Origin of the sequence: Ottowia beijingensis (genome assembly GCF_013423955.1) — a bacterium.
GTDB lineage: Bacteria > Pseudomonadota > Gammaproteobacteria > Burkholderiales > Burkholderiaceae_C > Ottowia > Ottowia beijingensis.
The window spans coordinates 3526383-3581213 of sequence record NZ_JACCKX010000001.1; the positions used below are offsets into that span (position 1 = coordinate 3526383).

Annotated in this window: 50 protein-coding genes and 14 pseudogenes (2 of these 64 running past the window's edge); 42 read left to right on the forward strand and 22 right to left on the reverse strand. The window is 68.3% G+C overall.

The features are described from left to right. The 4 genes and pseudogenes from ligA to def form a co-directional block, all read left to right on the forward strand. Nucleotides 1-1398, forward strand: partial view of an NAD-dependent DNA ligase LigA gene (gene ligA / locus H0I39_RS17435; RefSeq protein ID WP_373368314.1) — the 3' portion only. 150 nt of this gene lie to the left of the window's left edge; only the last 1398 of its 1548 coding nucleotides appear in the window; the start codon falls outside the window, past its left edge; its stop codon occupies nucleotides 1396-1398. Beyond that, nucleotides 1395-2329, forward strand: a pseudogene (locus H0I39_RS17440) (ROK family protein). The gene ligA and the pseudogene H0I39_RS17440 overlap by 4 nt, the downstream one beginning before the upstream one ends. A gap of 181 nt (nucleotides 2330-2510) precedes the next feature. After that, nucleotides 2511-2978 (forward strand): hypothetical protein, encoded by a 468-nt coding sequence (locus tag H0I39_RS17445; RefSeq protein WP_180551317.1) that lies wholly within the window; start codon nucleotides 2511-2513, stop codon nucleotides 2976-2978. Between the two features lie 7 nt (nucleotides 2979-2985). Further along, nucleotides 2986-3522, forward strand: a complete 537-nt coding sequence (gene def, locus H0I39_RS17450; protein WP_180551318.1) for a peptide deformylase — start codon at nucleotides 2986-2988, stop codon at nucleotides 3520-3522. A gap of 212 nt (nucleotides 3523-3734) precedes the next feature. Here def and H0I39_RS17455 read toward each other — a convergent pair. Continuing rightward, nucleotides 3735-4291: pseudogene (locus H0I39_RS17455) on the reverse strand (C40 family peptidase); the annotation flags it as partial. Nucleotides 4292-4750: 459 nt separating this feature from the next. On the opposite strand from H0I39_RS17455, the pseudogene H0I39_RS17460 reads away from it, so the two are divergent. After that, nucleotides 4751-5814, forward strand: a pseudogene (locus H0I39_RS17460) (PQQ-dependent sugar dehydrogenase). A 469-nt stretch (nucleotides 5815-6283) separates the two neighbouring features. On the opposite strand, the gene H0I39_RS17465 reads toward H0I39_RS17460, so the two are convergent. After that, nucleotides 6284-7327, reverse strand: coding sequence for an extracellular solute-binding protein (locus tag H0I39_RS17465; RefSeq protein WP_257645867.1), 1044 nt, complete (start codon nucleotides 7325-7327; stop codon nucleotides 6284-6286). 554 nt (nucleotides 7328-7881) lie between these two features. Next, nucleotides 7882-8433 (reverse strand): phasin family protein, encoded by a 552-nt coding sequence (locus tag H0I39_RS17470; RefSeq protein WP_180551320.1) that lies wholly within the window; start codon nucleotides 8431-8433, stop codon nucleotides 7882-7884. A 200-nt stretch (nucleotides 8434-8633) separates the two neighbouring features. Here H0I39_RS17470 and H0I39_RS17475 point away from each other — a divergent pair. From H0I39_RS17475 to H0I39_RS17485, 3 genes and pseudogenes are all read left to right on the forward strand, one after another. Then, nucleotides 8634-9568, forward strand: a pseudogene (locus H0I39_RS17475) (histone deacetylase family protein). Continuing rightward, a complete protein-coding gene (locus H0I39_RS17480) occupies nucleotides 9565-10014 on the forward strand; it encodes an acyl-CoA thioesterase (RefSeq protein WP_180551321.1) in 450 nt (149 codons plus the stop codon). Before H0I39_RS17475 ends, H0I39_RS17480 begins: the two are co-directional and overlap by 4 nt. Then, nucleotides 10002-10720: pseudogene (locus H0I39_RS17485) on the forward strand (nitroreductase). The gene H0I39_RS17480 and the pseudogene H0I39_RS17485 overlap by 13 nt, the downstream one beginning before the upstream one ends. 226 nt (nucleotides 10721-10946) lie before the next feature. Here H0I39_RS17485 and H0I39_RS17490 read toward each other — a convergent pair. Beyond that, nucleotides 10947-11816 carry a Rossmann-like domain-containing protein gene (locus tag H0I39_RS17490; RefSeq protein WP_180551322.1) on the reverse strand — a complete coding sequence of 290 codons (870 nt, stop codon included), beginning with the start codon at nucleotides 11814-11816 and terminating at the stop codon, nucleotides 10947-10949. Nucleotides 11817-11904: 88 nt separating this feature from the next. Here H0I39_RS17490 and pncB point away from each other — a divergent pair, with 88 nt between their 5' ends. The 4 genes and pseudogenes from pncB (at nucleotide 11905) to H0I39_RS23760 (ending at nucleotide 17002) form a co-directional block, all read left to right on the forward strand. Further along, the gene (gene pncB / locus H0I39_RS17495; RefSeq protein WP_180551323.1) at nucleotides 11905-13128 is read left to right on the forward strand and encodes a nicotinate phosphoribosyltransferase; all 1224 of its coding nucleotides are present in this window, start codon (nucleotides 11905-11907) and stop codon (nucleotides 13126-13128) included. A gap of 160 nt (nucleotides 13129-13288) precedes the next feature. Further along, a pseudogene (locus H0I39_RS17500) lies at nucleotides 13289-14664 on the forward strand (sodium:proton antiporter). Between the two features lie 188 nt (nucleotides 14665-14852). After that, entirely contained in the window at nucleotides 14853-15434 is a 582-nt protein-coding gene (locus tag H0I39_RS17505) for a hypothetical protein (protein WP_180551324.1), read from the forward strand. Beyond that, nucleotides 15431-17002: an SH3 domain-containing protein gene (locus H0I39_RS23760; protein ID WP_180551325.1), complete on the forward strand. Its 1572-nt coding sequence runs from the start codon at nucleotides 15431-15433 to the stop codon at nucleotides 17000-17002. Before H0I39_RS17505 ends, H0I39_RS23760 begins: the two co-directional genes overlap by 4 nt. A 64-nt stretch (nucleotides 17003-17066) precedes the next feature. On the opposite strand, the gene kynA is transcribed toward H0I39_RS23760, so the two are convergent. From kynA to kynB, 3 genes are all read right to left on the reverse strand, one after another. Then, nucleotides 17067-17906: a tryptophan 2,3-dioxygenase gene (gene kynA / locus H0I39_RS17515; RefSeq protein ID WP_180551326.1), complete on the reverse strand. Its 840-nt coding sequence runs from the start codon at nucleotides 17904-17906 to the stop codon at nucleotides 17067-17069. Between the two features lie 137 nt (nucleotides 17907-18043). Continuing rightward, nucleotides 18044-19327 (reverse strand): kynureninase, encoded by a 1284-nt coding sequence (gene kynU / locus H0I39_RS17520; RefSeq protein ID WP_180551327.1) that lies wholly within the window; start codon nucleotides 19325-19327, stop codon nucleotides 18044-18046. A gap of 66 nt (nucleotides 19328-19393) precedes the next feature. Further along, on the reverse strand, nucleotides 19394-20026 hold the full coding sequence (gene kynB / locus H0I39_RS17525; protein ID WP_180551328.1) for an arylformamidase: 633 nt from the start codon (nucleotides 20024-20026) through the stop codon (nucleotides 19394-19396). 152 nt (nucleotides 20027-20178) lie between these two features. Between kynB and H0I39_RS17530 the strand changes: the two genes are divergently transcribed. From H0I39_RS17530 to H0I39_RS17540, 3 genes are all read left to right on the forward strand, one after another. After that, complete coding sequence (locus H0I39_RS17530) at nucleotides 20179-20490, forward strand: FeoA family protein (protein ID WP_180551329.1); 312 nt, start codon at nucleotides 20179-20181, stop codon at nucleotides 20488-20490. Between the two features lie 98 nt (nucleotides 20491-20588). Beyond that, nucleotides 20589-22445 carry a ferrous iron transporter B gene (gene feoB, locus H0I39_RS17535; protein ID WP_373368352.1) on the forward strand — a complete coding sequence of 619 codons (1857 nt, stop codon included), beginning with the start codon at nucleotides 20589-20591 and terminating at the stop codon, nucleotides 22443-22445. Next, nucleotides 22445-22639 carry a hypothetical protein gene (locus H0I39_RS17540; protein WP_180551331.1) on the forward strand — a complete coding sequence of 65 codons (195 nt, stop codon included), beginning with the start codon at nucleotides 22445-22447 and terminating at the stop codon, nucleotides 22637-22639. Before feoB ends, H0I39_RS17540 begins: the two co-directional genes overlap by 1 nt. Nucleotides 22640-22702: 63 nt before the next feature. On the opposite strand, the gene H0I39_RS17545 is transcribed toward H0I39_RS17540, so the two are convergent. Continuing rightward, entirely contained in the window at nucleotides 22703-23023 is a 321-nt protein-coding gene (locus H0I39_RS17545; protein WP_180551332.1) for a YkgJ family cysteine cluster protein, read from the reverse strand. Nucleotides 23024-23231: 208 nt separating this feature from the next. Here H0I39_RS17545 and H0I39_RS17550 point away from each other — a divergent pair, with 208 nt between their 5' ends. Genes H0I39_RS17550 through H0I39_RS17585 form a run of 8 tightly spaced genes read left to right on the forward strand, consistent with a single transcriptional unit; the run spans nucleotide 23232 to nucleotide 28187 of the window. Continuing rightward, nucleotides 23232-23594, forward strand: coding sequence for a roadblock/LC7 domain-containing protein (locus H0I39_RS17550; protein ID WP_111868878.1), 363 nt, complete (start codon nucleotides 23232-23234; stop codon nucleotides 23592-23594). A gap of 27 nt (nucleotides 23595-23621) precedes the next feature. Further along, nucleotides 23622-24098, forward strand: a complete 477-nt coding sequence (locus H0I39_RS17555) for a PAS domain-containing protein (RefSeq protein WP_180551333.1) — start codon at nucleotides 23622-23624, stop codon at nucleotides 24096-24098. Continuing rightward, on the forward strand, nucleotides 24098-24847 hold the full coding sequence (locus H0I39_RS17560; RefSeq protein ID WP_180551334.1) for a phosphate/phosphite/phosphonate ABC transporter substrate-binding protein: 750 nt from the start codon (nucleotides 24098-24100) through the stop codon (nucleotides 24845-24847). The genes H0I39_RS17555 and H0I39_RS17560 overlap by 1 nt, the downstream gene beginning before the upstream one ends. Then, nucleotides 24847-25434 (forward strand): hypothetical protein, encoded by a 588-nt coding sequence (locus H0I39_RS17565; RefSeq protein WP_180551335.1) that lies wholly within the window; start codon nucleotides 24847-24849, stop codon nucleotides 25432-25434. Before H0I39_RS17560 ends, H0I39_RS17565 begins: the two co-directional genes overlap by 1 nt. Beyond that, nucleotides 25431-26303, forward strand: a complete 873-nt coding sequence (locus tag H0I39_RS17570) for a hypothetical protein (RefSeq protein WP_180551336.1) — start codon at nucleotides 25431-25433, stop codon at nucleotides 26301-26303. The genes H0I39_RS17565 and H0I39_RS17570 overlap by 4 nt, the downstream gene beginning before the upstream one ends. A 37-nt stretch (nucleotides 26304-26340) precedes the next feature. After that, entirely contained in the window at nucleotides 26341-26955 is a 615-nt protein-coding gene (locus tag H0I39_RS17575) for a hypothetical protein (RefSeq protein WP_180551337.1), read from the forward strand. 12 nt (nucleotides 26956-26967) lie between these two features. Further along, nucleotides 26968-27513 carry a GTP-binding protein gene (locus tag H0I39_RS17580; protein ID WP_180551338.1) on the forward strand — a complete coding sequence of 182 codons (546 nt, stop codon included), beginning with the start codon at nucleotides 26968-26970 and terminating at the stop codon, nucleotides 27511-27513. After that, nucleotides 27513-28187: a hypothetical protein gene (locus tag H0I39_RS17585; RefSeq protein WP_180551339.1), complete on the forward strand. Its 675-nt coding sequence runs from the start codon at nucleotides 27513-27515 to the stop codon at nucleotides 28185-28187. Before H0I39_RS17580 ends, H0I39_RS17585 begins: the two co-directional genes overlap by 1 nt. Before the next feature lie 180 nt (nucleotides 28188-28367). Here the strand turns inward: H0I39_RS17585 and argF are convergent, their stop codons facing one another. Further along, nucleotides 28368-29300 (reverse strand): ornithine carbamoyltransferase, encoded by a 933-nt coding sequence (argF, locus tag H0I39_RS17590; RefSeq protein WP_180551340.1) that lies wholly within the window; start codon nucleotides 29298-29300, stop codon nucleotides 28368-28370. A gap of 7 nt (nucleotides 29301-29307) precedes the next feature. Further along, nucleotides 29308-30503, reverse strand: a pseudogene (locus H0I39_RS17595) (aspartate aminotransferase family protein). A 209-nt stretch (nucleotides 30504-30712) separates the two neighbouring features. Between H0I39_RS17595 and H0I39_RS17600 the strand changes: the two are divergent. Beyond that, entirely contained in the window at nucleotides 30713-31069 is a 357-nt protein-coding gene (locus H0I39_RS17600; protein WP_180551341.1) for a DUF3579 domain-containing protein, read from the forward strand. Nucleotides 31070-31244: 175 nt separating this feature from the next. Here H0I39_RS17600 and rpsT read toward each other — a convergent pair whose 3' ends face one another. Next, nucleotides 31245-31550 (reverse strand): 30S ribosomal protein S20, encoded by a 306-nt coding sequence (gene rpsT, locus H0I39_RS17605; protein WP_180551342.1) that lies wholly within the window; start codon nucleotides 31548-31550, stop codon nucleotides 31245-31247. 133 nt (nucleotides 31551-31683) lie between these two features. Here rpsT and murJ point away from each other — a divergent pair. After that, nucleotides 31684-33235: pseudogene (murJ, locus tag H0I39_RS17610) on the forward strand (murein biosynthesis integral membrane protein MurJ). 67 nt (nucleotides 33236-33302) lie between these two features. Next, nucleotides 33303-34154, forward strand: coding sequence for a SirB1 family protein (locus H0I39_RS17615; RefSeq protein WP_180551343.1), 852 nt, complete (start codon nucleotides 33303-33305; stop codon nucleotides 34152-34154). 174 nt (nucleotides 34155-34328) lie between these two features. Here H0I39_RS17615 and H0I39_RS17620 read toward each other — a convergent pair whose 3' ends face one another. The 3 genes and pseudogenes from H0I39_RS17620 to H0I39_RS24290 form a co-directional block, all read right to left on the reverse strand. Next, on the reverse strand, nucleotides 34329-35351 hold the full coding sequence (locus H0I39_RS17620) for an AI-2E family transporter (protein WP_257645868.1): 1023 nt from the start codon (nucleotides 35349-35351) through the stop codon (nucleotides 34329-34331). A 34-nt stretch (nucleotides 35352-35385) separates the two neighbouring features. Beyond that, nucleotides 35386-35885, reverse strand: a pseudogene (locus H0I39_RS24285) (AIR synthase-related protein). Further along, a complete protein-coding gene (locus H0I39_RS24290) occupies nucleotides 35786-36502 on the reverse strand; it encodes a phosphoribosylformylglycinamidine cyclo-ligase (protein ID WP_373368315.1) in 717 nt (238 codons plus the stop codon). Before H0I39_RS24290 ends, H0I39_RS24285 begins: the two are co-directional and overlap by 100 nt. Before the next feature lie 132 nt (nucleotides 36503-36634). On the opposite strand from H0I39_RS24290, the gene hda reads away from it, so the two are divergent. From hda to H0I39_RS17660, 7 genes and pseudogenes are all read left to right on the forward strand, one after another. After that, nucleotides 36635-37321, forward strand: a complete 687-nt coding sequence (hda, locus tag H0I39_RS17630; RefSeq protein WP_180551344.1) for a DnaA regulatory inactivator Hda — start codon at nucleotides 36635-36637, stop codon at nucleotides 37319-37321. A 42-nt stretch (nucleotides 37322-37363) separates the two neighbouring features. After that, complete coding sequence (locus H0I39_RS17635) at nucleotides 37364-38038, forward strand: histidinol-phosphatase (protein ID WP_180551345.1); 675 nt, start codon at nucleotides 37364-37366, stop codon at nucleotides 38036-38038. Further along, nucleotides 38035-39618: a polynucleotide adenylyltransferase PcnB gene (gene pcnB / locus H0I39_RS17640; protein WP_180551346.1), complete on the forward strand. Its 1584-nt coding sequence runs from the start codon at nucleotides 38035-38037 to the stop codon at nucleotides 39616-39618. Before H0I39_RS17635 ends, pcnB begins: the two co-directional genes overlap by 4 nt. A 15-nt stretch (nucleotides 39619-39633) precedes the next feature. After that, nucleotides 39634-40125 (forward strand): 2-amino-4-hydroxy-6-hydroxymethyldihydropteridine diphosphokinase, encoded by a 492-nt coding sequence (folK, locus tag H0I39_RS17645; protein WP_180551347.1) that lies wholly within the window; start codon nucleotides 39634-39636, stop codon nucleotides 40123-40125. A gap of 67 nt (nucleotides 40126-40192) precedes the next feature. Then, entirely contained in the window at nucleotides 40193-40555 is a 363-nt protein-coding gene (locus H0I39_RS17650) for a DMT family protein (RefSeq protein ID WP_180551348.1), read from the forward strand. A gap of 319 nt (nucleotides 40556-40874) precedes the next feature. After that, a pseudogene (locus H0I39_RS17655) lies at nucleotides 40875-41521 on the forward strand (DUF47 domain-containing protein). A 13-nt stretch (nucleotides 41522-41534) separates the two neighbouring features. Further along, on the forward strand, nucleotides 41535-42545 hold the full coding sequence (locus H0I39_RS17660; RefSeq protein ID WP_180551349.1) for an inorganic phosphate transporter: 1011 nt from the start codon (nucleotides 41535-41537) through the stop codon (nucleotides 42543-42545). A 191-nt stretch (nucleotides 42546-42736) separates the two neighbouring features. Here H0I39_RS17660 and H0I39_RS17665 read toward each other — a convergent pair whose 3' ends face one another. Both H0I39_RS17665 and H0I39_RS17670 read right to left on the reverse strand, forming a co-directional pair. Beyond that, complete coding sequence (locus tag H0I39_RS17665) at nucleotides 42737-43192, reverse strand: TM2 domain-containing protein (protein ID WP_180551350.1); 456 nt, start codon at nucleotides 43190-43192, stop codon at nucleotides 42737-42739. Continuing rightward, nucleotides 43189-43722, reverse strand: coding sequence for a GNAT family N-acetyltransferase (locus H0I39_RS17670; protein WP_180551351.1), 534 nt, complete (start codon nucleotides 43720-43722; stop codon nucleotides 43189-43191). Before H0I39_RS17670 ends, H0I39_RS17665 begins: the two co-directional genes overlap by 4 nt. A gap of 245 nt (nucleotides 43723-43967) precedes the next feature. On the opposite strand from H0I39_RS17670, the gene rpsP reads away from it, so the two are divergent. Further along, the gene (gene rpsP, locus H0I39_RS17675; protein ID WP_180551352.1) at nucleotides 43968-44228 is read left to right on the forward strand and encodes a 30S ribosomal protein S16; all 261 of its coding nucleotides are present in this window, start codon (nucleotides 43968-43970) and stop codon (nucleotides 44226-44228) included. A 145-nt stretch (nucleotides 44229-44373) separates the two neighbouring features. Further along, a pseudogene (gene rimM, locus H0I39_RS17680) lies at nucleotides 44374-44927 on the forward strand (ribosome maturation factor RimM). Nucleotides 44928-44951: 24 nt separating this feature from the next. On the opposite strand, the gene H0I39_RS17685 reads toward rimM, so the two are convergent. The 5 genes and pseudogenes from H0I39_RS17685 to pyrG all read right to left on the reverse strand — a co-directional run bounded on the left by H0I39_RS17685 (nucleotide 44952) and on the right by pyrG (nucleotide 49579). Further along, nucleotides 44952-45230, reverse strand: coding sequence for a septum formation initiator family protein (locus H0I39_RS17685; RefSeq protein WP_180551353.1), 279 nt, complete (start codon nucleotides 45228-45230; stop codon nucleotides 44952-44954). Between the two features lie 136 nt (nucleotides 45231-45366). Continuing rightward, nucleotides 45367-46652, reverse strand: a pseudogene (gene eno, locus H0I39_RS17690) (phosphopyruvate hydratase). A gap of 89 nt (nucleotides 46653-46741) precedes the next feature. After that, nucleotides 46742-47029: a DUF1330 domain-containing protein gene (locus H0I39_RS17695; RefSeq protein WP_180551354.1), complete on the reverse strand. Its 288-nt coding sequence runs from the start codon at nucleotides 47027-47029 to the stop codon at nucleotides 46742-46744. 17 nt (nucleotides 47030-47046) lie between these two features. Next, nucleotides 47047-47903 (reverse strand): annotated as a pseudogene (gene kdsA / locus H0I39_RS17700) (3-deoxy-8-phosphooctulonate synthase). Then, nucleotides 47900-49579 (reverse strand): annotated as a pseudogene (gene pyrG / locus H0I39_RS17705) (CTP synthase). Before pyrG ends, kdsA begins: the two co-directional pseudogenes overlap by 4 nt. A 90-nt stretch (nucleotides 49580-49669) precedes the next feature. Between pyrG and coaBC the strand changes: the two are divergent. The 3 genes from coaBC to H0I39_RS17720 all read left to right on the forward strand — a co-directional run bounded on the left by coaBC (nucleotide 49670) and on the right by H0I39_RS17720 (nucleotide 52104). Further along, nucleotides 49670-50923, forward strand: coding sequence for a bifunctional phosphopantothenoylcysteine decarboxylase/phosphopantothenate--cysteine ligase CoaBC (gene coaBC, locus H0I39_RS17710; RefSeq protein ID WP_180551355.1), 1254 nt, complete (start codon nucleotides 49670-49672; stop codon nucleotides 50921-50923). 104 nt (nucleotides 50924-51027) lie between these two features. Then, the gene (dut, locus tag H0I39_RS17715; protein WP_180551356.1) at nucleotides 51028-51474 is read left to right on the forward strand and encodes a dUTP diphosphatase; all 447 of its coding nucleotides are present in this window, start codon (nucleotides 51028-51030) and stop codon (nucleotides 51472-51474) included. Nucleotides 51475-51624: 150 nt separating this feature from the next. Next, complete coding sequence (locus H0I39_RS17720) at nucleotides 51625-52104, forward strand: outer membrane lipoprotein (protein ID WP_180551357.1); 480 nt, start codon at nucleotides 51625-51627, stop codon at nucleotides 52102-52104. Between the two features lie 65 nt (nucleotides 52105-52169). Here the strand turns inward: H0I39_RS17720 and H0I39_RS17725 are convergent, their stop codons facing one another. Further along, the gene (locus H0I39_RS17725) at nucleotides 52170-52694 is read right to left on the reverse strand and encodes an FKBP-type peptidyl-prolyl cis-trans isomerase (RefSeq protein ID WP_180551358.1); all 525 of its coding nucleotides are present in this window, start codon (nucleotides 52692-52694) and stop codon (nucleotides 52170-52172) included. Nucleotides 52695-52749: 55 nt separating this feature from the next. Here H0I39_RS17725 and H0I39_RS17730 point away from each other — a divergent pair, with 55 nt between their 5' ends. The 4 genes from H0I39_RS17730 to H0I39_RS17745 all read left to right on the forward strand — a co-directional run. Further along, a complete protein-coding gene (locus H0I39_RS17730) occupies nucleotides 52750-53877 on the forward strand; it encodes a JmjC domain-containing protein (protein ID WP_180551359.1) in 1128 nt (375 codons plus the stop codon). A 16-nt stretch (nucleotides 53878-53893) separates the two neighbouring features. Next, a complete protein-coding gene (locus tag H0I39_RS17735; RefSeq protein ID WP_307776836.1) occupies nucleotides 53894-54370 on the forward strand; it encodes a hypothetical protein in 477 nt (158 codons plus the stop codon). Nucleotides 54371-54554: 184 nt separating this feature from the next. After that, complete coding sequence (locus H0I39_RS17740; protein ID WP_180551361.1) at nucleotides 54555-54749, forward strand: hypothetical protein; 195 nt, start codon at nucleotides 54555-54557, stop codon at nucleotides 54747-54749. Further along, nucleotides 54746-54831, forward strand: the start of a protein-coding gene (locus tag H0I39_RS17745) for a hypothetical protein (RefSeq protein WP_180551362.1). It continues 142 nt past the right edge of the window; 86 of the gene's 228 nt are visible here — the first part of the coding sequence; the start codon lies at nucleotides 54746-54748; the stop codon falls past the right edge of the window. Before H0I39_RS17740 ends, H0I39_RS17745 begins: the two co-directional genes overlap by 4 nt.

A 54831-nucleotide genomic window follows, 5' to 3' on the forward strand; every position in this document is an offset into this window, starting at 1 on the left:
GATTCGGGCATCGCGCGCCAGCGCCCGCTGAGCTTCTATGCCTATGGTCTGGGCGAGGTCACGTCGCCCGACGCGGGTGGCCCGGATTTCGCGGCGCACTGGCAGGTGCTGCAAGCGCTCAAGGCCTGGGGTTTTCCCGTTTCCGACCTTGTGCAGCCAGCGCAGGGCGCTTCTGAGTTGATAGCATTCCACGCCGCCGTGGCCGCCCAGCGCGACAGCCTGCCGTTCGACATCGACGGCGTGGTGTACAAGGTGGACAGCCTGGAACTGCAGCGCGAGCTGGGCTTCGTCACGCGCGAGCCGCGCTGGGCCGTGGCGCACAAGTACCCAGCGCAGGAGCAGCTGACCACGGTGCAGGCCATCGACGTGCAGGTGGGCCGCACCGGCAAATTGACGCCCGTCGCCAAGCTGGCCCCCGTGTTCGTCGGCGGCGTGACGGTGACCAACGCCACGCTGCACAACGAACTGGAGGCGCGCCGCAAGGACGTGCGCGTGGGCGACACCGTGGTGGTGCGCCGCGCGGGCGACGTGATCCCGGAAGTCGTCTCGGTGCTGGCCGACAAGCGCGTGGACGGCGCGCCCGAGTTCAGCATGCCCACGCATTGCCCCGTGTGCGACAGCGCCGTGGTTCGCGAAGAAGGCGAGGCCGACCACCGCTGCACCGGCGGCCTGTTCTGCGCCGCGCAGCGCAAGCAGGCGCTGCTGCATTTCGCCAGCCGCCGCGCCATGGACATCGAGGGCCTGGGCGAGAAGCTGGTCGAGCAACTGGTCGACGGCAATGTCGTCAAGGCGCTGCCCGACCTGTACCGCATGGGCTTCGTCGCCCTGACCGCGCTGGAGCGCATGGCCGCCAAGTCGGCGCAGAACCTGCTGGATGCGCTGGAAAAATCGAAGCAGACCACGCTGGCGCGCTTTTTGTTCGCGCTCGGCATCCGCCACGTCGGCGAGACCACGGCCAAGGACTTGGCGCGCCACTTCGGCACGCTCGACGCCATCATGGCCGCCAGCACGGACCAGTTGCTGCAGACGCCCGACGTCGGCCCCGTGGTGGCCGAGAGCATCCACACCTTCTTCCAGCAGCCGCACAACCGCGAGGTGGTCGAACAGCTGCGCGCGGTCGGCATCACCTGGCCCGAAGGCGAACCGGCGCCCGCCGCGCTGCTGCCGCTGGCCGGCAAGACCTTCGTGCTGACCGGCACCCTGCCCACGCTGAGCCGCGATGAGGCGAAGGAAATGCTGGAGGCTGCCGGCGCCAAGGTGTCGGGCAGCGTCAGCAAGAAGACGCACTACGTCGTCGCGGGCGAGGAGGCCGGCAGCAAGCTGGACAAGGCGCGCGAACTGGGCGTGGCGGTGATCGACGAGATCGAGATGCGTGCGCTGCTGGGCGACGCTGCATGAGTGGCGCGCCGGGCATCCGCCTGGGCATCGACCTCGGCGGCACCAAAATCGAGATCGCCGCGCTGGACGGGCACGGCGCCTTTCTGCTGCGCGAACGGGTGGCCACGCCGCAGGGCGATTACGCAGGCACGCTGCGCGCCATCGCGGGGCTGGTGGCGCAGGCCGAGCAGCGCCTGGGCGCGACGGGGCTGCCGCTGGGCATCGGCATTCCGGGCAGCCTGTCGCCGCTGACGGGCCGGGTGCGCAACGCCAATTCCACGGCGCTCAACGGCCAGCCGCTGCGCGAAGACCTGCAGGCGCTGCTGCAGCGCCCGCTGGGGCTGGAAAACGATGCCAACTGCCTGGCGCTGAGCGAGGCCACCGACGGCGCTGGCGCGGGCGCCGAAGTGGTGTTTGCCGCCATCCTGGGCACCGGCGTGGGCGCGGGCATCGCCGTGCGGGGGCAGGTGCTGCACGGGCGCAACGGCATCGCGGGCGAGTGGGGCACAACCCGCTGCCGCCCGAGCCGGGCGAGCAGCGCGCACCGCGCGTCTGCTGGTGCGGGCGGGCGGATTGCGTGGAGACCTGGCTGTCCGGCCCCGCGCTGGCGGCCGACCATGCGGCGATGACGGGGCAGCGCCTGGACGCGGCGCAGGTGGTGGCCGCCATGCGCGCGGGCGATGCGGCGGCGCAGGCCAGCGTCGAGCGTTACGCGGCCCGCCTGGCGCGCGCGTTGGCGCAGGTGATCAACCTGCTCGACCCCGACGTGATCGTGCTGGGCGGCGGCATGAGCAACGTGGCGGCGCTGTACGACGCGGTGCCGCGCCTGTGGGCGCCGCAGGTGTTCAGCGACAGCGTGCGCACGGTGCTGGCGCCGGCGCGGCACGGTGATTCGTCGGGCGTGCGCGGTGCGGCGTGGCTGGCTGCTCGACCGGAAGTATCAAATGGATAGCTGCTTGCGCTTGTTGGGCAATGGCTTGAAGCCGTTTGTACCTTGAAGTTGGGGCCGCTTGCGATGTCGCGCAGCCCGGCGTGCTTTACATGACCGGACTACCATGCGGTGGTACGGGCAGCTTCCAGGAAGCGGCTGCCCGGTGTTGAAGCCTTACAGGAGCAGCGGACATGGCGGTTGAGTGTTCATCTTCCTGACACGGCGCGTGGCGCTGGGTGCGGCCGGTGCCGCACTGGCATTGCTGGGCGGCTGCGTGGTGGTGTCGGCCGAGCCGTACGAGATCGGCGCGCCGGTGGTCTATTCGGGCGCCGCCTATGCGCCGTACTACGGCAGCGCGTATTACGGGGCGCCGGCGTATTACTACGGCGCGCCGGGCTACTACCCCTACTGGCGCCCCAGCGTGTCGCTGGGCATCTGGGGCGGCTGGGGTGGCGGGAGCCACTGGCACGGCCGGGGTGACCGCCACTGGCGCGGCAACCCCGGGCGCGGCGGCAGCCATTGGCAGGGCAACCCGGGCCGCGGTGGCAACCACTGGCAGGGCAACCCCGGTCGCGGGGGCGGCAACTGGGGCGCGGCGGCGGCTTCCGGGGCGGGCGCGAGGGCGGTGTCCGCCGGCCCTGAGTGCGCGACGGCCGCGCATGCCCGATGATCGCGGCATGGCCATTCACGACATCCTGAAAATGGGCGACGCGCGCCTGCTGCGCGTGGCGCAGCCGGTGCGCGCTTTCGACACCGACAAACTGCACCTGCTGGTGCGCGACATGTTCGAGACCATGCACGCCGCCAATGGCGCCGGTCTCGCGGCGCCGCAGATCGGCGTCGACCTGCAGCTGGTGATCTTCGGCACGGGCGCCATGAACCCGCGCTACCCCGACGCGCCGCCCGTGCCGCGCACGGTGCTGTGCAACCCCGTCATCACGCCATTGTCGGACGAGGAAGAGGAGGACTGGGAAGGCTGCCTGTCGGTGCCCGGCCTGCGCGGCGTGGTGCCGCGCTGGCGGCGCATCCGCTACAGCGGCTTCGACCCCTACGGCGACCCCATCGAGCGCGATGCAGAAGGCTTTCATGCCCGCGTGGTGCAGCACGAGTGCGACCACCTGATCGGCACGCTGTACCCGATGCGGGTGCGCGACTTCACGCGCTTCGGCTTCACCGAGGTGCTGTTTCCCGGCCTGAACGCCAGCGACGACTGACCGCCGCCGCGCGTGCTATCGGCGCGCCCAAAAAGGGCCCTTGCGGGCCCTGTACCTTTGGAGGAGGTAAAACCTGTCGAGGCGTCGACGCCTCAGATGCTTTCGCCGCCCTGCGGCAGGTCGGCCAGTGTGCTGGCGGCTTTCGGTTTGCCGAAGCTGCCGCCCAGGCGCACCGTGGTGGGTGCGGGCGAGTCGCGGTCGATCACGCGCGATGCGCTGGAGGGCGCCTGGGCCATCTGGTCGTTGGTCAGCACGCGGCGTGCGCCGTTGAAGCGGGTCTGCCAGTAGCTGATGTTCATGTTCTCGACGCGCACCTGCGAGCCGGTGCGGGGCGAATGGATGAACTTGCCGTCGCCCATGTAGATGCCCACGTGGCTGTAGGCGCGGCGCATGGTGTTGAAGAACACCAGGTCGCCCGGCTTCAGCTCGGCCTTTCGATCTTGGCGGTGGCCGCGGCCTGGTCGGCGGCGGTGCGCGGCAGCACCAGGCCCATGGTCTGCTGGAACATGGCGACCACGAAGCCGCTGCAATCGAAACCCGTCTCGGCCGAGGTGCCGCCCAGGCGGTAGGGCACGCCCAGCGCGCCCATGGCGTTCTTCATCAGATCGGCGGCGCGGTCGGTGGCCTGGTGGATGGTGTCGCCCAGCCGGGCAACCAGGCCTTTCTGCACCAGCAGTTTCTCGATTTCATCCTGGCCGGGGGCGGCGTGCGCGGCGGGCAGGGCGGTGGCGGCAAGCAGAGTCAGCGCGGCAAGTTTCTTCTTGGACATGAACCTGATGTGTGTCGAAGGCTTCGTCAGCAAAAAATTGGCCTGAAAGCCTGGGAGCACCCGCCGCAGTGAGCCTGTTGCGAACGCTTTCTTATTAATGGCTACCCTGTTCAGGGGAGCTGGCGTAGTGTAGGACAAGGCGCCGTTCACCTGTCCTTGCAAAACCCGCCGATTATCAAGGGTTTACCTGGAAGATGCCGTTAAAAACACACGCTGATACGTGTTTATCACCGATCGCTGATATGGCGCAAAGCCGGTGCGCTGGCAGATGGCACGCGCCGCGGCGGCGCTGCCGGCGTGCGCGGGCCGGTCGCAGTCAGCACAATGGGCCTGTGGCGGCTGGTGGGCCGCGCAGCATGAAAAGGAGAAAAATTGCCTTCAAGCCATAACAGACATGCGCAAACAGCTATTAAATTGGTAGTAACCGGGCTGGCCTTGGGCGGCGTGGGGTGGTCTGCCATGGCGCAGACACCCAAGGCGCAGACCGTGGCCAGCGGCCTGCAGCACCCGTGGGCGGTGGCCTTTCTGCCCGAGGGGCGCTTTCTGGTGACCGAGCGCCCCGGCCGCATGCGCGTGGTGGAGCCGACGGCAAGCTGCAGCCGCCGCTGCAGGGCCTGCCCGAGGTGATGGCCGGCGGGCAGGGCGGCCTGCTGGACGTGATCACCGATGCGGACTTCGCCCGCAACCGCACCGTCTACTTCTGCTTCAGCGAGCCGGGCAAGGGCACCAGCAACAGCACGGCGCTGGCGCGGGCGCGCCTGTCGGACGACAGCAAGCGGCTGACCGACGTCAAGGTGATCTTCAGCCAGCAGCCCAAGTACAGCAGCAGCCTGCACTTCGGCTGCCGCATCGTCGAGCGGCGGGTGGATGGCCAGCCGGATGGCACGCTGTTCATGACGCTGGGCGACCGCTTCTCGCGCCGCGACGACGCGCAGACGCTGAACAACCACCACGGCAAGGTGATCCGCGTGGGCAAGGACGGCAGCGTGCCCAAGGACAACCCCTTCGTCGGCCAGGCCGGCGCGCTGCCCGAGATCTGGAGCTACGGCCACCGCAACGGCCAGGGCGCCACCTGGGGCCCCGATGGGCAACTGTGGATGCACGAGCACGGCGCGCAGGGCGGCGACGAGATCAACCTGCCGCAGCCCGGCAGGAACTACGGCTGGCCGCAGATCAGCCACGGCGTGAACTACGGCGGCAGTCCGGTGGGCACGGGCAAGAGCGCCGCGCCCGGCATGGAGCAGCCGCTGCACCACTGGACGCTCTCCATCGCGCCCTCGGGCATGGCCTTTCTGACCAGCGACCGCTACGGCCCGGCGTGGCAGGGCAACCTGTTCGTCGGCTCGCTGAAGTTCCAGTACCTGAACCGCATCGAGCTGAAGGACGGCAAGGTGGTGGCCGAGCACAAACTGCTGGAGGACGTGGGTCAGCGCATGCGCGACGTGCGCCAGGGGCCGGACGGGCTGCTGTACGTGGTGACGGACAGCCCGAACGGGCGGCTGATTCGCGTGCTGCCGCTGTGAGGGTGGCGAGGGGGTGAGCGGTGGGGAGCAGGCAGATACTCCCCTTGTAGGTAGTCGACAGCGCCCGTGTGATGGGTGCTGGAGATACATACTCCCTTATATGGTTCGTACCGTTTGGCGTTCAAGTCAATGACAAATGACCGCGGCTGGCGCCGCATGACAAATGACGAATGCGCCATTTGTCATTGAACCTAGAAACGGCAGTTGACCGCTTGTCATCCTTGGCTACCCCGCATGAGCACTGACTTTCACGGCTTCGATCACGTTCACCTGTTGGGTGAGCGCGCTATGCGCCCGATCGCGCCGCGCTGGCCGCGCCATGCGGCGTTGCTCGTCGTTGCAGGCAGTAGCCTGCGGCCTCCTCGCGCCTTGCCTGGCACGCCCAGCACGGCACGCTCGGGCGCATCCAACTGCCGTTTCTAGGTTGAAGCGCAGCGAAGTCATTCGTCATTTCGTCATTTCGTCAGGCTTACTTGAAGCCCACGCGGTCCAGCATCTGCTGCACCTTCACCTGGTTGGCGCCGACGGCGCTGATGGGGATGGTCTCGGCCTTGAACTGGCCGCCGCCCGTCATCGACTTGAGGGCCGGGTTCTCGGTGACCACGCCCTTGGCCACGGGCCACTCGTTGTTGCCGTTGGCAAAGTAGTTCTGCGCCGACGGGCTGGCCAGGTATTCGAGGAACTTGATCGCATTCGCCTGGTTCTTGCTGTGCCGTGCCACCGCCGCGCCGGCGATGTTGACGTGCGTGCCCCAGGTGCTCTGGTTGGGGAACACCACGCCCACCTTCTCGACCACGGCGCGGTCCTCGGGCTTGTCGGAGCGCATCATGCGCGCCAGGTAGTAGCTGTTGGTCACGCCGATCTGGCATTCGCCGCTGGCCACGGCCTTGATCTGGTCGGTGTCGCCACCCTTGGGCGAGCGCGCCATGTTGGCCACCAGGCCCTTGAGCCAGGCCTCGGCCTTCTGCGCGCCCAGGTGCTCGGTCACGGCGCCGAACAGACTCAGGTTGTAGGGGTGCGCGCCGCTGCGGATGCACAGCTTGCCCTTGTGCTTGGGGTCGGCCAGTTCTTCGTAGGTGTCGACGTCTTCGGGCTTGATCTTGACCTTGTCGTACACCACCACGCGCGCGCGGGTGGAGAAGCCGAACCACGGAATGCCGCCATCGGCCGCCGGCGTGGCCCGCAGGCTGGCGGGGATGGCGTCTTCGAGCAGCTTGGACTTCACGGGCAGGAACAGCCCGTCCTGCTCGCCGCGCCACAGGCGGGCCGCGTCCACCAGCAGGATCACGTCGGCCGGCGAGGCGCTGCCCTCGGCCTTCAGGCGCGCGATGATGCCGGCGTCGTCGGCATCGACGCGGTTGATCTTGATGCCGGTGGCGTTGGTGAAGTCGGCGTACAGCGCCTCGTCGGTGGAGTAATGGCGGGCCGAGTAGAGGTTCAGCTCCTGCGCCTGCGCGGCGGCGCCCCACACCAGCGACGCCAGCGCGGCGACCGCGACCACTTGCTTTTTCATGCTGTGCATTCCTTGATTGGATGAATTGTGAACGGGTGGATGATAACGTGAACAAGAATGGTTCTCAATCGTCATGCTTGATGCAACGCAACAAAAAGTGGCGCGGTTGACACCGCGGGGGCCGTTCGGTGGGGCGGGCGCCGCGGCCGCACCGGCGCCGATGACGAATTCAATTCCAGATCAAAGCTGCCATATCTCGTCATTCCGGCGCAAGCCGGAATCCAGACGGCGTGTGCGGAGAAACATGGATCCCGGCCTTCGCCGGGATGACGGTGATTGACGCATTGAATTGGAAATGGAAGAAGGCGGTGCCAGCAGCGGTCATAAAAAAGGGCTGATCTTGCGATCAGCCCTTGAAGGGATCCCTGAACCTTGCGGTATCGAAAGGACCCGAGGAGACAAGCGTATGGTGTCTTCTTGCACCAGAGCAAAACCGACGGGTGGTGTGGGCTTTGCTCTGGCCACTTTGCCGGCTCGGTGAACCGGCAAAGTGCCTGGGTCAGTTCTGAAGGCCGTGCGGTCTGCAGCTTGTGCGCAGACCGTGGCTTACAGAATCAGCGCTTCTTGGCAGCGGCCGAGGCGCTCTTGGCAGCGTTGGTGGCGCTGGTCGTCACGGCGGCGAAGTTGGCTTCGGCCACGTCGGAAGCCTGCTTGACAGCCTTCTGCACCGACTCGAACGCGTTGTTGGCGGCGGCCACGGCGCTCTTCATCATGGCGACGGCGGTCTCGGAGCCAGCGGGGGCGTTCTTGGCGGCGTTGTCCACCAGGGCGGCGAACTGGGCCTGGCTCTCGGCAACCTTGCCTTCGAAAGCCTTGGTGAACTCGGTGCTGGTGCCCGAAGCGATGTCGTACAGATGACGGCTGTAGGCAGCGGCCTTCTCGGCCAGCGGCTGGAACAGGCTGGCTTGCAGCGCCAGCAGCTCTTGCGCGTCCTTCACGGACAGCATGGCTTGCGTGTGCTGGGCAGACTCGTTCAGGGCGGCCTTGGTGGCTTGCAGGTTCAGCTCAACCAGCTTTTCCATGCCTTCGAAGGCCTTGGAAGTCAGGCCATACAGGGTTTCCATGTTGGCTTTCTGGGAAGCGACGAGTTGTTCGGGGGTCAGCATAAATATCTCCTGGACAATGGTGGATAGGAACTCGCTTGGATTGCCGCTCCTGAACCACTTCTTATGTTGCAGTGCAGCATGGGATGGATTTTAGGGCCTGGGGCGGTGATTGCAAGCCGTTTTGGTGCGGCGCAGCATTTTTAGATGCGGTGTTCTAAATCCGGACAACGCCGTGCAGGCGCGGCCCGCGCCCGGTTGTCATGAAAGCGTTCTATTCCATCCAGTTCGTGCTGCCGCTGCCGCCGGGGCACCGCTTTCCAATGGGCAAGTACGCGCGCCTGCGCGACCGGCTGGCCGCCGAGCGCCCCGAGGTGACACTGGCGCAGGCCGAGCCCGCCAGCGACGCCGATCTGGCGCTCGCGCACACGCCGGCCTACATCGCCGCCGTGGCGCAGGGCACGCTGGAGGCGCGGGCGCAGCGCGAGATCGGCTTTCCGTGGAGCGAGGCGATGGTGGAGCGCTCGCGCCGCTCGGTGGGTGCCAGCGTGCAGGCGGCGCGCGTGGCGCAGCACGAGGGCGTGGCGGCCAACATCGCCGGCGGCACGCACCACGCCAGCGCGGCCGCCGGCAGCGGCTACTGCGTGTTCAACGACGTTGCCGTGGCCGCGCGCCGGCTGCAGCACGATCTGATGGCGGCACAAGGCCTGGCACGCCCGCCGCGCGTGGCGGTGATCGACCTCGACGTGCACCAGGGCAACGGCACGGCCAGCATCTTTGGTGGCGACGCCAGCGTGTTCACGTTGTCGCTGCACGGCGAGAAGAACTTCCCTTCCGCAAGGTGGCGGGCGACCTGGACGTGGGCCTGCCCGACGGCACCGGCGACGCGGCGTATCTGGACGCGCTGGATCTGGCGCTGGTCGAGCTGGACAGCCGCTTTCGCCCCGATGCCGTGTTCTACCTGGCCGGCGCCGACCCGCACGAGGGCGACCGCCTGGGCCGCCTGAAGCTGACTTACGACGGCCTGCTGGCGCGCGACCGCCGCGTGTTCGAGTGGGCCTGGGCGCGCCGCCTGCCGCTGGCGCTGAGCATGGGCGGCGGCTACGGCCACGACATCGCCACCACCGTGCAGGTGCAGATGAACACCTTCGACATCGCCGCCGAATACTGGCGCCGCTGGCAGAATGCAGCGCGATGAACAAGCCCGCCCGCCCCCAGCCCGAGCCGCGCGACGCCTACCGCGCCTTCCGCACCATCACCACCCGCTGGATGGACAACGACCAGTACGGCCACGTCAACAACGTCGTCTACTACTCGTGGTTCGACACCGCCGTGAACGCGCACCTGATCGAGCAGGGCGTGCTGGATACGGCGAAAAGCGAGGTCATCGGCCTGGTGGTGGAAACGCAGTGCCAGTACTTCGAATCGCTGGCCTTCCCGCAGGCCATCGAGGCCGGCATCCGCGTGGCGCACATGGGCAGCAGCAGCGTGCGTTACGAGGTCGGCCTGTTCGCCGAAGGCGCGCCGATGACGGCGGCCAAGGGCCATTTCGTGCATGTGTATGTCGATCGCGCCACGCAGCGGCCGGTGCCGCTGCCGGCCAACCTGAAGCAAGTTCTGGAGCAACTGCAATGTCCCAAGTAAGCGCCAAGATCAATGACCCGGCCAGCGTCGACGCGGCCATCGAGAACCGCTTCTCGGCCCGCGCCTTCCTGCCCACGCCGGTGCCGCGCCAGGTGCTCGAAAGCATCCTGCACGTGGCCAGCCGCGCGCCCAGCGGCACCAACGCCCAGCCATGGAAGGTGTACGTGCTGCAGGGTGCGAAGAAGGATGAACTGGTGCAGAAGGTGTGCGCCGCGCACGACGAGCTGCGCCAGCACCCCGAGCTGGAAACCAAGTTCCGCGAGGACTACGACTACTACCCGCGCCACTGGGTCGAGCCCTACCTGGGCCGCCGCCGCCAGAACGGCTGGAGCCTGTACGGCCTGCTGGGCATCGGCAAGGGCGACAAGGACGCCATGCACGCGCAACACCAGCGCAACTTCCGCTTCTTCGACGCGCCGGTGGGCCTGATGTTCACGCTCGACCGCGTGATGGGGCAGGGCAGCCTGGTGGACTACGGCATGTTCCTGCAGAACATCATGCTGGCGGCGCGCGCGCGCGCCTGCACACCTGCCCGCAGGCGGCGTGGAACAACTTCGGCTCCATCATCCTGCCGCTCATCGGCGCCTCGGCCGAGGAGATGCTGGTGTGCGGCATGTCGCTGGGCTATGCCGACGAAAGCGCGCCGGTCAACAGCTTTTTCACGCCGCGCGAGCCGGTGCAGACGTTCACGCACTGGGTCGAATGAACGGCCTGGCGCAGGGCCAGGGCTTGTGTTTGAGTTTGTGTTTGTGGGAGCGGGCTTGCCCGCGATCAGGCGTTGGTTGCGACGAGGCGCCTCATCGCGGGCAAGCCCGCTCCCACATGAATGCAAATTTCATAGTGGGTAGCGCTTGCTGCACACTGGTTTCAAGCCAAAATGACCTGAAACCATTGTCTTATGGGCGCGAGCAGCTATCAAAACAGGATTGGCTTCACCCCGCCAGGAGCGCCTGCCAGCCCGGCCATGCCGCACGGTCGATGGCGAACTTGCGCGCAGCGCCGCCCCAGCGCTCGCCGCGTTGCATGGCCTCGGCAAAGGCCGCGCCATCGACTACTTGCGTGCCGCACAGCCGCGTCACGCCGCGCTCGAACAGCGCATCGGGCCACAGCCCGGCCGATGGGCCGATGAGGGCGAACTCGGTGGCGGCGGGGCAGGCGGCCAACATGGCGTCCAGTGTGCCGTTCAGCAGCATGGTGGAGGTGGCGACGATCTTGTTGCACGGCGCCAGCGCGGCGCGGTCCAGCGTTGCCAGGATCTGCGGGAATTCGGCCTGCAGCCGTTGCACCTTCTGCGCATCCAGCTCCACGATCGATAGCGCAGCGCCCACGTTCAGCACCTGCCGCACCAGCGGCGTGAAGCCGCCGATCATGCCCAGGTGGTCGCCCGGCGCCAGCGCCACGTCGCCCACCGAGTTGTCCGCGGCCGGCGGCGCGTAGCCCAGCCGCCGCCAAGCCGATTGGGTGAGGGCGTTGATGGCGGCCAGCGCCAGCGCGTTGGCGGCGCCGTCGCTGCCGCCGAACGCGGCCGCCAGCGCCAGCGCATCGGCGCCGACCAGCGGCGGCGCATCGCCCGCGCCGGCGGGCCGGTGGCGCGCGATCAGCTGCGCCAGCGACTGGTCGAGCAGCACATAGGACAGCCCGAAGGCGCCGTCGGCCAGCTCGATGGCGCAGAACTCGGCTTCGCGCGGGCGTTCGGGCAGCACCGGCGGCAGGTGCAGGCGGCGCACGCGCGGGGCGGGCAGGTGCCGGTCGATGGCGCGCAGCTGGCGCAGCAGGGCGGGGGCGAGGGGTTCGCGGGGCATGCCGCATTGTGCGGGCGCGCGGTGCAATGTCGTTACACTGCCATGCACCGCCCCCGACGAATGGGGCGCCGCGACGAGAGACACCCCCATGCCCGGCATCATCCAAAGCCTGCTCGACACCGACCTGTACAAGTTCACCATGATGCAGGCGGTGCTGCACCAGTTTCCGGGCGCCGAGGTCGAATACAAGTTCAAGTGCCGCTCGCCCGACGTACAGCTGGCGCCGTATGTCGACGAGATCCGCGACGAGATCCGCCAGCTGTGCGAGTTGCGCTTCACCGGGGACGAGCTGGCCTACTTCCGCTCGATGCGCTTCATCAAGAGCGATTTCGTCGACTTTCTCGGCCTGTTCAAGCTGAACGAGAAGTACATCACCCTCACGCCGCAGCCCAACGGCGAGATCGACATCCGCGTGCGCGGCCCCTGGCTGCACACCATCATGTTCGAGATTCCGGTGCTGGCCATCGTGAGCGAGGTGTACTACCGCAACACCGCGCCCGGCCTGGACCTGGCCGAGGGCCGCCGCCGACTGGATGAGAAGCTCCGGCTGGTCGAAACACCCGCGCTGCACGGCATCCGCATCGCCGACTACGGCACGCGCCGGCGCTTCTCGCGCGAATGGCAGCGCGAGGTGCTGCAGACCATGCAGCAGCGCCTGGGCGCCACCGGGCAGCTCACCGGCACCAGCAATGTGCTGTTCGCCAAGGAACTGAGCATGCGCCCCATGGGCACCATGGCGCACGAATACCTGCAGGCCTGCCAGGCGCTGGGCCCGCGCCTGCGCGATACGCAGGTGTTCGCGTTCGAGAAGTGGGCGCAGGAATACCGCGGCGACCTCGGCATCGCGCTGTCGGACGTGTACGGCATGAACGCCTTTCTGCGCGACTTCGACATGTACTTCTGCAAGCTGTTCGACGGCGCGCGGCACGACTCGGGCGACCCCTTCAAGTGGGGCGAGCGCATGATCGAGCACTACGCCGCCAACCGCTGCGACCCGCGCACCAAGACCATCATCTTCAGCGACGGCCTCACCATCCCGCGCTGCATCGAGCTGTTCGAGCGCTTCGACGGCCGCATCCAGGTGGCCTTCGGCGTCGGCACCAACCTGACCAACGACGTCGGCCCCGAGCCGCTGCAGATCGTGCTGAAGATGATCGAATGCAACGGCCAGCCGGTGGCCAAGATTTCCGACACGCCGGGCAAGACCATGGTGGAGGACGAGGGCTACCTGACCTACCTGCGCCAGGTGTTCGACCTGCCCGCGCCGCCACCGGCGGTGCCCATCAACCGGCCGGCGCCGCTGTTGCGCTGATCGGTTTGCTATGTTAAAAGTAGCTGCCCGCGCTTGACTGGCGGGCGCTGAGTCCCGATTTCATTCACAACCAACCTGCGACTTCAAAGGCATGAATCCAGCAACCACCACCATCACCCGCCGCCCATCCCTGTGGTTCAGTCGCCTGGGCGCGCTGCTGATGCTGCTGGCGCAGGCGGCACCGGCGCAGGCTGCATCGCTGGACGGCAGCCAGCTGTCGGTGCTGTGGGCCGTGCCCTTCGTAGGCATCCTGCTGTCGATCGCCATCTGGCCGCTGGTGGCGCCGCAGTTCTGGCACCACCACTTCGGCAAGATCGCGGCCGCCTGGGCGCTGGCGTTTCTGGTGCCGTTCGCGCTGACCTTCGGCCCCGCCGTGGCGGCCGAGGGCTTCGTGCACGCGCTGCTGGCCGAATACATCCCCTTCATCCTGCTGCTGACGGCGCTGTTCACCGTCTCGGGCGGCATCTACATCCGCGGCAACCTGCACGGCACGCCGGTGCTCAACACCGGCATCCTGCTGGTGGGCGGCATCCTGGCCAGCATCATGGGCACCACCGGCGCGTCGATGCTGCTGATCCGCCCGCTGATCCGCGCCAACGACAACCGCAAGAGCAGCGCGCACGTCGTCATCTTCTTCATCTTCATCGTCAGCAACATCGGCGGATCGCTCACGCCGCTGGGCGATCCGCCGCTGTTCCTGGGCTTCCTGAAGGGCATCACCTTCTTCTGGACCGCGGCCCACATCTGGCCCGACACGCTGTTCCTGATGGTGGTGTTGCTCATCATGTTCTTCCTGCTCGACAGCTGGATGTACAAGAACGAGGGCGTGCGGCGCGAAGACCCGACGCCCGACGACGCCCGCTTCGGCTTCGACGGCGCCATCAACTTCGTGCTGCTGGGCTGCGTGGTGGCGCTGGTGCTGATGAGCGGCGTGTGGAAGCCCGGCGTGGTGTTCAACATCTACGGCACCGACGTGGCCCTGCCCGGCGTGGTGCGCGACATCGGCATGGTGGTGGTCACCTTCATCTCGCTGGCCATCACGCCGCGGGGGTACACGCCAGCAACCAGTTCAACTGGGAGCCGATGAAGGAGGTGGCCAAGCTGTTCGCCGGCATCTTCCTGACCATCATCCCGGTCATCGCCATGCTGCAGGCGGGCGTCAACGGCCCGTTCGGCGCCGTGGTGCGCGCCGTCACCAACGCCGACGGCTCGCCCAACCCGGCCATGTACTTCTGGGCCACCGGCATCCTCAGCGGCTTCCTCGACAACGCGCCCACCTACCTGGTGTTCTTCAACACCGCCGGGGGCGACCCGGTGCAGCTGATGGGCCCGCTGGCCACCACGCTGGCGGCGATCTCGGCCGGCGCCGTGTTCATGGGCGCGCTCACCTACATCGGCAACGCGCCCAACCTGATGGTCAAGGCCATCGCCGAGGACCGCGGCGTGAAGATGCCCAGCTTCTTCGGCTACATGGCCTGGAGCTTCGGCATCCTGGTGCCGCTGTTCGTGATCCTGACCTTCCTGTTCTTCCGCTGACGCGGCGCGCCCGCCACCGCAAGAGAACCCGAGCCGATGCGCTCGGGTTTTTCTTGCCACGGCTTCGTGACAGGCGTGTGTCCGCGGCACTGGGGTCGTTCCGTACGGAACCGTGTCAGCTTGTCCGGGCCGCGCGCCTGGGTTGCAATCGCCCGCATCGTCATACCGCGCATGCAGGAGAGCAGTCAATGGCCGGGCCCATCGGACCTCGCGTCATTCCCCACTACCAACCCGCGCCGCCGCGCCAGGAGAACTGGCTCCAGACCAGGCTGCGCCAGGCCGACCAGACGCGCAAGAACTTCGTCAGCGACCAGCTGGCACGGCTGAAGCCGGTCACGGACGGCATCGGGCAGCTCACCAGGGAGAAAAGCTGGGGCGACAAGATCGCCCGGCTCGACAGCAAGGGCGACACGGCGGTGTCCAGCACCGCCGCCGACGCCAAGGCCGAACTGTCGGGGGCCCTGCGGCTCACGCGCGGCCGCTCGGCGGTCAAGGGCGGTGCGTCGGCGGCACCGGCCGCGGGCGGCAAGAGCAAGGTGGACGCCGACGTGCTGATCACCGCCAAGGGCCAGGTCAAGCACAGCATCAGCGTCCAGCGCGACGCCGACACTGCCAACAGCACCTACACCGTCAGCTACGCCAAGTCCAGCGCCGCGGGCATGGGGCTGGAGGGCGTGCTCAAGGTCGGCAAGGGCGCCGGCCCCACGCTGCCGGGCGGCCTGCCGATGGGGTTCGAGGGCAAGCTGAAGGGCGAAGGCGCCCCAAAGTGACCAACACCGTGGAGATGAGGTTCGCCAACGCCCAGGATGCGGCGCGCGGTGCCGAAATCAACGAGCGCGTGCAGGCGGCCGACATGACCGACGACGCCGTGCGCGCCGGGGCAGTGGCCCCGGGCATGGGTTCGGTCGCGGCGCTGCCGCTGGCGGCCCACAATGCCCAGCTCATCGACAGCAGCCCCAACAACCTGGTGAACGGCCTGAGCGAGCATGGCCGCGTCAACCCCGGCCTGCTGCGCGCCGCCGGGGTGAGCGATGCCGACATGAAGTTCCTGCAGGACCACATGACGGCACAGGAGTTCTCGGTCGCGCAGACGCAGCGCATGGCGCTGGAGGGCAAGGCGGACGCCGAGCTGTCGAAGCTGACGCAGAAAATCCCGCTGGCGTCCAAGCTGCAGACCAAGGGCGCCGAAGGCGCTGAATTGCGCGGTGACCGCGAATCGACGTTCACCCGTCGGGTCGACTACCCGAGCACCACCGCGCCGGGTTCGATCACCGACCGCATCGACGTCACCGACCGCGCCACGCTGAAGGTGCGCGATGGTGGCGAGAAGGCGCAGGCCGACAAGGGCAAGTGGGGCGGCCTGCCCATCAAGCCCTACGGCCAGTCGGTGTCGGACGGCATCTACGACCTCGGCAGCATCACCACGTCGATGTCGCGCAGCACGGCGGTGGCGCCGGGCACCGTGGTGGACGCCGGCACGCTGGCCACGGCCAACACCGGCAGCCAGCAGCCCATCACCGTCAAGCAGACCATGCTGACCGCCGACGTGAGCGAACTGGCCCAGTTGAGCGGCGACGAACGGCGCGACATGCACAAGACGTCGACCGAGTACGAGGTGGCGGCCGACAAGGCGCCGCACCTGCTCGCCGGCACGGTGGCGGGCTTCAGCCATGGCACCGTGCACCTGCTCGACCCCAAGCTCACCGCGGTGCAGACGGGCGAACTGGTGATGCGCGACGGCCAGCACACGCAGACCGGCTTCAAGGGCGGCCTGGACGGCGTGGCGGGCGTGGAGGGCACGATCATCCGCAGCTCGGGCATCGACGACTACGCCAAGGCACCCGAGGCCAGTCAACCGCCCGAGCAGCCGCAGCCGCAGCCGGAACAAGCGCCGTCACCGGAGCCGTTCCGCATCCAGGTGCAGCCGTACCGCGGCGCCAACATCCGCAGCGAGCCGTCCATCGACGCCGGCAAGGTGGGCATCGTGCAGATGGGCTCCTTCCTCGACGCCACCGGTCAGAAGCAGGTGGACGCCGAAGGTCAGGAGTGGCTCAAGGTCAAGGGCCGCAACCAGACCGACCAGGTGAAGGAGGGCTGGGTGCGCGGCGACATGGTCAAGACCTACGAGGCCGAGCGCGGCAACAACGACAACACCGGCCGCATGAACCCCTCGCGCGACGGCCAGCGCACCGTGACGGTGAAGGAGGGCGACAACCTGTGGACCATCGCCCGGCGCGAGAAGGTCGGCTACCCGCGGTTGCTGGAAGCCAACCCCCACCTGCTGGACCGCGCGGTGATCTTCGCCGGAGATTCGGCGTACCTGCCCGCGGGCCGTTGATCCACAAATGCTATCAAAATAGGAGCTTCCAGCGCAGGCCAGTACTGCGCTGGAGGCTCTTTTTCTATAGATCGGTGCGCAGCCGCCACAGCTCGGGAAACAGCACCACGTCCAGCATCTTGCGCAGATAGCTCACGCCGCCCGTGCCGCCGGTGCCGCGCTTGAAGCCGATGATGCGCTCGACCGTGGTGACGTGGCGGAAGCGCCAGAGGCGGAAGGCGTCTTCCAGGTCGGTGAGTTTTTCGGCCAGCTGGTACAGGTCCCAGTGCTGCTCGGGCGCGCGGTACACCTGCAGCCACGCGGCCTCGACGGCGTCGCTGGCTTCGTAGGGCTGGGTCCAGTCGCGCTGCAGGTGGCCGGCGGGCACGGCGAAGCCCGCGCGGGCCAGCAGGCGCAGCGCCTCGTCGTACAGCGAGGGCGCCTCGTGGAACGAGCGCACCAGCGCCAACCGCTCTGGGTGGTGCGCGTGCGGCTGCAGCATGGCGGCGTTCTTGTTGCCCAGCGCGAATTCGATGCAGCGGTACTGAAAGCTCTGGAAGCCGCTGGACGGGCCCAGATAGGGCCGGATGGCGCTGTATTCGGGCGGGGTCATGGTGGCAAGCACATCCCAGGCGTGCACCAGCTGCTCCATGATGCGGCTGGCGCGCGCCAGCTTCTTGAAGGCGGGCGGCAGGCGGCTTTCGCGCACGTCGGCGATGGCGCTGCCGAGTTCGGTCAGCAGCAGCTTCATCCACAGCTCGCTGGTCTGGTGCTGGATGATGAACAGCATCTCGTCGTGCGCGGGCGACAGCGGGTGCTGCGCGCTCAGGATCTGGTCGATGTGCAGGTAGTCGCCGTAGCTCATGCTGCCCGAGAAGTCGAGCTGTGCCTTTTCCTGGTGGACGATGGATTCGGGGGTGGTCATGGGGGCTCCTTGGGGCGTCGAGGTTCAACAGTCGGACGCAGAGGACGCAGAGATGACGCAGAGGGCGCAGAAGAAGAACCAAACTTTTTTGAATTTTTTGCGCCCTCTGCGAATCCTCTGCGTCCGGTATCGGCTGTTCAAGTCACTGCCTGCTTGTGGTGGAAGCGCGCCTGTGCGTACTCGCGCGTGCGAACCACTTCGGCCAGGGCCTGGGCGGCGCCCAACACGTTGTCGAACGACAGGTACAGGGGCGTGAAGCCGAAGCGCAGGATGTCGGGCTGCTGCGCATCGCCGGCGCGGAAGTCGCCGATGACGCCGCGCGCGATCAGCGCCTGCACGATGGCGTAGGCGCTGCCGGCGGGCAGTTGCGCCGTCGGCGTCAGGCACACCTGCGAGCCGCGCCGCGCGTGCTCGCGCGGCGTGACCAGGGTGAAAGCGCCGGGGCACAGCGCCTCGACGGCGTCGATGAACAGGTCGGTGAGCGCCAGCGACTTGGCACGCAGCGCGGCCATGCCGCCGAGCTGGTCGGCGGCCGTGAACACGTCCAGCGCGCAGTCGAGCGCCGACAGGCTGACGATGGGCTGCGTGCCGCACTGGTAGCGCGTGATGTCCATGGCGGGCTGGTAGTCGGGCGTGAAGGCGAACGGCTGCGCATGACCCCACCAGCCGGCCAGCGGCTGCCAGCAGCGCGCCACGTGGCGCGGGTGCACCCACACGAAGGCGGGCGCGCCGGGGCCGCCGTTCAGGTACTTGTAGCCGCAGCCGACGGCGAAGTCGGCTTGCGCGCCGCTCAGGTCGACCGGCACCGCGCCCGCGCTGTGGCACAGGTCCCAGACCACCAGCGCGCCGGCGGCGTGCGCGGCGGCGGTGACGGCGGCCATGTCGTGCATGGCGCCGGTGCGGTAGTTGACGTGGGTGAGCATCAGCACGGCCACGTCGGGCGTCAGGCTGGCGGCCACCTCGTGCGGTTCGATCAGCTTCAGCGTGCAGCCGCGCTCGCGGCACAGGGCCTCGGCGATGTACAGGTCGGTGGGGAAGTTGCTGCGCTCGCTGACGATGGTGCGGCGGCCGGGTGCGTCCTGCGCGGCAATGTTCAGCGCCGCCGACAGCACCTTGTAGAGATTGATCGAGGTGGTGTCGGTGGCCACCACCTCACCCCCGCCGGCGCCGATGAGCGGGGCGATGCGGTCGCCCACGCGGCGCGGCAGCGCGAACCAGCCGGCGCTGTTCCAGCTCTTGATCAGGTCCTGCCCCCATTGCTGCGCCACCACGTGCGCCACGCGCGCGGGCACGGCGCGGGGCAGGGCGCCGAGCGAGTTGCCGTCGAGGTAGATCACGCCCGGCGGCAGATCGAACAGGTCGCGCAGCGTGCGCAGGGGGTCATCGGCATCGCGCTGGCGGCAGTCTTGCTGAGAGATCATGGTGTCGGATTCTTCAAAAAGATAGCTGCCAGCGCTTGATGGATGGGCGCTGGAGGCCGATTTTGTTCACAAAGACCGCAGCACCGCGCGCACCGGCGAGGCGTCGGCGCTCATCAGTTTCAGGGGCAGGGCGATGAGTTCGTAGTCGCCCTCGGGCACGTCGTCGAGCACCAGGTTCTCCAGCACGCGCAGATCGCGCCGGCGGATGACCTGGTGGCTGTCCAAGGTTTTGCTGTCGGCCGGGTCGATGCTGGCGGTGTCGATGCCGATGAGTTGCACGCCGGCATCGGCCAGGCGCTCGACGGTGTCGGGGGCGAAGGCGGCGAGCTGAGAATCCCACGCCTCGACGGGCATGCGCGCGTAGGTGCGCACCAGCACACGCGGCGGCAGGCCTTGCACAGCGTGCGCAAGATGCTCCCAAAGCAGGAGCGGCCGCACGCCAATGGCGTGGATGACGCGGCACGGGCCGAGGTAGGGCGACAGGTCGAGCGCGCCGATGGCGGCGCCCGCCGGGTCGTAGTGCAGCGGCGCGTCGGCGTGCGCGCCGACGTGGGGCGACAGCGTGAGGGCGCTGACGTTGACCGGGCAGCCAGGGCCGATCTCGGCGCTCCAGTGCTGCGCGTACGGCGTGTCGCCCGGAAACACGGGCGCGCCCGCGTGTACAGGCGGCGAGATGTCCCAGATTCGTGGCGTGGCCATGGCCTGCGACGTTAACCGCCTGCGCGCGGCGTGGTGTCGGTTTTTCCAACTCGCGGCGCCGTCGCCGCAGACGAAAAACGGCTGATCTGCGTCAAGGCGGCGCGTCATCGGCGCACTAAAATGAGAATCATTGTCATTTGAATGGAAGCCAGATGGACGCCGGTTATTCCGCCGCCGACGCTGCGGCGATGCTGCCGCTGCACGCCTTGCCCGTGGGCGCGCGCAGCGTCATCGCGCAGTTGCACCAGCCCGCCAGCGCCGACGACCAGGAGGTGCTGCTGCGACTGATCGAGCTCGGCTTTCTGCCGGGCGAGAGCGTGCGCATCGTGGCCAAGGCGCGCGCCGGGTGCGAGCCGATCGCGGTGCGCGTGGGCGACCAGGCCACGTTCGCGCTGCGCGCGCGCGAGGCGGCGCTGATCGGCGTGCGCCCGGCCGCCGCCACCGGCCTCGAGGCCAGCACGTGAACCGGCCGCAGGACGCCGCCGTCGACCCGGCGGCCAGCGTCGGCAACGCCACCGGCAGCGCGCCGCGCGTCGTCACCAGCAGCACGCGCCCGCTGCGCGTGGCCTTGCTGGGCAACCCCAACTGCGGCAAGACGGCGCTGTTCAACCTGCTCACCGGCAGCCGCCAGAAGGTGGCCAACTACGCCGGCGTGACGGTGGAGCGCAAGGAAGGCCGGCTGCAGTCGCCCAGCGGGCGGGAGGTGGTGGTGCTGGACCTGCCGGGCGCCTACAGCCTCAACGCGCTGAGCCTGGACGAGGAGATCACGCGCGACATCGTCACCGGCCGCCGCGCCGGCGAGCCGGTGCCCGACCTGCTGGTGTGCGTGGTCGACGCCACCAAGCTGCGGCTGAACCTGCGCCTGGTGCTGGAGGCCAGGCGCCTGGGCCTGCCGATGCTGCTGGCGCTGAACATGACCGACATGGCCAGGCGCCTGGGCATCCGCGTCGACGCCGACCGGCTGGCGGCCGAACTGGGCGTGCCGGTGCTGCCCACGGTAGGCGTGCGCGGCGATGGCGCGGGCGCGCTGGTGGCGGCGCTGGAGCGCTTTCGGCGCCCACTGATCGGCCGCACGCCGCGCGCGGCCGGCGCGCCGCCGGGCATCGAGGACGTGATGCTGACGCAGCGCGAGGTGCAGCGCCTGGTGGCGGCCTGCGTGCAGGCGCCGCCGCAGCCGCTGGCGCGCGACGACGCCATCGACCGCGTGCTGCTGCACCCGCTGTGGGGCATGCTGCTGCTGGCGGCGCTGCTGCTGCTGATGTTCCAGGCCGTGTTCAGCTGGGCGCAGTGGCCGATGGAGGCGATCAAGTCGGTCGTTGACGGCGCTGCCACGCTGGTGCGCACGCACATGGCCGAGGGACCATTGCGCAGCCTGCTGGTCGACGGCGTGATCGCCGGCGTCGGCAGCGTGCTGGTGTTCCTGCCGCAGATCCTGATCCTGTTCGCCTTCATCCTGGCGCTGGAGGACTCGGGCTACCTGCCGCGCGCGGCCTTCCTGCTCGACCGCGTGATGGGCCGGGTGGGGCTATCGGGGCGCTCCTTCATTCCGCTGCTGTCGAGCTTTGCCTGCGCCGTGCCGGGCATCATGGCCACGCGCACCATCACGCACTGGCGCGACCGGCTGGTCACCATCCTGATCGCGCCGCTGATGACCTGCTCGGCCCGGCTGCCGGTGTATGCGCTGCTGATCGCCGCGTTCATCCCGCAGCGGCGCGTGGCGGGCCTGTTCAACCTGCAGGGGCTGGTGCTGTTCGCGCTGTACGTGGCGGGCATCGTGAGCGCGCTGGCCATCGCCTGGGTGTACCGCCTGGCGGCGCATGGTGCCCAGGCGCGGCCGACGCCGCTGATCATGGAGCTGCCCGCCTACCGCTGGCCCAGCCTGCGCCAGCTGGCGTTCGGCGTGTGGGAGCGAGCACGCATCTTCCTGCAGCGCGTGGGCGGCATCATCCTGGCGGTGATGGTGCTGCTGTGGTTCCTGTCCAGCTACCCGGCGCCGCCGCCGGGCGCCGAGGGGCCGGCCATCCTGCACAGCTGGGCCGGGCAGATCGGGCTGGCGCTGCAGAAGCTGCTGGCACCGGTCGGCTTCAACTGGCAGATGGCCATCGCGCTGGTGCCCGGCATGGCGGCGCGCGAGGTGGCGGTGGGCGCGCTGGGCACGGTGTATGCGCTGTCGGCCAGCGGCGACGACGTGGCGGCGCAGTTGCAGCCGCTGATCGCCCATGGCTGGAGCCTGGCGACGGCGCTGGCGCTGCTGGCCTGGTACGTGTATGCGCCGCAGTGCGTGTCGACGCTGGTGGCCGTCAAGCGCGAGACTAACGGCTGGCGCTGGCCGCTGGTCATGCTGGTGCAGCTGTTCGGGCTGGCGTGGCTGGCGGCGTTCATCACCTACCGCACGGCGCTGGCGATGGGGGCAGGGTGATGCAGGCGCTGGTCGTTGCACTGATCGTCACGCTGGCGGCGCTGTACGTGCTGTGGCGTTTCCTGCCGGCACGCTGGCGCAACCTGGCCGCGAAACGCCTGGGCCTGGGTGCGGGCGCCGGCCAGGCGGGCCACTGTCATGCCTGCAGCGACTGCGGCGCGTGCGCGACGCCAGCCGCAGATTCAGATAAATAATGCCTGTATCCCTTGCTGGATAAGCGCCAGAAGCTATTTTTGAATAGCAAATTGGCCGGGCGATCAGACCATCAGCGGCTCCAGCCGATGCCGCCGCCGGGCCTGTGCACAGGCGTCGCTGCCCTCGCTGAACTCGCGGCAGGGCGAGGGCCGCCATTCATAGATGCTGCAGGCCACGCGCTCGCCCACGCGGCCCGACAGCGCCGCGCAGCGCGGTGGCAGATGGTCGGTGCCGCGCAGGCGGCAGGTGCGGGCGGTGACGGGCAGCGCCAGGCCATTGGGCACCGCGCCGCCTCCCGCCTGTGTTTCCATGATCGAGAAATCCACCCGGAACGTGGCGCAGCAGGCGCCGCAGCGCTCGCAGGGGCTGAGATTCGCTGCCATGTTTTTCATAGCAAAGTTCTTGAATGAATACTTAGGTTCTTAGTCCCCGGGGGTATGCACACCGGTGTGACATTCGACCGCGAAATAAGTGGCGCCTGCACGGCTCTGTGTTCCAGAAACTATGGTCATCGGTGTGGTTTTGCATTCCAATCAATTGCATGCCGCGGCCACTTGGCGAAGCGGGCTACCACCGACAAAGGAAGAAATTATGCGTACTGACATGTTCCAGCAGGTGCTGGAAGAGCTCAAAGGTTCGTCTGCCGACGTTGAGGCATCGGCCCTGATTTCCACCGACGGTCTGATGATCGCTTCGGCCCTGCCGGCCGGCATGGACGAAGACCGCGTGGGCGCCATGTCCGCCGCGCTGCTGTCGCTGGGCGACCGCGCAGTGCGCGAACTGGCCCGCGGCACGCTGGAGCGCGTGCTGCTGCAGGGCGAGCGCGGCTACGTGATCATGAGTTCGTCGGGCACCGAAGCCGTGCTGACGGTGCTGGCCAAGCAGAACGCCAAGCTGGGCCTGCTGTTCCTGGACATCAAGCGCGCCGCCGAGGCGCTGTCCAAGCTGATCTGAGGAGGGTTTCGCCATGGCTTTCCCCCGATGCAGCCCGCCGCTGATGCGGACCAGGCGCGCCAGCACACCTACCACGACGGCACCAGCCGCACGGTGCAGGTGAGCGAGCGCGAGATTCCCTACCCCGAAGGTCGCCTGATCATCTCGCGCACCGACCTCAACGGCGTCATCACGCACGCCAACGACGCCTTCATCGAACTCTCGGGCTACACCCGTGAGGAACTGATCGGCCAGCCGCACGCCATCCTGCGCCACCCCGACATGCCGCGCGCCGCCTTCAAGGACCTGTGGGACACCATGAAGGCCGGCAAGAAGTGGCACGGCTACGTGAAGAACCTGCGCAAGGACGGCTCGCACTACTGGGTGTACGCCACCGCCGTGCCCAACATCCGCAACGGCCAGACCGTGGGCTACACCTCGGTGCGCCGCAAGCCGTCACGCAAGAAGATCGAAGAACTGTCGGCCGTCTACAAAGAGTGGAAAGCTGCCGAAGGGAGCACCTGATGACCTTGAATTTGCTGATTGCCCCCGACTTCGCGCCCGAGCGCTTTGCCGGCTGGCACATGCTGAACACGCTGCTGCAGAAGCGCTCCGGCCTGCAACTGCACCTGCTGACGCCCGCATCGGCCGCCGAACAGGCGCAGCTGATCGCCGAGGGCAAGGTGGATGCGGTGTATGCCAACCCGTTCGACGCGGCGTCGATGATCCGCGACGCCGGCTACCAGGCCATCGCACGGCCGGTGGGCAAGTCGGACGAGATGGTGATTGCCACGGCCGCCGGCTCGGCCGCCAACACGGTGGAAGACCTGCAGCCCGGCTGCAAGATCGCGCTGACCGACAACAAGGACGTCAAGCTGATCGGCCTGCGCCTGCTGGAGCCGGCCGACCTGACCGAGGCCGACATCCAGTGGCAGATGGTGGACACCTACCAGGCCGCCGCGCGCATGGCCATCAAGGGCGAGGTCGACGCCAGCTTCTTCCTGGCCGAGGCCTACCACTCGCTGTCCAAGCTGACCAAGTCGCAACTGAAGGCGCTGATGGAAAGCAAGCTGGCCGACATCACGCATGTGCTGCTCACCAGCGCCAAGGTCGGCGCCGACGCCGAGCGCGTGAAAGAGGCGCTGGTCGGCCTGACGGGCACGCCCGACGGCCAGCCGGTGCTGGACGAGCTGGGCATCGCCGGCGGCTTCGAGCCGATGACGCAGGAAGACGCCGAGTTCATGATCGACCTGATGGACACGCTGCTCGATTGATGCGCAACGCCCAGCACGGCCTGTCCGCCAGGCAGCAGTTCCGCCAGGCAGGTCGCCGGGTGCTGAATGCGCCCGCCGACCTGGCGCTGCACGAGCAGCGGGTGAACGCCGCGCTGGGCCTGGAAGGTGCCGAGCCGCTGCAGGGCGCCCTGGCCGACTGGCTGCATGGCTGCGCGCCCGATGCCGCGCGCTTTCAGGCCCTGCTGGCGCGTGCCGACATTCAGCCGCGGCTGGCGCCGTTCGTGCTGCAGGGCCTGCAGGCGCAGGCTGCCAGCGGCCGCAAGCTGCCCGCCGCCAGTGCCTGGGCCACGCGCTGGAGCGTGCTGGTCGCGCCCTCGCTCGACGTGCCGCGGCGGGCGCTGCTGTGCAGCGTCGACGATTCGCGCCGCATCGCCGCCGAGGCGCTGCCGGCGCTGCTGGCGGGCGACGCGCAGGCCGAGCAGGACTTTCTCGCGCACTGCGAGGGCGCCGGCGATTCGCTGGGCTTCATGCTGGTGCGCCGCGCGCTCACACGCGAAGGCCGGGCACTGTCGCCACAATGGGAAGCCGTGTCGCTGGCTTTGCAGAACGGAGTGATCCAAGCATGAAGAACATCCTCCTGATGGGCCTGACCGATCATGAGGCCGCTGCCGTCGAGATCATGATCGGCATGAACTGGCGCGACCACCGTTGCATCACGCTCAAGCGCGAGCTGTCGCTGGCCATCCCCGAGCAGCACGCCGCCGCCCGCAGCTGCGAAGCCTGCGTGCTGGATCTGTTCGGCCTGGGCATGCGCAAGTATTCGCCGGCCAACGCCACGCGCCTGATGGAAGTGATGGCCGGCCGGCCGGCCGTGCTGCTGACCTGGGGTGACGGCGGGGGCTGGCTGGAGGCCAAGCTGCCGCTGGCCAAGGGCCAGCACATCGGCTGGGTCGGCATGCCCTACACCAGTGCCGGCCTGCGTGACGCGATCAAGAAAGTCAAGGAAGCGGCCGAACGCATGGTGCCGCCGGCGGCCGCCGCCGTGGCCGCTGCGCCCGCCGCCATGCCGGGCAGGGCGCGGCCGGTGGTGTCGCTCGACGTCGAGCCCGCGCTGCCCGCGGCGGTGGCCGAAGCCGAGCCCGCGGCCGTGCCGGCCTGGCGCCGCGCCATGGAACTGGCCGACCAGCTCAAGCGCAAGGCGGCGCCGGTGGTCAGCGCGCGGCCGGCGGCCCGCGCTGCCGTGACCGAGGCGGTGCTGGCCAACCCGCCGGCACGCCGCCCGGCAGCGCCCGTCGCGCCGCCACCCACGCCGGCTCCCGAGCCGGCACCCATGCGTGCACGTGCCTCGGCGCCGATGCCGCTGCCGAAGGCGCAAGCATCTTCCGTCTCCTGGCGCCGCCGGCCACGCGCATGGCCACCGACGCGGTCGGACTGGGCAAGGGTGCGCTGGCGGCGCTGCTGCAGGTGTTTCCGCTGCTGCGCGACCAGCCGCTGATCGGCTTGACCGAAAAATCATTGGTCACGACGGCCCGATGCTGCTGCGCATCGGCACCGATGCGGCCTTCGTCACCCACACGCGCGCCGGCTGGCTGGCCTCCGGGCTGCCGGTGTCGGCCCTGCTGAAGCCGCTGCGCACGCCCAGGCTGGTGGAGAGCGTCCGCGCCGAACCGCTCGACCCCGACCACGTCGAGGAGACGGTGCGCCAGCGCTTCGACGGCAAGTTCCACCGCGCGCAGAAGCCGCTGGACGTGATCACCTGGGAGCTGGTGAGCGACGTGATGCGCGACATGAAGCTGCAGCGCCAGGGCGACCTGACGTTCCAGCTGCGGCGCTTTCCCAACTTTCCGATGCTGGCCGGTGTCGGCCCGCTGGACGTGCAGCTGGCCGCCATCTGTGCCCGCATGCCGCAGTCGATCTCGGAGCTGCTGCGCGCGTTTCCGAAGCACGAGCAGGACGTGCTGCGCTTCGTGGTGCTGTGCGTGGTGTCGGGCCTGGCCAAGGTGATTCCGGGCGGGCCGGTGGCGGCCGGCGCCGTGGCGCCGCCGCGCGCGGCGCAGGCCCAGGCGCCGGTGGCCGCGGCGGCGCGCAAGCCCGAGGTGGCGGCGCGGCGCGGCTTCTTCAAATCGCTGATGGACAAGCTGTTCTAATTTTTCGACGCCATGGCCAGTATCTACAAGCTCGTGTTCGCCGGCCCCGTGGGGGCGGGCAAGACCACGGCCATCCAATCCCTGTCGGACATCGAGGTGGTGCGCACCGAGGCCAACGCCTCGGACGACGTGAAGACCCTCAAGAAGACCACCACGGTGGCGATGGACTACGGCCTCATGAAGCTCGCCAGCGGCGACCAGGTGCGGCTGTACGGCACACCGGGGCAGAAGCGCTTCGACTTCATGTGGGACATCCTGACCGAGAACGCGCTCGGCCTGGTGCTGATGCTGCGCGGCAACTCGCCCGACCCGGTGGCCGACCTGCGCACCTACGTGACCGAGTTCCGCGACTTCATCGACCGCACCTCGCTGGTGGTCGGCATCACGCATTCCGACCAGGGCGGCTGGCAGACGCGGCAGATGGTGTCGCGCGAGCTGGTGGCCATGGGCTTGCCGCCGACGGCCATGGACACCGACGCGCGCAGCCGCGCCCACATGGCGACGCTGGTCAAGGCGCTGATCTACGGCATCGATCCGTTCAACAACGCGGAAGAGTGATGAACGAAACCCCTGTCAGCGCCGACGCCCCCGCGGACGACCCGTACCTGGTGCTCACGCCCGCCGGTGCGCTGCACGCCTACGGCGAGCGCGTGCCGGACGAGACCAGCGCCATCCTGCAGACCCTGATGCCGCGCGGCGCCTCGCTGCGCCGCAGCGCCTGGCTGGAACTGGCGCCCGAGCACCGCACCGTGCTGGCGCGCGCGCTGTACGAAGGCTGGGTGCACGAGGTGCAGCGCGAGCTGCGCGCACCCGACGTGCGGCTCGACAACTACCTGCCGCATGCCATTGCCGGGCTGTCCGGCACGCGCACGGCGGCGCTGGCCTCGGACGAGGGCTTCTGCCTGGCGCGCGTGGGCTATTCGGAGGAAGAGGCCGAAACCCTGTGCGTGGTGGCGGCCGATTTCTTCGACTTCGCCAAGCGGCAGAAGCAGCGCGGCTGGACGGGCACCGGCCGCGCCGTGTCGTTCCACGAAGGCATCGACATGCTGCTGCCCACCACCACGCTGATGCTGTTCTGGGTGGATGGCACCGGCTACTGGCTGATCCTGGGCGGTGAGCCGCTGCTCAACAACCGCGCCCTGGTCGAGCTGATCTGGGGCATCCGCACCGCGGGCACCAAGTTCGCGGTGCGCGAGACCACGTCGATCGCCAGCCAGATTCTGTCGATGTAAGCGCCGCTGCCGTGGGCGGTGCGCGGCCTATCTCACTCTGATGATGGGGAGTATCGGTCGCCAGCGCCCGTCTGTCGGGCGCTATCGGCGGCCTATACGGGGAGTATAGGGGTGGGCCGCGTGCGGCAAGCCGGCGAGGCGGCGTCCATCTCGGGCCAGCCCGCGCCCACGATTACCGTGTCAGGCCAGCCGGCCCAGCAGCAGGTACTCCATGAGTGCCTTCTGCACGTGCATTCGATTTTCTGCCTCGTCCCACACCACCGATTGCGGGCCGTCGATGATCTCTGCCGTCACCTCCTCGCCTCGATGCGCGGGCAGGCAGTGCATGAACAGCGCATCGGGCTTGGCGGCGACCATCATCTCGGCGTCGACGCACCAGTCGGCAAAGGCCTTCTTGCGGGCCTCGTTCTCGGCCTCGTAGCCCATCGAGGTCCACACATCGGTGGTCACCAGGTCGGCGCCTTCGCAGGCGCGCATCGGGTCGGCAAAGTTCTGCCAGCCCTTGTTGCCGCCGTTGCCGTCCAGCGCGGCCAGGTTGGTGTCGACCTCGTAGCCGCGCGGGGTGCTCACGCGCAGCTCGAAGCCGAGCAGCGCGGCGGCCTGCGCCCAGGTGTTGGCCATGTTGTTGCCGTCGCCGATCCAGGCCACCACCCGGCCCTGGATCGGGCCGCGGTGCTCGATGTAGGTGAAGATGTCGGCCAGGATCTGGCACGGGTGGTATTCGTTGGTCAGGCCGTTGATGACCGGCACGCGCGAATGGGCGGCGAACTGGTCGATGCGCGCCTGCTCGAAGGTGCGGATCATCACGAGGTCGACCATGCGGCTGATCACGCGTGCCGTGTCCTCGATCGGCTCGCTGCGGCCCAGCTGGCTGTCGCCACTGGTCAGGTTGACCACGCTGCCGCCGAGCTGGTACATGCCGGCCTCGAAGCTCACGCGCGTGCGCGTGCTGGCCTTCTCGAACACCATGGCCAGCGTGCGGTCGCTCAGCGTGTGGTGCTTCTCGTAGGCCTTGAACTTGCGCTTGATCAGCGCCGCGCGCTGGAACAGGTAGGCGTACTCGTCGGCGGTGAAGTCGGCGAACTGCAGGTAGTGCTTGATCGGTGCGGTCATCGGCGCCTCACTCTTTCAGGAAGGCCTCGATCAGCGGCACCAGGATGGCCACGATCTCGTCGGCTTCGGCGGCGGTCAGGATCAGCGGCGGCACCAGGCGCACCACGCTGTCGGCGGTCACGCTGATCAAGAGGCCCGCGTCGGCGCAGCGCTCGGTCAGCACGCCGCACGGCTTACCAGCTCGATGCCCAGCATCAGGCCCTGGCCGCGCACTTCCTTCACGCCGGGGTTGCCGGCCAGCGCCTTCTCCAGCGCACCCTTCAGGTGCGCGCCCACCTTGGCGGCGTTGTCCAGCAGCTTCTCTTCTTCCATGATGCGGATGGTCTCGACCCCCGCGCGCATGGCCAGCGGGTTGCCGCCGAAGGTGGTGCCGTGGTTGCCGGGCTGGAAGATGTGGGCCGCCTTCGGCCCCGCAACGACGGCGCCGATCGGCACGCCCGAGCCCAGGCCCTTGGCCAGCGGCATCACGTCGGGCACGATGCCGGCCCACTGGTGCGCGAACCACTTGCCGGTGCGGCCCATGCCGCACTGCACCTCGTCGATCATCATCAGCCAGTCCTTCTGGTCGCAGAGTTCGCGCACCTGCCTGAGGTACTCCACGCGCATCGGGTTAATGCCGCCTTCGCCCTGGATGGTCTCGAAGAACACGGCCACCACGTTGGGGTTGCCCTCGGTGGCCTTCTTCAGCGCCTCGATGTCGTTCAACGGCACGCGGATGAAGCCCTCGACCAGCGGCTCGAAACCTTTCTGGATCTTGGGGTTGCCGGTGGCGCTGAGCGTGGCGATGCTGCGGCCGTGGAAGGCTTTCTCGTAAACCACGATCTGCGGCTTGTCGATGCCCTTGTCGTGGCCGAACTTGCGCGCCAGCTTCAGCGCGGCCTCGTTGGCCTCCAGCCCGGTGCAGCAGAAGAACACGTTGGTCATGTTGGCCAGCTCGGTCAGCTTCTTGGCCAGCACCTCGGCGTTGGGCACGTGGTAGTAGTTGCTGCCGTGGATGATCTTACCGATCTGTTCCTGCAAGGCCGGCACCAGCTTGGGGTGGTTGTGGCCCAGCGTGTTCACGGCGATGCCGCCCAGCCCGTCCAGGTAGCGCTTGCCGTTGACGTCCCACACACGGCAACCCTGGCCGCGCTCCATGGCGATCGGCAGGCGGGCGTAGGTGTTCATCGTGTGCGGCGAGGCGGCTTCGATGTGTGCGGTCACGGCAGGGCTCCTTGTGTCGCGGAAGGCAAAAAGAATCGGGCCCACGTGGCCCGCTGGCATGGCATTCTAGGGGCTTGGCATGGCAGGTTTCTTGCCGGTTTCGCATCACAGCAATGCCGTGCCGCTGGGCTTCAAGTCTTATATAAGATACAATTTTGCGGCGCCGCAACATGCCACAAGCCAGCGCGGCGCTCTTTGCGCAACCCTCCATGGCGTCCACACCCTCCAGCGATCAGGTCTTCATCCGCGGCATCACGCGCGACGGGCGCGCCTTCCGCCCCAGCGACTGGGCCGAGCGCCTGGCCGGCGTGATGGCCCAGTTCCGCCCCGGCGGGGCGGCGCGGCAGGGCGCGCACATCAGCTATTCGCCCTGGTGCGTGCCCACCACGCTCGACGGCGCCAAGTGCGTGGTGGTGCACCGCGCGCTGCAGGCGCACGAGCCCATGGCCTGGGATTTCGTGATGGACTTCGCCAAGGACAACGAGCTGCAGGTCATCGAGGCCTGCCTGCTGCCTGATGCGCCCGATGCGCCCGCCGGTTCGGCGCCAGGGCAGGGCGCTGCATGATTTCAAGCCAAATCGGCCTCTAGCGCCTGTCCAGTCTGCGCAGACAGCTATCAAATCAGAAGCAATCGCCCACAAAACCGCCCGAAGGCGGTTTTCTGCTTTTTGCCGACAGCGCACCCGTATCAAACGGCGGCGGGGTGTTTGCACGCCCCGCCGGGCTGACCTGAGGTGTCCGTCAGGCGGCGGCTTGGGTGGCCAGGCCCTTGACCTTGGCCGACAGGCGGCTCTTGTCGCGAGCGGCCTTGTTCTTGTGGAAGATGCCCTTGTCGGCGACGCTGTCGACGACCGATTGCATCAGTGCGAAGGCGCTCTTGGCCTTCTCCAAGTCACCGGCCAGAACGGCTTTCTCGACGTTCTTCACGGTGGTGCGGTATTTGGAGCGCAGCGAGGTGTTCGCGGCGTTCAGCTTGACGTTCTGGCGGGCGCGTTTGCGGCCCGATGCCAGGCGGGGGTTCTTTTTCTTCGGCTTTCCAGCGGCCATTGAAGTATTCCTTTAGGTTTGAGGATGTTGTCGGCAGAACCGAGCATTCTACTCGTTGGCGGCACCTTGCGCCACTGGTTACAGGGCCTGGCGCCGCCCCGACTACACTGGCGGCCGCATTCGTGAGCCCTTCGTGAGTCTTTTCAAAGCCGCCTCCACCGTTTCCCTGCTGACCCTGGTCTCGCGCATCACGGGGCTGGTGCGCGATCTGCTGATGGCGTCGGCCTTCGGCGTCAGCGGGCTGACGGACGCCTTCAACGTCGCCTTCCGCATTCCCAACCTGTTGCGGCGCCTGTTTGCCGAAGGGGCATTCAGCCAGGCCTTCGTGCCGGTGCTGGCCTCGGCCAAGGCGCGCGATGGCGACGCCGCCACCAAGCTGCTGATCGACGACGTGGCCACGGCGCTGGTCTGGGTGCTGCTGGCGACCAGCGTGGTGGGCGTGATCGCGGCACCGATCCTGGTCTGGGCGCTGGCCAGCGGGCTGGATGCGAAGAGCTTCGACGCCGGCGTGCTGATGACGCGCTGGATGTTCCCCTACATCGCCTGCATGTCGCTGGTGGCGTTCTCGGCCGGCATTCTGAACACGTGGAAGCACTTTGCCGTGCCCGCGGCCACGCCGGTGCTGCTGAACCTGGCCATGATCGGGGCCGCCTGGCTGGGCGCGCCCTGGTTCGCCTCGATGGGCATCGAGCCGATCTACGCCATGGCGGCGGGGGTGATGCTGGGCGGCATCCTGCAGCTGGGCGTGCAGATTCCGGCGCTGCACCGGCGCGGGCTGCTGCCGCGCATCGGCCTCACCTGGGGCCGGCTGCGCGCCGCTTTGCCGATGCCGGCGTGCGCCAGGTGCTGACGCTGATGCTGCCGGCGCTGCTGGGCGTGGGCGTGGCGCAGCTGTCGCTGCTGATCAACACGCAGATCGCCTCGCACCTGGCGGCGGGCAGCGTGACCTGGGTGTGGTACGCCGACCGGCTGATGGAGTTTCCGACCGCGCTGCTGGGCGTGGCCCTGGGCGTGGTGCTGACGCCGCAGTTGGCCGCCGCCCGCGCCAGCGGCGACGAGGCGCGCTATTCACAGATGCTGGACTGGGGCCTGCGCCTGGTGGTGCTGCTGGCGCTGCCGTGCGCCGCGGCGCTGCTGGCGTTTGCCACGCCGCTGATCGCCACGCTGTTCCACCACGGCCGTTTCGACGCCGGCGACGTGCAGCGCGTGGCGCTGGCGCTGATGGGCTACGGCGTGGGCCTGCTGGGGCTGGTGGCGGTGAAGGTGCTGGCGCCGGGCTATTACGCCAGCCTGGACATCCGCACGCCGGTCAAGATCGCCATTGCGGTGCTGGTCATCACGCAGTGCTTCAACCTGATCCTGGTGCCGCTGCTGCAGCACGCGGCGCTCACGCTGTCGATCGCGCTGGGGGCCATGATCAACGCCTCGTGGCTGCTGATCGGGCTGATCCGCCGCGGCAGCTACCGGCGCAGCGCGGCTGGTCGGTGTTCGGCGCGCAGGTGCTGGGCGCCACGCTGCTGATGAGCGGGTTCCTGGTCTGGGCCACGCGCAGTTTCGACTGGCTGGGCACCGCGGCGCTGCCGCGCGCCGGCCTGCTGGCGGCCATGATCGTGGCGGCGGCGGTGATCTACTTCGGGGCGCTGCTGCTGTCGGGCGTCCAGCTGCGGGCGCTGCTGCGGCGTTGAACCCGCGGGTTCCCCCGAATGGTGGCCCCCGATTGACGGCGCCGGCGCGCCGGCCTAAAAACCGCTCATGAAGTTCGACTTCTCCACCCCCACACCGCTGCAGTACTTCACCACCCTGGTGCGCAGCGACGAGCACCTGCCGCTGCTGGAGGCCGCCGCCAGCCTGGCGCAGGACGAATACCCCGAGCTCGACGTGCAGCAGGTGCTGAGCGACGTCGACCACCTGGCCGCGCGGCTGGCGCGCCGCGTGGCCGAGGGCGCCGGCGCCGTGGACCGGCTGCGGGCGCTCAACCAGCTGTTCTTTGCCGACCTGGGTTTCGGCGGCAACGTCAACGACTACTACAACCCCGACAACAGCTACCTGCACCGCGTGCTGCACACGCGCCGTGGGATCCCCATCTCGCTGGCGGTGCTGTGGCTGGAACTGGCGCAGGGCCTGGGCCTGAACGTGCAGGGCATCGGCTTTCCCGGCCACTTTCTGGTGCAGGTGACGCTGGACGAGGGGCGGGTGGTGATCGATCCGTTCACCGGCCAGTCGCTCGGCCGGGGCGAGTTGCGCGAGCGCATCGAGGAGTTCCACCCGCAGCTGCCCTACACCCCCAGCAGCGACCTGCCGCTGGCGCTGTACCTGCGGCCCACCAGCCCGCGCCAGATCCTCGCGCGCATTCTGCGCAACCTGCAGGACATCCACCGCACGCAGGAGGACTGGCAGCGCTTCGTGCCGGTGCAGGACCGGCTCATCGCGCTGCTGCCCGATGCGTGGACCGAATACCGCGACCGCGGCCTGGCCCTGGCCGAGCTGGGCGAGCGCGCCCGTGCGCGGGCCGATCTGTCGCTGTACCTGCAGGAAGCGGGCGACACCAGCGACCGCGAGGCGATGGCGGACCGGCTGGCAGAGCTGGGGCGCTCGATGTCGTGAGGGCGCTGCGTGGCGCAGCTTGCCGCAGCGGTGGGCTTGGCAAAAATAGGGAGTATGCATCGCCAGCACCCGTCTGGCGGGTGCTGGCGGGCAGGATGATGGGGAGTATATGGCCGCAGCCTGAAGGCCAGCCCGTGCCCGCGGGTCCTTGAGCGCCTCAGCGCCCGCCGTCGCCTACACCCAGCCCGCCGCCTCCAGCTCCTTCTTGGCGTAGGCGTAGAACAGCGGCGCCGCTACCAGCCCGGCGGGGCCGAAGATGGCTTCCATCAGGAGCATCACCGACAGCAGCTCCCACACGCCCATGTGCGTGCGGTGGCCGATCACCTTGGCGTTGATGAAGTATTCCGCCTTGTGGATGGCGATCAAAAACACCAGGCAGGCCAGTGCCACCAGCGGCGACACCGACAGGCCGACCAGCGTCAGCACCGCGTTGCAGATCAGGTTGCCGACGATCGGGATCAGCCCGGCCGCGAAGGTGAGCAGGATCAGCGCCCAGCTGTAGGGCAGCCGATAGCCCCACATGGGCAGGATGGCGAGCAGGAAGATGGCGGTGAGCAGCGTGTTGAACAGCGCGATGAAGAACTGCGCCACCACGATCTGGCGGAAGGTCTCGCCAAAGCGCGTGAGGCGCTGGTGCAGCTGCGCCGCCAGCGGTTTGAGCAGGATCACCGAGGGCCGCGCCGCCGCCAGCGCGCCGATCAGCAGCCCGACGAAGGCGAACAGCAGGCCCGACAGCCAGGCGCGCCCGGTGGTGGCCAGCGTGCCGGCCTTGCTGGCCAGGTAGGTGGCGATGGCGCGCTGCACGTCCTCGGCGCCGCGCGGCAGCTGGGCGGCGATGTCGGGCGGTAGCTTGTCGCTCAGCTCCATCACGGTGCGGGCCAGAAAGCCCAGCAGCTCGCGGTAGGTCTCGGGCGCATCCAGCACCACGCCGCGTGCGCGCGGCACCATGAAGGCGATCAGCACCACCGGCACCAGCGCCACCAGCGTGGCCGCCAGCTGCGGCGCCTGGCGATCGGCCGAGCGCGTGAGCAGCCCCAGCCGCGGGCTGAGCCAGCGCGTGGCCAGAAAGCCCAGGCACACGCACAGCAGGCCCGGCAGCAGGCCCTGCCACATCACCAGCAGCAGCGTGGCCACGATCAGCACATGGCTGGCCACCGTGGCGGCGGCTTCGCGGAACTCGGAGCGGGCGGAGGGCAAGGTCGCGTGGGCAGAGGGGTTCGGTCGGGCCGCTTCAGGCCACGGTCACGGCGGCGCCCGTGCCGCGCGGGGCGATGCGGCCGATCTCGAACACCTGCTCGCCCGCCGCGCGCAGGGTGGCGGCGCAGGCTTCGGCCTCGCTGGCGGCGATGACCACCACCATGCCGATGCCGTTGTTGAAGGTGCGGTTCATCTCGGTGTCGTCGATACCGGCGGTCTGCTGCAGCCAGGCGAACAGCTCGCTCTGCGGCCAGCTGCTCTTGCGCAGGTGCGCGGCCAGGCCGTCGGGCAGCACGCGGGGATGTTCTCCAGCAGGCCGCCGCCGGTGATGTGGGCCAGCGCCTTGATGCCGCCCGGCGAGGCGGCATCCGCCGAATGCGGGTGCTGCTGCAGCGCGGCCAGCACGTTCTTCACGTAGATGCGGGTGGGCTGCATCACCGCCTGGCGGAACGGCTGGCCGTCCAGCGTGGCGGGCAGGGCGTTGCCGGCGCGCTCGATGCACTTGCGCACCAGGCTGAAGCCGTTGCTGTGCACGCCGCTCGATGCCAGGCCCAGCACCACGTCGCCTTCGGCCACATCGCGCCCGGTGAGGATCTTCGACTTCTCGACCGCGCCGACGCAAAACCCGCCAGGTCGTACTCGCCCGGCGGGTACATGCCGGGCATCTCGGCCGTCTCGCCGCCGATCAGCGCGCAGCCGGCCAGCTCGCAGCCGCGGGCGATGCCGCCCACCACGGCGGCGGCGGTGTCCACATCCAGCTTGCCGCAGGCGAAGTAGTCGAGGAAGAACAGCGGCTCGGCGCCCTGCACCAGCACGTCGTTCACGCTCATGGCCACCAGGTCGATGCCAACGGTGTCGTGCATGTTCCACTCGAAGGCCAGGCGCAGCTTGGTGCCCACGCCGTCGGTGCCGCTGACCAGCACCGGCTCCTTGTATTTCTTGGGGATTTCGAACAGGGCGCCAAAGCCGCCCAGGCCCGACAGCACGCCCTCGCGCATCGTCTTCTTGGCCAGCGGCTTGATGCGCTCGACCAGCGCGTCGCCCGCGTCGATGTCGACGCCGGCGTCCTTGTAGCTCAGGGGGTGGTGGGGGAGGCGGAAGAACTCATGGACGCGCGGCAGAAAGGTGCAAACGGCGCCCCCATGGGGCACCGGCTTAAAATCGAGGCCTTGATTCTAGGCGCAGCATTCCCCTTGTTTCCCTTTTTCATCGCGTTGCGCAGGCCTCGAGCCCGCTGTGCTGGCCAGACCCGTGTGGGCCACGGCTGTGGTGTCAGGAAGCGCGTGAAACAAATTGCCCTGGACATCGGCCTGGCGCCCGAGCCCACGCTGGACGGCTTTCTGGCCGGGCGCAACGCGCAGGCCGTGCAGCACCTGCGGCTGTGGAGCGAAAGCGCCACGCGCTCGCCCGTGCCGACCTACCTGTGGGGCCCGCCCGGCGCGGGCAAGACGCACCTGCTGCGCGCCGCGCGCCAGGCGCTGCTGGCGCAGGGCGCTGCGGTGGGCTGGCTGGACGCCGATGCGCCGCAGCGTGGCGCCTTCAGCGAGCAGTGGGACGCCGTGCTGCTGGACGACGTGCACCTGTACGGCGCCGAGCTGCAGCACACCGCGTTCAACTGGTTCGTCAACGCCGTGGCGCCCGCCAGCGGCCGGCCGCGCGCCGTGCTGGCGGCGGGCGAGTTGCCGCCGGCCGACCTGCCGTTGCGCGAGGACCTGCGCACGCGGCTGGGCTGGGGCCATGTGTTCGAGCTGCAGGTGCTGCCCGAAACCGAGATGCGCGCCGTGCTGCGCCGCGCCGCCGACGCGCGCGGCGTGTTCCTGTCGGACGAGGTGATGAACTTCGTGCTGGGGCGTTTCTCGCGCGATCTGGGCAGCCTGATGCAGTTGCTGGACCACCTGGACCGCTATGCGCTGGAGACGCAGCGCGCGATCACGATTCCGCTGATCAAGTCGATGCTACATAATGAGTAGCTGTTTGCGCAATATGCACGGGCGCTGGAGCCCGATTTGACCATGAAACTGGCCCTCTTCGACCTTGACCACACGCTGATCCCCATCGACTCGGATCACGCCTGGGGCGAGTTCGCCACCCGCATCGGCTGGGCCGACGCGGGCGAGTTCAAGCGCCGCAACGACGCCTTCTACGAGCAGTACAAGGCCGGCACGCTGGACATCCACGACTACATCCGCTTCACCACCGAGCCGGTGCGCCGCCACGGCGCCAGCGCGTCGGCGCAGGCGCATGCGCGCTTCATGCGCGAAGTGATCGCGCCCGCCATCCGGCCCGAGGCGCGCGCCCTGGTCGAGCAGCACCGCCAGGCGGGCGACCAATTGGCCATCGTCACCGCCACCAACGAGTTCGTCACCCGGCCCATCGCGCACAGCTTCGGCATCGACGAGCTGATCGCCGTAAACCTGGCGCGCGGCCCCGGCGGCTGGTACACGGGCGAGATCGCCGGCACGCCATCCTTCCGCGAAGGCAAGGTGACGCGCGTGGCCGAATGGCTGGCCGCGCGCGGGCGCAGCTTCGGCGATGTCGAGATCACGTTCTATTCCGACTCGCGCAACGACCTGCCGCTGCTGGAGAAGGCGCACATTCCCGTGGCCACCAACCCCGACGCGCACCTGCGCGCCGTCGCGCAGCAGCGCGGCTGGCGCATCCTTGACCTTTTCGAACAACAACAATGATCAAGAAATTCATCGGCAAGCTGATCGACAAGGCCACCGGCAACGGCAATGGCCGCAAGCGCTTCGGCAAGCGGGCCGAGATCGGCCCCGACGGCCACGGCATCAACCCCGCGCTGGTCGACGAGCGCGCCGCCAACGTGGTGCGCACGCTCAAGGAAGCGGGCTACGAGGCCTACATCGTCGGCGGCGCCGTGCGCGACTTGCTGCTGGGGCTGAAGCCCAAGGACTTCGACGTCGCCACCAATGCCACGCCCGAGCAGGTCAAGGGGCTGTTCCGCCGCGCCTTCATCATCGGCCGGCGCTTTCGCATCGTGCACGTGGTGTTCGGGCGCGGGCGCGAGCACGAGGTGATCGAGGTCTCCACCTTCCGCGCCTACATGGACAACGCCACCGCCGAGGCCGTGTTCGGCAACGAGCGCAGCGCCAAGGGCCAGCTGGCGGGCATGAAGCACGCCGTGGATGCCAGCGGCCGCGTGCTGCGCGACAACGTCTGGGGCTCGCAGGAGGAAGACGCCGCGCGGCGCGACTTCAGCGTCAACGCCATGTACTACGACCCGGAATCGCGCGTCGTGGTCGACTACCACAATGGCCTGCAGGACGCGCACAAGAAGCGCCTGCGCATGATCGGCGACGCCGCCACGCGCTACCGCGAAGACCCGGTGCGCATCATCCGCGCCGTGCGCTTCGGCGCCAAGCTGTCGGCGCTGGGCTTCAAGCTGGAGCCCAAGACCGCCCGGCCGCTGGTCGAGGCCCGCGCGCTGCTGGCCGAGGTGCCGCAAAGCCGCCTGTTCGACGAAATGCTCAAGCTGCTGCAGACCGGCCACGCCGTGGCCAGCGTCGACCAACTGCGCGCGCTGGGGCTGGCCACGGGCATCTACCCGCTGCTCGACCTGGTGGTGGAGCGCGCCGACCACGCCTTCGTGAAAGCCGCGCTGCTCGACACCGACCGCCGCGTGGGCGAGGGCAAGCCGGTGGCGCCGTCGTTTCTGCTGGCCTGCGTGCTGTGGCAGGACGTGCGCGACGGCTGGAATGCGCGGCTGGAGAAGGGCGAACACCCGTTCCCGGCGCTGCAGGACGCCATCGACGAAGTCTTCAACGCCCGCGTGGGCGATGTGTCGGGCCGCGGCAAGCTGGGCGCCGACATGCGCGAGATCTGGATGATGCAGCCGCGCTTTGAAAAGCGCAGCGGCAACACGCCGTTCAGCATGGTCGAGCAGCCGCGCTTTCGCGCCGGCTTCGACTTCCTGCGTCTGCGCGCCGACGTGGGCGAGATCGACGAGATGCTGGCCGACTGGTGGCAGGCCTTCAGCCTGGCCGACGACGGCGAGCGCGAAAGCCTGGTGCGCGAGTTGCGCGCCGAGCAGCAGCGTGCCAAGAAGCAGCAGCCGCGCGTGCACCGCGTGCCCAAGGGGGCGCTGGATGCTCCCAAAACAGAAGCTGCTGGCGCAGATGGCGAGGGCGCTGAAGACCAGTTGGGCACTGAACCGGCGGCACCCGCAAAGAAGCGCCGCCGGCGTCGCCGCAAGCCCTCGGGCGCGGGCGGCGGCGCGTCGGCACCGGCGCCCGACAGCAGCGATTGACCGGCCACCGCCGCCATGCCCGCCGCGCGCGCGCCCGTCACCGCCTACGTGGCGCTGGGCGCCAACCTGGGCGATGCACGGGCGGCCGTCCTTGGGGCCATGGACGCGCTGGATCAAGTGCGCGCAACCCAGGTGACGGCCCGCTCAGGCCTGTACCGCAGCGCGCCGGTCGACGCCAGCGGGCCGGACTACGTCAACGCCGTGGTGCAGGTCTGCACCCGATTGCCGGCACCCGAACTGCTGGCCGCGCTGCAACAACTGGAGCAGGCCGCCGGCCGCGAACGCCCGTACCACCATGCGCCGCGCACGCTGGATCTGGACCTGCTGCTGTACGGCGACGCGCGCATCGACAGCCCGCGCCTCACCGTGCCGCATCCGCGCATGATGGGGCGGGCCTTCGTGCTGCGGCCGCTGGCCGAGATCGCTCCGCAGCATGTGCCGGCCGAAGCGCTGGCGGCGGTCGCCAACCAGCGGCTGCAGCGCCTGGACAATAGAAACGGCAGCTGACCGGGCTGACCCGGCCGCGCTTGCGGCTACAGTGCGGCGCCGTCATTCCCGCGCTGGAGCCGCCACCATGACCTTTCTCCAGAACCTGCCCATCCCGCTGCAGACCGTGCTGCTGCTCACGCTCAGCAACGTGTTCATGACCTTCGCCTGGTACGGGCATCTGAAGAACCTGGCCACGGCGCCGTGGTACGTGGCGGCCCTCATCAGCTGGGGCATCGCGCTGTTCGAGTACCTGCTGCAGGTGCCGGCCAACCGCATCGGGCACCAGCAGTTCAGCGTCGGGCAGCTCAAGATCATGCAGGAGGTGATCACGCTCGCGGTGTTCGTGCCGTTCGCGTTGATCTACCTCAAGGAGCCGCTGAAACTGGACTACCTGTGGGCCGCACTGTGCATGGTGGGTGCGGTGTATTTCATCTTTCGCGCGCCTTGATGTGGGGGCCGGCGCTCGGCCCGGCGTGGCCGGCAGCGGGCTTGGCGAGTGGGCAATCTGCTTGCCCGCTGGTTTGGGTGATAGGGAGTATCTGCCTCTAGCGACCGAAATATAAGCGCCAGCGGATTGCATATAGGGAGTATGCAAGAAATGTTCTGCGGCTGTGCCGGTGCCGCCGGTGCCGGCGACGGCATCTGCCGCAGTGGCTGAGGCGCAACGCGTCAGTGGCGCGACAAGTGCCGATGGTTACACTCAGATGAATGTCATGAAGTATTCATATTTCTGACGTCAGCCATTCACCGAGAGGGAGTTCCGCCGCATGCTGTTCAGCAAACTGTTGCCCAAGGAGGGCAATTTTTTGAGCTGTTCAACCAGCACGCCGACCGCATCGTCGAGGCCGCGGTGGCCTTCGAGCGGCTGGTGGACAACTACGCCGACGTGCCCGCGCGCGCCCGGCACAACCAGGAAGTCGACGACGCCGAGCGCGCCGCCGACCGCGTGACGGCCGAGGTCAACCGCCTCATCCACACCACCTTCATCACGCCCATCGACCGCGAGCAGATCCACGGCCTGATCAACCTGATGGACGACGTGGCCGACCTGTTGCAGGACGCGGCCGAGACCATGGCGCTGTACGACATCGACCACCTGACGGACGAGATCAAGCGCCTGACCGACCTGGCTGTGAAGTGCTGCCAGCGCGTGCAGGCGGCGGTGCGCCTGCTGGGCAAGGTGACCGAGCAGAACGTGGCCGAGGCCACGCTGAAGACCTGCGACGAGATCGATCAGCTCGAATCCGACGCCGACCGCGTGATGCGCAGCGCCATGAGCAAGCTGTTCCGCGAGGAAGAGGACGTGCGCGAGCTGATCAAGCTGCGCGCCATCTACGAGCTGCTGGAGACCGTGACCGACAAGTGCGAGGCCGTGGCCACGCAGATCGAAGGCATCGTGCTCGAGAACTCCTGAGGAGGGCGGGGCCATGGAAACCGCACAAGCCGCCCTCTGGATCGTGGTGATGCTGGTCGTGCTGGCGATCGCGTTCGACTTCATGAACGGCTTTCACGACGCTGCCAACTCGATCGCCACCGTTGTCTCCACCGGGGTGCTGCGGCCGGTGCACGCGGTGGTGTTCGCCGCGTTCTTCAACTTCATCGCCATCTTCATCTTCCACCTCAGCGTGGCGGCCACGGTGGGCAAGGGCATCGTGCAGCCGGGCGTGGTGGACACGCACGTGGTGTTCGGCGCGCTGGTGGGCGCCATCAGCTGGAACCTGCTCACCTGGTACTACGGCATTCCCAGCAGCTCGTCGCACGCGCTCATCGGCGGCATCGTGGGCGCGGTGATCGCCAAGGCCGGCGTGGGGCAGCTCATCGCCAGCGGCATCGTCAAGACGGTGGCCTTCATCTTCGTGTCGCCCTTTCTGGGCTATCTGCTCGGCTCGCTGATGATGGTGGCGGTGGCGTGGCTGTTTCGGCGCACGCGGCCGGGGCGGGTGGACAAGTGGTTCCGCCGCCTGCAGCTGGTGAGTGCCGGCGCCTACAGCCTGGGCCACGGCGGCAACGACGCGCAGAAGACCATCGGCATCATCTGGATGCTGCTGATCGCCACCGGCTACACCGCCGCCAGCGACGCCGCGCCGCCGCTGTGGGTGATCGTGAGCTGCTACGTGGCGATTGCCGTGGGCACCATGTTCGGCGGCTGGCGCATCGTCAAGACCATGGGGCAGAAGATCACCAAGCTGAAACCCGTGGGCGGCTTCTGCGCCGAGACGGGCGGGGCGCTGACGCTGTTCATCGCCACCGGGCTGGGCATTCCGGTGTCGACCACGCACACCATCACCGGCGCCATCGTCGGCGTGGGCTCCACCCAGCGCGCCTCGGCCGTGCGCTGGGGCGTGGCGGGCAACATCGTGTGGGCGTGGATTCTGACCATTCCGGCCAGTGCGCTGGTGGCGGCGCTGGGGTACTGGGTCAGCCTGGTGCTGTTCTGAGTGGCGCGCGGGGCGCGGCTGTTTATCAGGCGAATCAGGCGATAGCCATTTGGCGCCGGATGGAAGTATCAAGAAAAGTAGCTGCTTGCGCCCGGTGCTTGGGCGCAAACGCCTTTTTCATCAACAAGAAAATTCCCGAAGTCCCCCTGTCATCCAGGCCCGCCTTCCGGCGGCGCTCGGCGCCCGACGCGCTACTGCGACATCTTGCGCCCTTCCTCGATCTGGTATTCGAAGTAGCGCTGGAAGCTGAACGCCAGCGAGGCCATCAGCACCGCCGTGCCCACCAGCAGCGACACGGACATGCCGATCACGGTGAACCAATTGGTCTGGCCCGGCGCGGCCTCGGGGTCGAGCTGCGGGTTGAAGCGGGCGTTCCACTTCTCGGGCGTCATCAGGCCGTAGATGATGGCCATCAGCGCGCAGGCGGCGATGGTGAAGCCCAGCATCGGAATCAGCAGCCAGCTCCACTGGTCGTCCTGGCCGAAGCGCTGCACGCGCTCGACGCCGTACAGGCCCAGCGCGGTCGGAATCGGCAGCATCCAGCCCAGCAGGTCGCCGAAGCCCTTCAGGTAGAAGCGGTGCAGGCCCAGCGGCCCGCCGAGGAAGGTGAGCCAGGTGGCCAGGGTCTTGTTCTTGGGGCGCGTCATGCAGCGGTGTCCTCGGGTGGGGTGGTGGCGCCGGGGCCAAGCGGTTTTTCCATCAGCACGATGTCCAGCCAGCGGCCGAACTTCCAGCCGCAGGCGGCAATGGTGCCGACTTGGCTGAAGCCCAGGCTGCGGTGCAGGCCGATGGAGCCCGCGTTGGCCGAGTCGCCGATGACGGCGATCAGCTTGCGCACGCCGGCGCTTTCGGCCTGGCGCGCCAGCTCGGCCAGCAGGGCGCGGCCCAGGCCGCGGCGCTGCACATCAGGGTGCAGGTAGATCGAATCCTCGGCCGAGAAGCGGTAGGCCGCGCGCGGCTTGAACCAGTTGCAGTAGGCCAGGCCGACCACGCGGCCGGCTTCCTCGGCCACCAGCCAGGGCAGGCCGCGCGCCAGCACGTCGCGGCGGCGCTGGGCCACGTCGGCCTCGGTGGGCGGCTCGGTCTCGAAGGTGCCGGTGCCGTGCAGCACGTGGTGGGCGTAGAGGGCGGTGATGGCGGCCACGTCGGCATCGCGGCTGGGGCGGATCAGGGGCATGTGAGCGGTGGCAAGTGCAGTCCTGCGGCGCCCGAAACGGCGCCACGGGGCGGAAAAGCAACGGCTGCGGCGGCCTGCAGCGCCCTGGGAGGGCGTTGCAGCCGTGCAGCCAAGCTATAATCATAGGCTTTTCGATGTGTCGCTGGCCGGGTGGCCATGTCGCGTGTCTCAACATCGGAAGAACCCAGGTGCCGGCAGTCTTCAACATCGGCACCGCGTCACCACCCACAGGATTCGAACACATCATGGTCGTTATTCGTCTTTCGCGCGGCGGCGCCAAGGCCCGTCCCTTCTTCAACATCGTCGTTGCCGACAAGCGCGTGCGCCGCGATGGCCGCTTCATCGAGCGCATCGGCTTCTACAACCCCACCGCCACCGGCGCCGCCGAAGGCCTGCGCATCGCCCAGGACCGCCTGAACCACTGGCTCAGCGTGGGCGCCCAGCCGTCGCCCACCGTGCAGCGCCTGGTCAAGCAGGCCGCCAAGGCCGCGCCCGCCACGGCCTAAACCGCCCCCGTGAGGGGACTGCCGCCAGCGGCCGGGCCAAGCCGCTCCGCGGCGGCCCCGGATGGCCTGCTCCGCGGCCGTCGGTACGGCAGAATCCAGTCTTCCACGGTGAAGCGACTCAGCCGAAACATATGACGAACCCCTTTTGGAGCCGGCGGAGCTGCCGGCGGACGCGGTCGAAGTCGGCCGCGTGCTGGACGCCTGGGGCATCAAGGGCTGGTTCAAGATCCTGCCCTACAGCGCCTCGCCCGAGGCGCTTTTTCTTCCAAGCGCTGGTTCCTGCAGCCTGCCGAACGCGGTGCCAAGAACTCGTTCGACGGTACGGTGCTGCTCAAGATCAAGCAAGCCCGGGACCACGCCGACACGGTGGTCGCCAGCGCGCAGGACATCCCCGACCGCACCGCCGCCGAAGGCCTGAAGGGCGCGCGCATCTTCATCGCCCGTTCGTCCTTTCCCACGCCGGAAGAGGGCGAGTACTACTGGGTCGACCTGATCGGCCTGGCGGTCGTCAACCGCGAGGGCGTGGCGCTGGGCACGGTGACCGACCTGATGGCCACCGGCCCGCAGCAGGTGCTGGTGATCGGCCATGAAGAAGGCGGCAAGCCGCAGGAACGCATGATTCCGTTCGTCGACGCCTACGTTGACGATGTGGACCTGGCGGCCAGGCGCATCACGGTGGATTGGCAGCCCGACTACTGACGCGGGCGCAGCCAGTCGCGCGCTTCAGCGCGGCGTGACTTGCACGAAGATCTCGTTCGGCTTGACCATGCCCAGCTCGATGCGGGCGCGCTCCTCGACCATCCCCAGGCCGGCACGCAGGTCTTCCACCTCGGACGCCAACTGCTCGTTCACCAGGCGGGCCTGTGCGTTGGCGGTCTTCTGCTGGTCCAGCTTGCGCTGCAGCGCCGCCACGTTGGGCAGGCTGCCACGCCCCACCCACAGCTGCGCGTGGATGATCACCAGCAGCACGATCAGGACGGCTGGGACGATGCGGTTGACCATGGTGGGCGAGGAAGGCTGATGAAGCGGTGCTGGGCTGCTATCGTTTCAGTATAGCGCCAGTTGGCTCCAGGCCGCCACACAGGCGGGGAGGCCGGCGGGCTTGGGTGGTGTTCCGCCGCCGGCGCGCCCCGCGACATCACTTGAGGTTGTAGAACGCCGCGCGGCCGGGGTATTCGGCCATGTCGCCCAGGTCTTCCTCGATGCGCAGCAGCTGGTTGTACTTGGCCATGCGGTCGCTGCGCGAGAGCGAGCCGGTCTTGATCTGGCCGGCGTTCAGGCCGACGGCGATGTCGGCGATGGTGCTGTCTTCCGTCTCGCCCGAGCGGTGGCTGATGACGGCCGTGTAGCCGGCGCGCTTGGCCATCTCGATGGCCTGGAAGGTCTCGGTCAGCGTGCCGATCTGGTTGATCTTGATGAGGATCGAGTTGGCGATGTGCTTGTCGATGCCTTCCTTGAGGAGCTTGGTGTTGGTGACGAACAGGTCGTCGCCCACCAGCTGCACCTTCTGGCCCAGGCGCTCGGTCAGCAGCTTCCAGCCATCCCAGTCGCCCTCGGCCATACCGTCCTCGATGCTGATGATGGGGTACTTGTCGACCCAGGTGGCCAGCATGTCGACCCACTGCGCGGCCGAAAGCTTGACGCCGCCTTCGCCCTCGAGCACGTATTGGCCGTCCTTGTAGAACTCGCTGCTGGCGCAGTCCAGGCCCAGCACGATGTCCTGGCCGGGGTGTAGCCGGCGTCTTGAATAGCTTGCAGGATGAGCTGGATCGCGGCCTCATGGTTGTCGACGTTGGGCGCAAAGCCGCCTTCGTCGCCCACGGCCACGCTTAGCCCCAAGTCGTGGATGATCTTCTTGAGGGCGTGGAACACCTCGGCGCCCTGGCGCAGGGCCTCGCGGAAGCTGGGCGCGCCCACCGGGATGATCATGAATTCCTGCAGGTCGAGGTTGTTGTTGGCGTGTGCGCCGCCGTTGATGACGTTCATCATCGGCACCGGCAACTGGCAGCCGTTCATGCCGCCGAAGTAGCGGTACAGCGGCAGGCCCGATTCCTCGGCCGCGGCGCGCGCCACGGCCATCGACACCGCCAGCATGGCGTTGGCGCCCAGGCGCGACTTGTTGTCGGTGCCATCCAGGTCGATCAGGGTCTTGTCCAGGAAAGCCTGCTCACTGGCATCCAGGCCCAGCACGGCTTCGGAAATCTCGGTATTGATGTGCTCGACGGCCTTCAGCACGCCCTTGCCCAGGTAGCGCTTCTTGTCGCCGTCGCGCAGCTCGATGGCCTCGCGGCTGCCGGTGGAGGCGCCGCTGGGCACGGCGGCGCGGCCCATCACGCCGCTTTCCAGCAGCACGTCGCATTCAACGGTGGGGTTGCCGCGGCTGTCGAGAATCTCGCGGCCGACGATGTCAACGATGGCGCTCATGAAGTGTTTCCTTGAAGTTTAGAAAATATGAATCAAATTGGCCACCAGCGCTTGATGGACAAGCGCTGGCAGCTATGAAAATTGAAGTATCAGGCGCCTTCCACGCACAGCATGTCGAAGCTGCCGGCGCCGGCACGCACCTCGCGCGCCTTGCGGTATTCGGGCGATTCGTAGAACGCCTGCGCCACCGCATAGCTGGGAAAGCGGATCACCACCGTGCGGCCGTGGGCCTGCCCCTCGAGCACCTGCTGCTGGCCACCGCGCACGATGAATTCACCGCCGAGCGCCTGCACTGCCGGGGTGCTCCATTGGCGGTATTCGGCCATCTGGTCGGGGTTGGTGACGTCGATGTGGGCAATGACGTAGCCGTAGGGCATGCGGTTCTCCAAAGGGTTCAGGCAGAAAAATCGTTCTCGAGCAGGGGCTGACGCTTGGTCACGGTGTCGAGCGCGAGCAGGGTTTCGAGCAGCGCCTTCATGTGCTTCAGCGGCACGGCGTTGGGGCCGTCGCTGAGGGCGTTCTTGGGGTCGGGGTGCGTCTCCATGAACAGGCCGGCCACGCCGACGGCGACGGCCGCGCGCGCGAGCACCGGCACCATTTCGCGCTGGCCGCCACTGCTGGTGCCTTGCCCACCCGGCAACTGCACCGAGTGCGTGGCGTCGAACACCACCGGCGCACCGGTTTCGCGCATGATGGCCAGGCTGCGCATGTCGCTGACCAGGTTGTTGTAGCCAAAGCTGGCACCGCGCTCGCAGGCCATGAAGTTGTCGGTGGGCAAACCCTTTCAGCCGCCGCCGCGCGCGCCTTGTCGATGACGTTCTTCATGTCGTGCGGCGCGAGAAACTGGCCCTTCTTGATGTTGACCGGCTTGCCCGATTGCGCCACGGCGCGGATGAAGTCGGTCTGGCGGCACAGGAAGGCGGGCGTCTGCAGCACATCGACCACGGCGGCCACGGCGGGAATCTCGGCCTCGGTGTGCACGTCGGTCAGCACGGGTACGCCCAGTCCCTTCTTCACCTTGGCGAGGATGTCCAGGCCCTTGTCCATGCCCGGCCCGCGAAAGCTGGTGCCCGACGAGCGGTTGGCCTTGTCGTAGCTGCTCTTGAAGATGAAGGGGATGCCGAGCGCGCCTGTGATCTCTTTGAGCTGGCCCGCCACGTCCATCTGCAGCTGTTCGCTCTCGACCACGCACGGCCCTGCGATCAGGAAGAAGGGCTGGTCCAGCCCGATGTCGAAACCGCACAGCTTCATTTGACCGCCTTCAGCGCCTTGCCCGCCTCACCCGCCGCGGCGGCCTGGTGGTCGAGCGCGGCCTTGATGAAGGCGTTGAACAGCGGGTGGCCGTCCCACGGCGTGCTTTTGAATTCGGGGTGGAACTGCACGCCGATGAACCACGGGTGCACGCTGGGCGGCAGCTCGACGATCTCGGTCAGGTGCTCACGTTGGGTGAGGGCGGAGATCACCAGGCCGGCGTTGCGCAATTGATCGAGATAGTTGACGTTGGCCTCGTAGCGGTGGCGGTGGCGCTCGGTCACCACGTCGCCGTAGATGCCGTGCGCCAGCGTGCCGGGCTGCACGTCGGAGCTTTGCGCGCCCAGGCGCATGGTGCCGCCGAGGTCGGAGCCGGCATCACGCTTCTGGATGCTGCCGTCCTTGTCCTTCCACTCGGTGATGAGGGCGATGACGGGGTGCGGCGTGGCGGGGTCGAACTCGGTGCTGTTGGCGCCTTCCAGGCCCGCCACGTGGCGCGCGTATTCGATGGTGGCCACCTGCATGCCCAGGCAGATGCCGAGGTAGGGCACCTGGTGCTCGCGGGCGTAGCGCGCGGTGGCGATCTTGCCCTCCACCCCGCGCGAGCCGAAGCCGCCCGGCACCAGGATGGCGTCGTACTTGCCCAGTTGCGCCACCGTGGCGGGTGTGATGGTCTCGGAATCCAGGTGCTCGATGTGCACTCGCGCATGGTTGTGCATGCCGGCGTGGCGCAGCGCTTCGTTGACCGACTTGTAGCTGTCGGACAGCTCTACGTACTTGCCCACCATGGCGATGGTGATTTCGTGCCGGGGTGCTCCACCTCGTGCACCAGGTCGTCCCAGCGCTTGAGGTTGGCCGGCGGCGTGTTCAGGCGCAGCTTGTCGCAGATCAGGCCATCCAGGCCCTGCTCGTGCAGCAGGCGCGGCACCTTGTAGATGCTGTCCACGTCGGGCATGCTGATCACGCCCCAGGGCTGCACGTTGGTGAACAGGCTGATCTTCTCGCGCTCGTCCTGCGGAATGCTGCGGTCGGCGCGGCACAGCAGGGCGTCGGGCTGGATGCCGATCTCGCGCAGCTTCTGCACCGTGTGCTGGGTCGGCTTGGTCTTCAGCTCGCCCGCGGCAGCGATCCACGGCAGGTAGGTCAGGTGCACGAAGGCGCTGTGGTTGGGGCCCATCTTCAGGCTGAGCTGGCGCACCGCCTCCAGGAAGGGCAGCGATTCGATATCGCCCACGGTGCCGCCGATCTCCACGATGGCCACGTCGACCGCATTGCCGGTGCCCACGCCGGCGCCGCGCTTGATGAAGTCCTGGATCTCGTTGGTGACGTGCGGAATCACCTGCACCGTCTTGCCGAGGTAGTCGCCGCGGCGCTCTTTTTCGAGCACGCTCTTGTAGATCTGGCCGGTGGTGAAGTTGTTGGCCTTCTTCATCCGCGTGGTGATGAAGCGCTCGTAATGGCCCAGATCCAGGTCGGTCTCGGCACCGTCGTCGGTGACGAACACTTCGCCGTGCTGGAAGGGGCTCATGGTGCCTGGATCGACGTTGATGTACGGATCCAGCTTGATGAGGGTGACTTTGAGGCCGCGCGATTCGAGGATCGCGGCCAGGAGGCCGAGGCGATTCCCTTGCCCAGGAAGACACCACACCGCCGGTGACGAAGACGAATTTGGTCATGTCAGGACGAAGGCCCTAAGCCTTCGCTCGGTGGGAAATGCCGATTATAGGAAAGCCGGCCCGCGCGCCGCCTTTGCTACATTGCGCGCCATGAACGCGAACACCACTCCGAATGCCGCGGCGGGCGAGTTGGCCGGCCGCCACATCGTGCTGGGCCTGTCGGGCGGGGCGGCCTGCTTCAAGGCGGCGGAATTCTGCCGCCACCTCATCAAGGCCGGCGCCACGGTGCAGGTGGTGATGACCGAGGCGGCCTGCCAGTTCATCACGCCGGTGGCCATGCAGGCGCTGTCGGGCCGGCCGGTGTACGTGTCGCAGTGGGATGCGCGGCCCGACAACAACATGGCGCACATCAACCTGAGCCGCGAAGCGGACGCCATCGTCGTCGCGCCGGCCAGCGCCGACTTCATCGCGCAGCTGGCGCAGGGCAGGGCGGGCGAGCTGCTGGCGCTGATGTGCCTGGCGCGGCCGCTGAACCGCGTGCCGCTGCTGCTGGGCCCGGCCATGAACCGCGAGATGTGGGCGCACCCGGCGACGCAGCGCAACCTGATGCAGGTGGCGCAGGATGGCGCCTTCGTGCTGGGCGTGGCGCATGGCGACCAGGCCTGCGGCGAATTCGGCGACGGCCGCATGCTGGAGGCGGCCGAGCTGCTGGAAGAGTTGATCGCCTTCCTGGCGCCCAAGCCGCTGCTGGGCCAGCGCGTGGTGGTCACGGCGGGGCCGACCTTCGAGGCCATCGACCCGGTGCGCGGCATCACCAACCACAGCAGCGGCAAGATGGGTTTTGCCATTGCCCGCGCGGCGCGCGAGGCGGGGGCCGAGGTGACGCTGGTCGCCGGCCCGGTGCACCTGCCCACGCCGCGCGGCGTGCAGCGCATCGACGTGCAATCGGCGCGGGACATGCACGCCGCCGCCGTCGACGAAGCGCTGAGCGCCGACATCTTCATCGCCACCGCCGCCGTGGCCGACTGGCGGCCGGCGCAGGAGGCGGACCAGAAGATTAAGAAGGACGGCTCGGGCGAGGTGCCGCAACTGGCCTTTGTCGAGAACCCCGACATCCTGGCCGACATCGCGCATTCGGCGCGCGCGCAAAGCGGTGCGCTGTACTGCGTCGGCTTCGCGGCCGAAAGCGAGAACCTGGAGGCCAACGCCCAGGCCAAGCGCGTGCGCAAGGGCGTGCCGCTGCTGGTGGCCAACATCGGCCCGGCCACCTTCGGCAAGGACGACAACGCGCTTCTGCTGGTGGACGACGAGGGCGTGACCGAGCTGCCCCACGCCAGCAAGCGCGTGCTGGCGCAGCAGCTGGTGGCCGAGATTGCGCGCCGCGTGGGCGGCGAGATGGCCTGACCAGCCGACAAACGTTCAGCTCACATACTCCCCATGTGCATCGTCGCTAGCGCCCGAATGACGGGCGCTGGAAATCGATACTCCCTTGAAACAAAATCACGCCCATGAAGCTCGACGTCAAGATCCTCGATGAACGCCTGCGCACGCAGATGCCCGCCTACGCCACGCCCGGCAGCGCGGGGCTGGACCTGCGCGCCTGCCTCGACGCACCGCTCACGCTGGCACCCAACGCCTGGCAACTGGTGCCCACCGGCATGGCGATCCACCTGGCCGACCCAGGCCATGCGGCGCTGATCCTGCCGCGCTCGGGCCTGGGCCACAAGCACGGCATCGTGCTGGGCAACCTGGTGGGGCTGATCGACAGCGACTACCAGGGCCAGCTGATGGTGAGCGCCTGGAACCGCAGCGACGTGGCCTTCACCATCGAGCCGATGGAGCGCATCGCGCAGCTGGTCATCGTGCCGGTGGTGCAGGCCACGTTCAACCTGGTCGACGCTTTCGTCGAATCGGAGCGCGGTGAGGCCGGCTATGGCTCCACGGGGCGCGCGTAGGTGTATTCCTACGCTCGATGCCCGGCTGCGATTACGGCTTGAAGCGTGTGTTCAACCAGCTTTTACCTGGGCTTTGTCGTCAAATCGGGTCGTGATGCGTTAATCACGCAGGCCGCTTCTAACAACGAGCCTCAACCACAGGAGAATCCCATGCAATTCAAGCAACGTCTGCTTCCCTCTCTGGCCGCCGTCAGCGCCGCCGCATTGCTGGCCGCTTGCGCCCAGCCCGGCACGCCGGTGGGTGGCAACTACCCCGGCACGTACCCCACCACCAGCTACCCGGCGGGTCAGCAGTATTCGCAGTTCGGTCGCGTTACCAACGTCGAGTACGTGCGCGGCGGCCAGTCGCAGGGCGTGGCCGGTGCAGTGGTGGGTGGTGCCGTGGGCGGCCTGGCCGGCAGCCAGGTGGGCGGCGGCAGTGGCCGCACCGCAGCCACCGTGGCCGGCGTGGTCGGCGGCGCGCTGATCGGCCGTGCACTGGAGCAGAACATGAACCGCAACACGGTCGACCACTACCGCGTGACCGTGCAGTTCGACAACGGCGGCACGCGCCAGTTCGACTACGCGCAGGCGCCCAACGTGCGCATCGGCGACCGCGTGCGTGCCGATGGCGATCAGCTGTACCGCTGATCCACGGCTTGCGCTGCAACAAGAACGGCACCCTCGGGTGCCGTTTTTCATGCGCACACGCCTGCTCAGTGCAGGTGATCGCTGCCGGGCGCCATCGGCTGCAGGCGAAAGAACCCGGTGCCGGCGCTGCCGCGCTCCAGTTCGTCGTCGGTGGCTTCGCGCACGGCTTCCACCTTCAGGTGCAGGCGCAGCGAAATGCCGGCCAGCGGGTGGTTGGCATCCAGCACCACGTGCTCGGGGTAGATCTCGGTGATGGTGAACAGCGCATCCGCCGGTGCCTCGGCCACGATGTCCTGCGGCAGGGCAGAGGTCTCCAGCAGCATGCCTTCCTCGATGGCCTCGGGCAATTGATCGCGCCTGGCCAGGAAGACCAGCTGTTCGTCGAAGTCGCCGAAGGCGTCTTCCGGCTCCAGGTTCAGGTCCAGCAGCGCGCCGCGCTCATGGCCCTGCAGCGCGCCACTGATGGCGGGCAGCAGGTCGTCGCTGCCGACGAGGAACTCGACCGGCTCCTCCAGTTCGTCCAGCGTGTCGCCCAGGCTGTCCTTCAGGGTCCAGGTGAGGGCGACGACGCATTGCGGGGTGATTTCCATGCGGCGGATTGTCGCATCGCAAACCGTACGCCCGCCGTTTGCGTATGCTCGCGCGATGGACATCGAACAGCCTCTGCAATTGCTGGGCGGCCTGTCGCCGGCCCAGTTCATGAAGCGCCACTGGCAGAAGAAGCCGCTGCTGGTGCGTCAGGCCATCCCCGGTTTTCAGCCCCTGCTGTCGCGCAGCGCCCTGTTCGAGCTGGCGGGCGACGAGGCGGTGGAGTCGCGCCTGATCAGCCGCGGCGCCCAGGGCTGGCAGTTGCGCAGCGGCCCGCTGGCGCGCCGTGCATTGCCGCCACTGGCGCGGCCCGACTGGACGCTGCTGGTGCAGGGCGTCGACCTGCACGATGAGCGCGCGCACGAGCTGCTGCAATCCTTCCGCTTCGTGCCCGATGCGCGGCTGGACGACCTGATGATCAGCTACGCCAGCGACGGCGGCGGCGTGGGACCGCATTTCGACAGCTACGACGTGTTTCTGCTGCAGGCCCACGGCCGGCGCCGCTGGCGCATCGGGCGACAGAAGGATCTGACCCTGGTGGAAGGCCTGCCGCTGAAGATACTGGCCGACTTCCAGCCCGAGCAGGACTTCGTGCTGGAGCCGGGCGACATGCTCTACCTGCCGCCCCGCTGGGCGCACGATGGCATCGCGGTGGGCGAATGCATGACGTATTCCATCGGCTTTCGGCAACCCGCGCGCGACGAGATGGTGCGCGAGCTGCTGCAGCGCGTGGCCGACGACGCCACCGATCTGGTAGGCAGCGATGCCTACCGTGACCCACACCAGCCGGCCACCGCACAGCCGGCGCTAGTGCCGGCCGAGATGCTGGAGTTCGCGCGCGACGCCATCGAGCGCGCGCTGCGCGACCCGCAGCACCTGGCGCTGCTGCTGGGCGAGCTGATGACCGAGCCCAAGCCACAGGTCTGGTTCGAGCCCGGCGATGACGCGGCCGACGCCGGGGGCGAGGGCGGCGTGGCGCTGGATCGGCGCACGCGCATGCTCTACGATGCGCAGCATGTGTTCATCAATGGCGAAGGCTTTCGGGCCGCCGGCAAGGACGCCCGCATGATGCAGGCGCTGGCCAACACGCGCCGGCTGACGGCCAGGCAGGTGGCCCAGCTGAGCGAGGGCGCCCGCGACCTGCTCGACCAGTGGCGCGACGCCGGGTGGGTGCATGTCGGCTGAGGCGGTACCAGCCGGCTTGCCGTCCGGCGCCTTCATCGGCCGAGAGACCTTTCGCGAACACCTGCGCGCGGGGCTGAAAGCCGCGGCCCAGCAGGGCTGGAGCGAGTTGCTGCTGTGCGATGCCGACTTCCAGATCTGGCCGCTGGGTGAGCGCGAGATCGTCGAGGCCCTGCATGCTTGGGCACGCGGTGGCGGAAAGCTCACGATGCTGGCCCGGACCTACGACGAGGTGCCGCGCCAGCACGCACGCTTTGTCGAATGGCGCCGGCTGTGGTCGCACAGGATCGACGCCCGCCTCTGCCGCGAGGCCGATGCACTGCAACTGCCCAGTGCGCTGTGGTCGCCCGTGTGGGCCGTGCAGCGGCTCGACCCGGCGCGCCACAACGGTCTGTGCGGTGACGATCCGGCGTTTCGCGTGGCCCTGCGCGAGCAGATCGACGGCTGGCTCGGACGCAGCACCGCGGGCTTTCCGGCCTACACCCTGGGTTTGTGACAGTTGGTGCCAAACGTGGCGCCGGCGCATCAGGGTTAATCTCGATTGCGCAAGCCGACAGCTATAATTTTCGGTTGAGCGGAAGGAGCTTGAGTGCTTTTCTCTCAGTCAGGACGCACTGCAGTCAAACCCGGCGTCTTGATGCTTTCCGATGAACAGATCATTTTCTACAAGGACCATTGAGATGAATAAATCGCTTGTTCTGGCTGCCCTGATCGCCGCCGCTTCCTGGCTGCCTGCGGCAAGAAGGAAGAGCCGGCGCCCGCACCGGCACCGACCGCTGCGCCTGCAGAAGCCGCCGCTGACGCTGCTGCTGCCGCCGCTTCCGCTGCCGACGCCGCTAAGGATGCCGCTGCTTCCGCTGCTGGCGCTGCCATGAGCGAAGCTGCTTCGGCTGCGGGCGCTGCCGCTTCCGCCACCGGCGCTGCCGTGGGCGCTGCTGCCGACGCTGCGGGCGCTGC

Bases quoted from the DNA above. Each gene is read 5' to 3' on its own strand.
- def (WP_180551318.1), top strand. From the start codon at position 2,986: ATGGCCATTCACGACATCCTGAAAATGGGCGACGCGCGCCTGCTGCGC.
- H0I39_RS17465 (WP_257645867.1), bottom strand. From the start codon at position 7,327: ATGAAAAAGCAAGTGGTCGCGGTCGCCGCGCTGGCGTCGCTGGTGTGG.
- H0I39_RS17470 (WP_180551320.1), bottom strand. From the start codon at position 8,433: ATGCTGACCCCCGAACAACTCGTCGCTTCCCAGAAAGCCAACATGGAA.
- H0I39_RS17480 (WP_180551321.1), top strand. From the start codon at position 9,565: ATGAACAAGCCCGCCCGCCCCCAGCCCGAGCCGCGCGACGCCTACCGC.
- H0I39_RS17490 (WP_180551322.1), bottom strand. From the start codon at position 11,816: ATGCCCCGCGAACCCCTCGCCCCCGCCCTGCTGCGCCAGCTGCGCGCC.
- pncB (WP_180551323.1), top strand. From the start codon at position 11,905: ATGCCCGGCATCATCCAAAGCCTGCTCGACACCGACCTGTACAAGTTC.
- H0I39_RS17505 (WP_180551324.1), top strand. From the start codon at position 14,853: ATGGCCGGGCCCATCGGACCTCGCGTCATTCCCCACTACCAACCCGCG.
- kynA (WP_180551326.1), bottom strand. From the start codon at position 17,906: ATGACCACCCCCGAATCCATCGTCCACCAGGAAAAGGCACAGCTCGAC.
- kynU (WP_180551327.1), bottom strand. From the start codon at position 19,327: ATGATCTCTCAGCAAGACTGCCGCCAGCGCGATGCCGATGACCCCCTG.
- kynB (WP_180551328.1), bottom strand. From the start codon at position 20,026: ATGGCCACGCCACGAATCTGGGACATCTCGCCGCCTGTACACGCGGGC.
- H0I39_RS17530 (WP_180551329.1), top strand. From the start codon at position 20,179: ATGGACGCCGGTTATTCCGCCGCCGACGCTGCGGCGATGCTGCCGCTG.
- H0I39_RS17540 (WP_180551331.1), top strand. From the start codon at position 22,445: ATGCAGGCGCTGGTCGTTGCACTGATCGTCACGCTGGCGGCGCTGTAC.
- H0I39_RS17545 (WP_180551332.1), bottom strand. From the start codon at position 23,023: ATGGCAGCGAATCTCAGCCCCTGCGAGCGCTGCGGCGCCTGCTGCGCC.
- H0I39_RS17550 (WP_111868878.1), top strand. From the start codon at position 23,232: ATGCGTACTGACATGTTCCAGCAGGTGCTGGAAGAGCTCAAAGGTTCG.
- H0I39_RS17555 (WP_180551333.1), top strand. From the start codon at position 23,622: ATGCAGCCCGCCGCTGATGCGGACCAGGCGCGCCAGCACACCTACCAC.
- H0I39_RS17560 (WP_180551334.1), top strand. From the start codon at position 24,098: ATGACCTTGAATTTGCTGATTGCCCCCGACTTCGCGCCCGAGCGCTTT.
- H0I39_RS17565 (WP_180551335.1), top strand. From the start codon at position 24,847: ATGCGCAACGCCCAGCACGGCCTGTCCGCCAGGCAGCAGTTCCGCCAG.
- H0I39_RS17570 (WP_180551336.1), top strand. From the start codon at position 25,431: ATGAAGAACATCCTCCTGATGGGCCTGACCGATCATGAGGCCGCTGCC.
- H0I39_RS17575 (WP_180551337.1), top strand. From the start codon at position 26,341: ATGCTGCTGCGCATCGGCACCGATGCGGCCTTCGTCACCCACACGCGC.
- H0I39_RS17580 (WP_180551338.1), top strand. From the start codon at position 26,968: ATGGCCAGTATCTACAAGCTCGTGTTCGCCGGCCCCGTGGGGGCGGGC.
- H0I39_RS17585 (WP_180551339.1), top strand. From the start codon at position 27,513: ATGAACGAAACCCCTGTCAGCGCCGACGCCCCCGCGGACGACCCGTAC.
- argF (WP_180551340.1), bottom strand. From the start codon at position 29,300: ATGACCGCACCGATCAAGCACTACCTGCAGTTCGCCGACTTCACCGCC.
- H0I39_RS17600 (WP_180551341.1), top strand. From the start codon at position 30,713: ATGGCGTCCACACCCTCCAGCGATCAGGTCTTCATCCGCGGCATCACG.
- rpsT (WP_180551342.1), bottom strand. From the start codon at position 31,550: ATGGCCGCTGGAAAGCCGAAGAAAAAGAACCCCCGCCTGGCATCGGGC.
- H0I39_RS17615 (WP_180551343.1), top strand. From the start codon at position 33,303: ATGAAGTTCGACTTCTCCACCCCCACACCGCTGCAGTACTTCACCACC.
- H0I39_RS17635 (WP_180551345.1), top strand. From the start codon at position 37,364: ATGAAACTGGCCCTCTTCGACCTTGACCACACGCTGATCCCCATCGAC.
- pcnB (WP_180551346.1), top strand. From the start codon at position 38,035: ATGATCAAGAAATTCATCGGCAAGCTGATCGACAAGGCCACCGGCAAC.
- folK (WP_180551347.1), top strand. From the start codon at position 39,634: ATGCCCGCCGCGCGCGCGCCCGTCACCGCCTACGTGGCGCTGGGCGCC.
- H0I39_RS17650 (WP_180551348.1), top strand. From the start codon at position 40,193: ATGACCTTTCTCCAGAACCTGCCCATCCCGCTGCAGACCGTGCTGCTG.
- H0I39_RS17660 (WP_180551349.1), top strand. From the start codon at position 41,535: ATGGAAACCGCACAAGCCGCCCTCTGGATCGTGGTGATGCTGGTCGTG.
- H0I39_RS17665 (WP_180551350.1), bottom strand. From the start codon at position 43,192: ATGACGCGCCCCAAGAACAAGACCCTGGCCACCTGGCTCACCTTCCTC.
- H0I39_RS17670 (WP_180551351.1), bottom strand. From the start codon at position 43,722: ATGCCCCTGATCCGCCCCAGCCGCGATGCCGACGTGGCCGCCATCACC.
- rpsP (WP_180551352.1), top strand. From the start codon at position 43,968: ATGGTCGTTATTCGTCTTTCGCGCGGCGGCGCCAAGGCCCGTCCCTTC.
- H0I39_RS17685 (WP_180551353.1), bottom strand. From the start codon at position 45,230: ATGGTCAACCGCATCGTCCCAGCCGTCCTGATCGTGCTGCTGGTGATC.
- H0I39_RS17695 (WP_180551354.1), bottom strand. From the start codon at position 47,029: ATGCCCTACGGCTACGTCATTGCCCACATCGACGTCACCAACCCCGAC.
- coaBC (WP_180551355.1), top strand. From the start codon at position 49,670: ATGAACGCGAACACCACTCCGAATGCCGCGGCGGGCGAGTTGGCCGGC.
- dut (WP_180551356.1), top strand. From the start codon at position 51,028: ATGAAGCTCGACGTCAAGATCCTCGATGAACGCCTGCGCACGCAGATG.
- H0I39_RS17720 (WP_180551357.1), top strand. From the start codon at position 51,625: ATGCAATTCAAGCAACGTCTGCTTCCCTCTCTGGCCGCCGTCAGCGCC.
- H0I39_RS17725 (WP_180551358.1), bottom strand. From the start codon at position 52,694: ATGGAAATCACCCCGCAATGCGTCGTCGCCCTCACCTGGACCCTGAAG.
- H0I39_RS17730 (WP_180551359.1), top strand. From the start codon at position 52,750: ATGGACATCGAACAGCCTCTGCAATTGCTGGGCGGCCTGTCGCCGGCC.
- H0I39_RS17740 (WP_180551361.1), top strand. From the start codon at position 54,555: ATGAATAAATCGCTTGTTCTGGCTGCCCTGATCGCCGCCGCTTCCTGG.